This is a genomic window from Spirosoma spitsbergense DSM 19989 (assembly GCF_000374085.1).
Taxonomy (GTDB): domain Bacteria; phylum Bacteroidota; class Bacteroidia; order Cytophagales; family Spirosomataceae; genus Spirosoma; species Spirosoma spitsbergense.
Genome location: NZ_KB893562.1, coordinates 1 through 57,671 on the forward strand (window position 1 = coordinate 1; position 57,671 = coordinate 57,671).

The 57,671-nt window shown below is 50.2% G+C and carries 38 protein-coding genes and 1 pseudogene; 16 read left to right on the forward strand and 23 right to left on the reverse strand.

Going from position 1 to position 57,671, the window contains the following annotated elements; genetic code table 11:
• Positions 1-210, reverse strand: a 210-nt coding sequence (locus tag B157_RS35840) for a hypothetical protein (protein WP_157618529.1), incomplete at its 3' end; no start/stop codon positions are given.
• A gap of 448 nt (positions 211-658) precedes the next feature.
• Between B157_RS35840 and B157_RS35845 the strand changes: the two are divergent.
• A pseudogene (locus tag B157_RS35845) lies at positions 659-895 on the forward strand (ribosome recycling factor); the annotation flags it as partial.
• A gap of 71 nt (positions 896-966) precedes the next feature.
• Here B157_RS35845 and B157_RS0121235 read toward each other — a convergent pair.
• Positions 967-1,221 carry a hypothetical protein gene (locus B157_RS0121235; protein WP_020605322.1) on the reverse strand — a complete coding sequence of 85 codons (255 nt, stop codon included), beginning with the start codon at positions 1,219-1,221 and terminating at the stop codon, positions 967-969.
• A gap of 265 nt (positions 1,222-1,486) precedes the next feature.
• Between B157_RS0121235 and B157_RS0121240 the strand changes: the two genes are divergently transcribed.
• The 5 genes from B157_RS0121240 to B157_RS0121260 all read left to right on the forward strand — a co-directional run bounded on the left by B157_RS0121240 (position 1,487) and on the right by B157_RS0121260 (position 16,759).
• On the forward strand, positions 1,487-2,674 hold the full coding sequence (locus B157_RS0121240; protein WP_020605323.1) for a glycosyltransferase family 2 protein: 1,188 nt from the start codon (positions 1,487-1,489) through the stop codon (positions 2,672-2,674).
• Positions 2,675-2,855: 181 nt separating this feature from the next.
• Complete coding sequence (locus tag B157_RS0121245; protein ID WP_020605324.1) at positions 2,856-3,683, forward strand: TolC family protein; 828 nt, start codon at positions 2,856-2,858, stop codon at positions 3,681-3,683.
• Positions 3,684-3,694: 11 nt separating this feature from the next.
• Complete coding sequence (locus tag B157_RS0121250; RefSeq protein WP_020605325.1) at positions 3,695-5,893, forward strand: GumC family protein; 2,199 nt, start codon at positions 3,695-3,697, stop codon at positions 5,891-5,893.
• Between the two features lie 117 nt (positions 5,894-6,010).
• Positions 6,011-12,730 (forward strand): type I polyketide synthase, encoded by a 6,720-nt coding sequence (locus B157_RS0121255; protein WP_020605326.1) that lies wholly within the window; start codon positions 6,011-6,013, stop codon positions 12,728-12,730.
• Between the two features lie 6 nt (positions 12,731-12,736).
• Positions 12,737-16,759 (forward strand): non-ribosomal peptide synthetase, encoded by a 4,023-nt coding sequence (locus B157_RS0121260; RefSeq protein ID WP_020605327.1) that lies wholly within the window; start codon positions 12,737-12,739, stop codon positions 16,757-16,759.
• Between the two features lie 35 nt (positions 16,760-16,794).
• Here the strand turns inward: B157_RS0121260 and B157_RS0121265 are convergent, their stop codons facing one another.
• From B157_RS0121265 to B157_RS0121275, 3 genes are all read right to left on the reverse strand, one after another.
• On the reverse strand, positions 16,795-18,234 hold the full coding sequence (locus tag B157_RS0121265) for an MOP flippase family protein (RefSeq protein ID WP_026308864.1): 1,440 nt from the start codon (positions 18,232-18,234) through the stop codon (positions 16,795-16,797).
• A 53-nt stretch (positions 18,235-18,287) separates the two neighbouring features.
• Positions 18,288-20,639, reverse strand: coding sequence for a T9SS type A sorting domain-containing protein (locus B157_RS0121270; RefSeq protein ID WP_020605329.1), 2,352 nt, complete (start codon positions 20,637-20,639; stop codon positions 18,288-18,290).
• A 71-nt stretch (positions 20,640-20,710) separates the two neighbouring features.
• Positions 20,711-21,709, reverse strand: a complete 999-nt coding sequence (locus B157_RS0121275; protein ID WP_020605330.1) for a T9SS C-terminal target domain-containing protein — start codon at positions 21,707-21,709, stop codon at positions 20,711-20,713.
• A gap of 117 nt (positions 21,710-21,826) precedes the next feature.
• Between B157_RS0121275 and B157_RS0121280 the strand changes: the two genes are divergently transcribed.
• Positions 21,827-22,594, forward strand: a complete 768-nt coding sequence (locus B157_RS0121280) for a 4'-phosphopantetheinyl transferase family protein (RefSeq protein WP_020605331.1) — start codon at positions 21,827-21,829, stop codon at positions 22,592-22,594.
• Positions 22,595-22,649: 55 nt separating this feature from the next.
• Positions 22,650-23,603, forward strand: a complete 954-nt coding sequence (locus B157_RS0121285; protein ID WP_020605332.1) for a hypothetical protein — start codon at positions 22,650-22,652, stop codon at positions 23,601-23,603.
• Between the two features lie 107 nt (positions 23,604-23,710).
• Here B157_RS0121285 and B157_RS0121290 read toward each other — a convergent pair whose 3' ends face one another.
• The 8 genes from B157_RS0121290 to B157_RS0121325 form a co-directional block, all read right to left on the reverse strand.
• Positions 23,711-24,919, reverse strand: coding sequence for a glycosyltransferase (locus tag B157_RS0121290; protein ID WP_020605333.1), 1,209 nt, complete (start codon positions 24,917-24,919; stop codon positions 23,711-23,713).
• A 59-nt stretch (positions 24,920-24,978) separates the two neighbouring features.
• Entirely contained in the window at positions 24,979-25,836 is an 858-nt protein-coding gene (locus B157_RS0121295; RefSeq protein WP_020605334.1) for a glycosyltransferase family 2 protein, read from the reverse strand.
• 126 nt (positions 25,837-25,962) lie between these two features.
• A complete protein-coding gene (locus B157_RS0121300) occupies positions 25,963-27,114 on the reverse strand; it encodes a glycosyltransferase family 4 protein (RefSeq protein ID WP_020605335.1) in 1,152 nt (383 codons plus the stop codon).
• Positions 27,111-28,592: an O-antigen ligase family protein gene (locus B157_RS0121305; protein ID WP_020605336.1), complete on the reverse strand. Its 1,482-nt coding sequence runs from the start codon at positions 28,590-28,592 to the stop codon at positions 27,111-27,113. The genes B157_RS0121300 and B157_RS0121305 overlap by 4 nt, the downstream gene beginning before the upstream one ends.
• 34 nt (positions 28,593-28,626) lie before the next feature.
• A complete protein-coding gene (locus B157_RS0121310; protein WP_020605337.1) occupies positions 28,627-29,850 on the reverse strand; it encodes a glycosyltransferase family 2 protein in 1,224 nt (407 codons plus the stop codon).
• Positions 29,851-29,871: 21 nt separating this feature from the next.
• Positions 29,872-30,813, reverse strand: a complete 942-nt coding sequence (locus tag B157_RS0121315) for a glycosyltransferase family 2 protein (RefSeq protein WP_020605338.1) — start codon at positions 30,811-30,813, stop codon at positions 29,872-29,874.
• Positions 30,792-32,021 carry a sugar transferase gene (locus tag B157_RS0121320; protein WP_020605339.1) on the reverse strand — a complete coding sequence of 410 codons (1,230 nt, stop codon included), beginning with the start codon at positions 32,019-32,021 and terminating at the stop codon, positions 30,792-30,794. Before B157_RS0121320 ends, B157_RS0121315 begins: the two co-directional genes overlap by 22 nt.
• Before the next feature lie 248 nt (positions 32,022-32,269).
• Positions 32,270-32,770, reverse strand: a complete 501-nt coding sequence (locus B157_RS0121325; RefSeq protein ID WP_020605340.1) for a response regulator transcription factor — start codon at positions 32,768-32,770, stop codon at positions 32,270-32,272.
• Positions 32,771-33,183: 413 nt separating this feature from the next.
• Here B157_RS0121325 and B157_RS0121330 point away from each other — a divergent pair, with 413 nt between their 5' ends.
• The gene (locus tag B157_RS0121330) at positions 33,184-35,790 is read left to right on the forward strand and encodes a hypothetical protein (protein WP_041952231.1); all 2,607 of its coding nucleotides are present in this window, start codon (positions 33,184-33,186) and stop codon (positions 35,788-35,790) included.
• A gap of 74 nt (positions 35,791-35,864) precedes the next feature.
• On the opposite strand, the gene B157_RS0121335 is transcribed toward B157_RS0121330, so the two are convergent.
• The 3 genes from B157_RS0121335 to B157_RS0121345 form a co-directional block, all read right to left on the reverse strand.
• On the reverse strand, positions 35,865-37,046 hold the full coding sequence (locus B157_RS0121335) for an HU domain-containing protein (RefSeq protein ID WP_020605342.1): 1,182 nt from the start codon (positions 37,044-37,046) through the stop codon (positions 35,865-35,867).
• Between the two features lie 20 nt (positions 37,047-37,066).
• Entirely contained in the window at positions 37,067-38,737 is a 1,671-nt protein-coding gene (locus B157_RS0121340) for a TonB-dependent receptor (RefSeq protein ID WP_020605343.1), read from the reverse strand.
• A 91-nt stretch (positions 38,738-38,828) separates the two neighbouring features.
• Positions 38,829-41,882: a tetratricopeptide repeat protein gene (locus B157_RS0121345; protein WP_041952229.1), complete on the reverse strand. Its 3,054-nt coding sequence runs from the start codon at positions 41,880-41,882 to the stop codon at positions 38,829-38,831.
• Positions 41,883-42,044: 162 nt separating this feature from the next.
• On the opposite strand from B157_RS0121345, the gene B157_RS0121350 reads away from it, so the two are divergent.
• The 3 genes from B157_RS0121350 (at position 42,045) to treF (ending at position 47,141) form a co-directional block, all read left to right on the forward strand.
• The gene (locus tag B157_RS0121350; RefSeq protein ID WP_020605345.1) at positions 42,045-43,901 is read left to right on the forward strand and encodes a M61 family metallopeptidase; all 1,857 of its coding nucleotides are present in this window, start codon (positions 42,045-42,047) and stop codon (positions 43,899-43,901) included.
• 98 nt (positions 43,902-43,999) lie between these two features.
• Positions 44,000-45,430 (forward strand): HAMP domain-containing sensor histidine kinase, encoded by a 1,431-nt coding sequence (locus B157_RS0121355; protein ID WP_020605346.1) that lies wholly within the window; start codon positions 44,000-44,002, stop codon positions 45,428-45,430.
• An 88-nt stretch (positions 45,431-45,518) separates the two neighbouring features.
• A complete protein-coding gene (gene treF / locus B157_RS0121360; RefSeq protein WP_020605347.1) occupies positions 45,519-47,141 on the forward strand; it encodes an alpha,alpha-trehalase TreF in 1,623 nt (540 codons plus the stop codon).
• Positions 47,142-47,155: 14 nt separating this feature from the next.
• Here treF and B157_RS0121365 read toward each other — a convergent pair whose 3' ends face one another.
• Positions 47,156-47,620 (reverse strand): hypothetical protein, encoded by a 465-nt coding sequence (locus B157_RS0121365; RefSeq protein ID WP_020605348.1) that lies wholly within the window; start codon positions 47,618-47,620, stop codon positions 47,156-47,158.
• Between the two features lie 208 nt (positions 47,621-47,828).
• Entirely contained in the window at positions 47,829-49,064 is a 1,236-nt protein-coding gene (locus B157_RS0121375) for a PQQ-dependent sugar dehydrogenase (protein ID WP_020605349.1), read from the reverse strand.
• A gap of 221 nt (positions 49,065-49,285) precedes the next feature.
• Here B157_RS0121375 and epsC point away from each other — a divergent pair, with 221 nt between their 5' ends.
• From epsC to B157_RS0121390, 3 genes are all read left to right on the forward strand, one after another.
• The gene (gene epsC / locus B157_RS0121380; RefSeq protein ID WP_020605350.1) at positions 49,286-50,131 is read left to right on the forward strand and encodes a serine O-acetyltransferase EpsC; all 846 of its coding nucleotides are present in this window, start codon (positions 49,286-49,288) and stop codon (positions 50,129-50,131) included.
• 77 nt (positions 50,132-50,208) lie between these two features.
• Positions 50,209-51,117: a cysteine synthase A gene (gene cysK, locus B157_RS0121385; protein WP_020605351.1), complete on the forward strand. Its 909-nt coding sequence runs from the start codon at positions 50,209-50,211 to the stop codon at positions 51,115-51,117.
• A 92-nt stretch (positions 51,118-51,209) separates the two neighbouring features.
• Positions 51,210-52,079 carry a YitT family protein gene (locus B157_RS0121390; RefSeq protein ID WP_020605352.1) on the forward strand — a complete coding sequence of 290 codons (870 nt, stop codon included), beginning with the start codon at positions 51,210-51,212 and terminating at the stop codon, positions 52,077-52,079.
• A gap of 582 nt (positions 52,080-52,661) precedes the next feature.
• On the opposite strand, the gene B157_RS0121400 is transcribed toward B157_RS0121390, so the two are convergent.
• The 5 genes from B157_RS0121400 to B157_RS0121420 all read right to left on the reverse strand — a co-directional run bounded on the left by B157_RS0121400 (position 52,662) and on the right by B157_RS0121420 (position 57,058).
• Entirely contained in the window at positions 52,662-53,255 is a 594-nt protein-coding gene (locus B157_RS0121400; protein WP_020605354.1) for a TetR/AcrR family transcriptional regulator, read from the reverse strand.
• Between the two features lie 194 nt (positions 53,256-53,449).
• Positions 53,450-54,217 carry a class I SAM-dependent methyltransferase gene (locus tag B157_RS0121405; protein WP_026308865.1) on the reverse strand — a complete coding sequence of 256 codons (768 nt, stop codon included), beginning with the start codon at positions 54,215-54,217 and terminating at the stop codon, positions 53,450-53,452.
• 104 nt (positions 54,218-54,321) lie between these two features.
• The gene (locus tag B157_RS0121410) at positions 54,322-54,720 is read right to left on the reverse strand and encodes an OsmC family protein (protein WP_020605356.1); all 399 of its coding nucleotides are present in this window, start codon (positions 54,718-54,720) and stop codon (positions 54,322-54,324) included.
• Between the two features lie 46 nt (positions 54,721-54,766).
• A complete protein-coding gene (locus tag B157_RS0121415) occupies positions 54,767-55,771 on the reverse strand; it encodes a glycoside hydrolase family 113 (RefSeq protein WP_020605357.1) in 1,005 nt (334 codons plus the stop codon).
• Positions 55,772-56,023: 252 nt separating this feature from the next.
• Positions 56,024-57,058, reverse strand: coding sequence for a phosphotransferase (locus tag B157_RS0121420; RefSeq protein WP_020605358.1), 1,035 nt, complete (start codon positions 57,056-57,058; stop codon positions 56,024-56,026).
• Between the two features lie 362 nt (positions 57,059-57,420).
• On the opposite strand from B157_RS0121420, the gene B157_RS40130 reads away from it, so the two are divergent.
• The gene (locus B157_RS40130; protein WP_281168496.1) at positions 57,421-57,555 is read left to right on the forward strand and encodes a hypothetical protein; all 135 of its coding nucleotides are present in this window, start codon (positions 57,421-57,423) and stop codon (positions 57,553-57,555) included.
• The last annotated feature ends 116 nt before the right edge of the window (positions 57,556-57,671 follow it).

A 57,671-nucleotide genomic window follows, 5' to 3' on the forward strand; every position in this document is an offset into this window, starting at 1 on the left:
ACTGGCACCCTGACCGCCGTAGCCCAGGGGGGATGGCCCGCCGTACCAGGGTGGGTTCGTGTCATCATAACCAGGATTGCTTTTCCAGTCCGAAGCGGGATTACCCGCTGTGACCAGGTACTGCCATGTACTTCCCGACGTGAGAATGGTTGATGTTGACGTAGGAGAGTATGCGTGGGCGGGTAAGTTATGCAACGTGTATGATTCCACGGATGGTGGTCTCACGTCTTGTGCATCAGGGTGGGTACATCCTGGCAAAATTGCCCATAGAATAAGTAGTGAGTGTACCATAATAGTTTATTATTTTCATTAGATTATATGAAGTTAAAGTATTACTTTTTTGGTTTTTCATAACGAATATACTATTTATTACGGTAGCTTTCATGTAAAAATTGTCGCTATTTTTAAGTGAAAAATGGATCAAAGTTTATATCTGGGTTAGATAACTTGTTCATTCTGAATATTGCATTCTTTTTAAACTGTATGCCACTAGGAAGGCCCTGTGATTCAATCAGGTACATCCGGATAAAAAACTCCGTACGGTTGAGAACAGAGGCTGTATGGGGTTGAAACAGGGAGCCTGTTGCTTCAGTAAATTGTTGTCTATAAACTAACTGGTTAACCAGACATTACAACGTATTACGGACGGCTTTTTGAGGAAGAGCGCAGGCGCGACCTGGTCAAAAAGGTAAAGCAGGAGGTAGAAACCGCGAAAGTAAACGTGCGCAATATTCGGAAAGACACCAACGATGATATTCGTAAACTCACCAAAGACGGCGTGTCGGAAGATGCGGTGAAAGTAGGGGAGGAACGGGTTTAGAAACTGACTGATGCCTTTATTGTCTGGCTTGACGAAAGGGTTCTCGCTAAAGAGAGGGACAGGCTAGTCGGGTAATGCTCACACTGGCGTAGACGCTCGTTCCGACACAGGAACGCCCTCTTTTTTCTGACAAAGCCGTACATCGGTTATGTCGTTTGCCGAATGGCCGCTTTCAGGTAATCTCTGGCCGTACGACTGATTGTTTCTTCATCCACTTCCGCCACCGGCTCCCCCCGGTGTTCGTAAGGGTACACCTCGCCCGTGAGCGCGTCAAAAATGCCATGGGGCAACAGCTCGTATTCTTCATAACCCCAGAACAAAAAATCAACCGCGTCGGTAGGGTCATTGAACCCCACGGCGTAGCCAATTTCCTGCTGAGCGAAAACAACGATGTAGCGCATACCCCCATATACGTACAGAACGACAGTTGGGTTGCGCCGGGAAAGGACAGAATTATGGGTATCGGCAGAGTAACTGTGTGAAAAAATCCGTTGAAGGGTAGAAATGACCTATATTCATTGGAAATTTATCAGGCGGTAGGGGATTCAATCGTTTTGCCGGGAAACCGCGAAACTTACCCGGAAGCGCACTCGTTTTACTAACTGTTGTTTATAGGCGCTCATTTTTCCGGTTGAGTAAGAAAAATCCGGTTGGCAATTATACTATATGATGCTATTTATTTACGGTACCTTCTTAGCTGTCATTACCTTAAATGTTCTTTACTGGGCCGTGTTTTCGATAGCGGGCCGCTTGGGAAAAGCCGATGATACCGACCAGTCTCGTCCACCTCTTCGGGTGAGAAAAATAGGTGTTCTGATTCCTGCCTACAAAGAAGACGCGGTTATCGTTGATTCCGTAACCGAAAACCTGAAACAAACCTATCCGGCAGATCAGTTTGATCTGATCGTTATTGCCGACTCTTTTCAGCCGCAAACACTGCTTAAACTGGCTACCATGCCCGTAAAAGTGCTGGAGGTGTCATTTGAAACATCTACCGTTGCCAAAGCCATCAACGCAGCACTGTCCCGACTACCGCTTGAGCAGTACGAAATACTGGTTGTATCGGATGCAGATAACCATATGGCTCCCGATTTTCTGAGCCGGATAAACAGGGCATTCGATCAGGGGTGGCGGGCCGTTCAGGGCCACCGGGTAGCCAAGAACATCAATACCAGCGTTGCCATTCTGGATGCCATCAGCGAAGAGATCAACAACCACATCTTCAGGAAGGCGACCCGGGTACTGGGTCTGTCGTCGGCTACCATTGGGTCGGGCATGGCGTTTGAACCTGCGTTGATGAAAGCCGCCATGTCCACGCAGCATACAATGGGAGGCTATGATAAAGAACTGGAAACCAATGTAGTTCTGAGTGGACATACCATTGCCTACCTGGAGAACGCTTTTATTTATGATGAGAAAGTAGCGCAGCGTGCCGTATTTGAAAACCAGCGTACCCGCTGGATAGCAGCCCAGTGGCAATTTCTGAAATTCTACTTCTGGCGGGGCATCCGCGAACTACTGTCCGGGCAGTTTGCCAGTGGCTTTAAAGTACTTCAGGCCGTCGTTCTGCCAAAAATTCTCCTGCTGGGCTTATTAGTTTTGGGGTTAATTATTGGGTTGTTTACCCCCAGCCCGATACTGTGGCAAATTCCACTGCTACTCCTGCTGGTGTTAATAGCTAGTCTGGTTATTTCGGTACCGAAGTATCTGTGGAAACGGGTGAGTATTCGGGAATTATTGCTCATTCCCGTATTGCTGATGAGTTTTGTGCGGGCTGTACTAAATATGCGCAAAGCCTTCAAACGGTTCATGCATACACCGCATACTGGTCCGGCCGATACACCGCTGCCGTAGGTGGCAGGATTTTTGCCCCGACCATATTGTGTGACAAAACAGAACCGGGATAGTCAAAAGTTTGGGTTAGCCTAGTAAAACGCTGGATGAAACCGTTAACTAGCCTGATGCGGAGAATCGGGCGATTGATACACGATACATTTTGATCAGGAGCAGAACGGTTTCCGCAAATTTCTATAGAATGAGCATTCGTTTATTTAGTACCAGTACATCGTTTATTTACCGGATAAGTTTCTTCTTTCTGTTTACGATTGGTTCGATTACCCTTTGCGCTGGTCAAAATCGGGGTGCCAGGGGGTTGGTCTCTTTCGGTGCATCATCTGGCCTGGCCGGCGATACGCTGTACCTGGATATCAATCAGGATATTGCCGTTCAACTGCTCCCGTTCGAGGATTTGATGAAGGTTGCCGTAACGCACTCTCCCGCAATCAGGTATCAGGGCGAGGTGGCCAATTCGCTGAATGAGTCGCAGGAAATCGCTAAGGTCCAGATATTGCAGAACGTGTCTGGCTTTGGTAACTACTCAACGGGTACGCAGGGGCTTATTACCAACGTTGTGTCGGGGCCTCAGGCGCAAAACGGGAACCTGAACCAGATTGCCAACGGCTACCGGGTTGGTTTGGATGTCCGCCTTCCGTTGTATGAACTGTTTGGCCGGAAACACCAGATCAGGCAGGCAAATTTCAATTACAAGGCGGCTTTAGCGCAAAAAGAAACGGTTGAACTACAGTTGAAGCGGGAACTGATCAACGTCTATCAGGATATGATTACTACCCAGCAACTTCTTAAAATAATACTAATTGACGAACAGGCATCGCTGGCATCGCTTCGGGTTGCTGAAACGGAAATTCAGAAAGGGCAGATTACGGCCGAAGCAATGGCCATCGTAACCAGCCGGTTTGTGCAGGCCAAGACAGCATCAGAACAGGCAAAAGGTAACTTTTTGAAAAATGTTCGCTACTTTGAAGCATTGATGGGAATGCCCATTCAACGGTTGAAACGTAATTAAGAGGAGACGGTATGAAAATCGAAGTTTTTTTGCGCCTGCTAAAACAGCATCTGCTCTGGTTTATTCTTATTCCCGCTATCGCAGCCGCTACGGCCTTTTACGTTACCCGAAATGAACAGAAGGTCTATAAATCGCAGGCAACGCTGTATACCGGTCTTGTTTCGCGCTACTCCCTGTTGTCGGACCGGCAAAATAGCTTCACCGACCGCTCGGCCAGTGCGTTCGATAATATCCTGACAACCCTTAATTCGCGGGAGACACTCCTCCAGATCGGTATCAATCTACTAACCGATCACCTTCGTCTCCGGCAGCCCGATACGCTTGTGTTGGGCCGGGCTGGTTTTCAGAAACTCCACGAAGCCATTACTCCCGGTTGGGAAAACCTGTATTACGTTGCGGCTGATTCGGCCCTGTTGCACCGAACAGTGGACAGCCTGGCTAAAACACCGACCGACAATCCCATAAAAACGTTGTTGCTGAAATCGGACTCCTACTATTCTATTCAGCAACTGGGCAATAACATAAAAGCGATGGCCCGAAAAAACACCAACGACGTATTGTTGATGGAGTATGAGTCAGATGATCCGGCGGTTTCGCAACGAACGCTGCATTACGCCATCGAAAACCTGAACAAACGGTACTCAACCCTCAAAACATCCGAGACGAACTCTGTTATCGGGTATTATGAAGCAAAACTGGAAAAAGCAAAAACAAAACTAGCACAGGCAGAAGCTAATCTGCGCGCTTTCAGCGAGCGTCATCAGGTACTGGATTACGACGAGGAAGCCCGTAATGTAGCCTCTTCCCGCGAAGCCCTGAACGGAGAATATAATCAGGAACTGATGCGCAAAAATGCCGCCAGAGCTTCGTTGGAAGCGTTGAACAAACGTATGGGGCAGCAGGGCAACATCCGGGCGGCCAATAACGATCTGACCGAAAAACAGAAGAAACTGGCCGATGCCGAAAGCAAACTAGCCAATGCCCGCGCTTATGGACAGCCCAAAGCAGTAATCAATCAACTACAGGCCGCCGTAACGCAGGCTGGCGAAGAACTTAAGGTTAGTGCCGAAAAATACGATGCCGCAGCCAATTCGGCTGATGCCATTCCTACCCAGACAATGGCCAATGACCGCTTAACGAAATCACTGGAATACGAAGAGTCAGCCGCTAAGCTGGAACTGTACCAGAAGCGGATGAATGAGTTCGCAGCCAAAACAAACGAGTATGGGCCGTTAGGGTCACAGCTTCGTCAGCTAAACCGAAACCTTTCCATTGCCGAAAAAGAGTACCTGGATCTGATTCAGAATGTAGACCAATCCCAAACCCGTCGACAGGATGTTGCCATTGGCGGAACGCTGGAGGTGTTGGATGCGCCGGATTTCCCTTTAGAACCTCAGCCTACCAAACGGTTGCAGTTAGTACTTATTGGTCTGGGAGTAGGGATCTTCATTGCCATGTTGCTCACGGCGCTGCGGTTCTGGCTGGATAAACGAATCCAATCGCCCGAACAGGCGGAGTCAATGATTGGTATGCCCGTAGTAGCTCTGTTTCCAACCGTCAAGAAACCGACGGTTTTTACAAAAGCCAGCCTGGCAGCCCGGAGTATGTTTGAGCAACTCTTCAACGCCATTAATATTGAAGTTACCCAAAATTCAACCAAACCTTACCCCCCGGTTATCACCCTGTTTAGTATTCGTTCCCGGCAGGGGAAATCATGGGTGGCCAAAGGGTTGATTCAGTTGTATGAAAACGCTGACCAGCAGGTAGCTTACTGCTATCCCAAAGAAACGGGTAATGAGCAGCGGGAATACATGAAGGGTGTAACCTACTTTCCGTACACGGTTCGGCCCGATTTCATGAACGTGACGGGTATCGAGTATCTCATTGATTACAACCAGGGGCTGGATACCACTCAGTATGATCGGGTGATTCTTGAGTTGCCTGCACTGATCAATAATCAGATTCCTGTTTATCTGCTCAAAAACAGTGCGTTATCCCTGTTGGTGGTCGATGCAAACAGCCCCTGGGCGAGGGCTGAAAAGCAACTCCTGAGCATGTATGAACGGGTAACGAACCAACCCATATTGACGGTATTGAACCGCGTTGAAGGAAACTATGTCGATGTGCCGGGGCGGGGAGATACCATGCGATTTCCGACCGACCCGGCGCGGTCGCCCAGCCGGAGCATAAAGTATTCCAGTGGCCGCTAAACCAACAGGACTGGTTTCCTGGCTCATTTAAAGAAAAGCGATATGGATTGGACCTGACTTCAATCAGGAAATTTGACTGTGAACCGGATAATTATTGGTACTTGACCGAGCAATGGTATGGATGGCTGTAAAGACGTATATAGCAGGCTGAATGTTACCCTCCAGCAGCTTGTTGAGCAGGTCGTATCTGGGAATAAGGACCGGGTTGCTGTGCGGTTTGCTAATCAGGAACTGACGTACCAGCAACTCAATGATCGGGCAGATATGCTCGCCCAGGCAATCCTGTTTACCAACCCGGATGCTGAGTGGATTGGGGTGAGTACCACCCGTAATCTGGCGATGATTGTTGGCGTACTGGCTATTTTGAAAGCCGGTAAAGCCTACCTGCCGCTCGATCCTGCGTATCCTGACCTGCGTTTACAGCAGATCATTGCCGATTCGGACCTTAAAACCTGCCTGGCTGCTGAAGCCGATGAACCACTGCTTAATCGGTTGGGGCTTCGGGTCATCGGGTCGGATCAGACACCGGTTTATTCACCTCCCCAATCGGTTGCCCATCAAACCAGTACGGCTTACGTGTTATATACGTCCGGTTCGACCGGGAAGCCGAAGGGCGTCTGCATGGGGCATAGCCCCCTTATCAATCTACTGCAATGGCAGGAAAAGCACTCAAAAGCAGGTATTGCCACCCGAACGCTTCAACTGGCTCCGTTGAGTTTCGATGTTTCGTTCCAGGAGATTTTTACTACTCTGACAACGGGCGGAACGCTGGTGCTGGTAGACGAAACTTTGCGGCTGGACCTAAATGCGCTGTTGCAGTTTATTGACGAACAGGCGATTAATCGGTTATTTCTGCCGTTTGTAGCCCTACAGTACCTGGCAGAAATGGCGGTGAATACCCAATGTTTTCCGGCTGGTTTGCACGAGGTGATGACCGCTGGCGAACAGTTGAAAATTACACCTCAGATTGCCGCGTTCTTTTCGGCTCTGCCCCAGTGCCTGCTGTTCAATCAATATGGCCCTACGGAATGCCACGTTATTACCCAGCTAATCCTGTCCGGTAATCCGGCATCCTGGCCACCTTTACCCACCATCGGTTATCCGATTGACAACGTTAGTTTACTGGTGGTGGATGAAAATCTGAGTCCCTTGCCCGACGGGCAGACGGGTGAACTCTGCTTTGGCGGGGCTTGCCTGGCCGAAGGGTATCTCAACAATCCTGTACTGACAAATGAGAAATTTATTGAGCTACCGTCGGCCACCGGTAGTCCAGTACGGGTATATCGAACCGGTGATCTGGGCCGGGTGCTGCCCGATGGTAGCATCGAGTTTTCAGGCCGTCGCGACGATCAGGTGAAAATTCGGGGGCATCGGGTGGAACTGGGTGAGGTAGAAGTGGTCATTAGCCAGCTACCGGCCGTCAGTCAGGCGGTGGTGGTGGCTCACAGCGGAACCGATGGTCAGAAACAACTGGTAGCGTACATCGTGCCGGTAGAAGGGACCCCGCCACAAGCTGACTTTCGTACTCAGCTCGACCAGAAATTACCCGATTATATGATGCCGTCGATTTTCGTCTGGCTGGACGAACTTCCCAAAACCAGCAGCGGGAAAGTTGACAAGAAACGGCTGCCCGAACCGGATCGGAAACGGCCGGAGTTAATAGTTGCCTATCGTAAACCCCGAACAGAAATTGAACAGGCCCTGGCCCGGATATGGTGCAGTATGCTTCAGATTGATAGGGTGGGGCTGGATGATAATTTTTTTGAACTAGGGGGTAATTCACTACTAGCGCAGAAAACGGCAGCGGCCCTGAAGAAACACCAGCATATCCTTCCCGTCATTAAATTATACCAATACCCGACCATTGCAACCCTGGCTGATTATATACAGCCCCCCAAAGGGTCAGGACAAGGCCATTCAGCCCAGATAGCGACACGAAATCAACCCGAAAACGAAGGACACGCTTCCCCGAACGCAGACGTGGCCGTAATTGGTATGGCGGGGCGTTTTCCGGGTGCCAGTAGCATAGACGCGTTGTGGGATTTGCTGAAAGAAGGCAGAGAAACAACCCGCTTTTTTTCGGATAGCGACTTAGATGCTTCTATACCGGCCAGTCTTAAAAATGATCCGCTCTACGTGAAAGCGCGGGGTGTAATCGACCAGGTCGACCAGTTTGATGCGCACTTTTTCGGGCTATCACCCAAAGTAGCTCAGCTCATGGACCCACAGCAGCGCGTCTTTCTGGAAATTGCCTGGGAAGCCCTAGAGCAAACGGGGTATCTTCCGCAGCAGTATGCCGGTCGGGTGGGGGTATTTGCCGGGTGCGGCAATAATACGTATTACCAGCATAACATACCGGGGCACAAAGACCTGATCGACCAGGTTGGTGCTTTCCAGGTAATGACCCTGAACGAAAAGGATTACATCGCTTCCCGAACGGCGTACCAGTTGAATCTGAAAGGTCCGGCCGTGAGTGTATATTCGGCTTGTTCCACCTCGCTACTGGCTATTGCTCAGGCAGTGCAGAGTATTCGGAGTGGTCAGTGTGAGGTTGCGCTAGCGGGAGGAGCCAGCATAACAACGCCCGTAAATAGTGGTCATCTGTATCAGGAAGGGGCCATGCTGAGTCAGGACGGACATTGCCGGTCGTTCGATGCCGATGCCCGGGGTACCGTTTTTAGTGATGGCGCCGGCGTTGTTCTGCTGAAAAGCCGGGTAGCTGCCGAGCGGGATGGCGATACGATTTACGCCGTTATCAAAGGGGTTGGGGTCAATAATGATGGAGGTGGTAAAGGGAGTTTTACGGCTCCCAGTGCGGAAGGGCAGGCGGGGGCCATTGCGATGGCGATAGCCGACGCGCAGGTCGACCCCGCGACGATCAGCTACGTAGAAGCGCACGGCACTGCCACGCCCCTGGGTGATCCGATTGAAATTGACGGACTGATTCAGGCCTTTGGTGAACAACCCGAAAAACAATACTGTGCCATTGGCTCCATCAAGAGTAATATGGGGCACCTGACGCAGGCGGCTGGTGTGGCTGGACTGATCAAGGCTACTCTGGCACTGTATCACCGGCAGATTCCTCCGTCAATCAATTTTTCGACCCCAAACCCGGCTATTGACTTTACCAATAGTCCGTTTTTTGTCAACACCCGGTTGACCGACTGGCAAACCGAACAGCCACGCCGGGCAGGGGTGAGTTCATTCGGCGTGGGCGGGACTAATGTGCACGTAGTACTGGAGGAGTTTATCAACCCGGAATATATTGCCAGCGCCGGGAGGCCGGTCCAGCTGGTTACGTGGTCGGCAAAATCAGCCGATAGTCTGGATGCTTACGCGCAGCATCTGGCTGGTTATGCCGGAGAGATGCCTGAATCGAATCTGGCTGATAGTGCCTTTACCATACAAACGACCCGCGCCCCGTTTATGCACCGTCAGTTTGTGGTAGCATCCACGCTAACGGAACTACAGGATAAACTATCGACCGAAAAAGGAACCTCACCGGCCCTGAAAACCGGGAGCCGACCCGATGAGGTAGCCTTCCTGTTTCCGGGCCAGGGCGCGCAGTACCTGAACATGGGGCGTGGGCTGTATGCGCATGAAGCGGTATTCCGGCAGGCTGTTGATGCCTGCGCCGAGCAGTTGCTCCCCTACATGGATATTGATATCCGTCGGGTCATGTACCCGGAAACGGTGGATTCGGAAGCAGAACAGCGACTGAAAAATACGCGCTATACGCAGCCTGCGCTGTTCGTGACGGAATATGCACTGGCTCAGTTGTGGATGAGTTGGGGCATCCAGCCAACCCTATTCTGCGGACACAGCATTGGTGAGTTTGTGGCGGCCCACCTGGCAGGTGTTTTCTCCCTGTTAGATGCGCTGACCCTGATAGCCGCTCGCGGGAGGCTGGTGAGTGAACAACCACGGGGTAGCATGCTGTCGGTCAGGATGGCGGCTGAACGGGTTGCTACACTGATGACTCCCGGACTTTCGATGGCGGCCATCAATAGCCATACATTGTGCGTAGTAGCAGGACCTGACGAGCACATTGCCGATTTTGCGCGCCTGCTGGACGAACAGGGAATTCCTAATCAACCGCTCTCGACTAGTCATGCCTTTCACTCGGCCATGATGGACCCTATCGTGTCCGGGTTTGCGGAGGTAGTAGCAGGAATTAAACTAAATCGCCCCCAAAAGCCGGTTGTCTCGACCGTAAGTGGTACCTGGATGACCGATGCCCAGGCTACCGACCCGCATTACTGGGCGAAGCATCTACGCGATACGGTACGCTTTTTGGACGCACTGGATACTATTTTTTCCCTGGGGCATCCACTCCTGCTGGAAGTAGGGCCGGGGCGCGTTATGGCCACACTGGCCCGGCAACAGGCGGGCAAGAAACCGATAACGGTACTGGCCGGTATGCCTGATCTGCCCGATTGGAAAGCAGACTGTCAGTCAGTACTAAACACACTTGGATTATTGTACCAGAACGGAATAGACCCGGACTGGGCTGGATTTTACGCGGGTCAGCAACGCAAAAAGGTGCAGGTGCCTACCTATGCCTTCAGCAAAAAAAGATGCTGGCTTGACCCGGTTAGGATTGACTCGGTTAGTCAAGACCAGGGGACATCCAGTCCTTCGTTACCAGACCGGGAAGTTAATTTTAATCCGGTGGTAACGGCACATTCATTAAATTCAGCACTCGGACTGATGCCACAGGAAGTCATAGTGCCTGATCAGAACACACCAACACCCATGCGAAAAGATAAATTGATCCATACGGTAAGTCAATTGCTGGAAGAGGCTTCCGGGATTGAGATGGATGGCGTAGCACCTAATACCAGTTTTCTTGAAATCGGGCTGGATTCGCTCCTGTTAACACAAGTAGCCCTGACACTCAAAAAAGAATTTGGGGTACCCATTACATTTCGGCAACTAACAAGTGACTATACCTCGCCTGAGCAGTTGGCCGGCTACCTCGATCAGATACTCCCGGCCGAGCTTCAGCAACCCGTGCAGACTCCCGTACATGTCCAGTATGTCGCACCTGTTACGCAACCAGCCACAATGACTATCAATCCGACACTGGACCTGATAGCTCAGCAAATGCAGTTACTGGCTAAGCAGATTGAACTGCTACAGGCGGGTAATGTACCGGCCCCGTTACCGACCCCTCCGGTCACAGTACCCGTTACTCCGGTAAATGGCGTACTGAAAAGCCGTTCAAATGGCCATACCGTGTCGGATACGGCAGACCTGACGCCGGAAGAGACGGTTGAACTTAAAAAACCGTTCGGGGCAACGGCTCGCATTGATCGGCAGGCTTCGACATTGAGCGATACCCAACAGGAATTTATCCGGCAACTAACCGAACGGTATAACCGGAAAACCGCGAAGAGCAAAGCCTACGCGCAACAACACCGTGCCCAGATGGCTGACCCGCGTGTGGTTTCGGGCTTTAGGCCCTACACGAAAGAACTGGTTTATCCGCTGGTTGTGAACCGGTCGGCTGGGAGTCATCTTTGGGACATTGACGGTAACGAGTACATCGATGCCCTGAATGGCTTCGGTTCAAACATGTTTGGCTACCAGCCCGACTGGTTGAAAGAAACCCTACACGCCCAGATTGAACTGGGTTTTGAGGTGGGGCCACAGCACGAACTGGCGGGCGAAGTGAGTCAGCTCATTTGCGAACTGACCGGCGCCGACCGGGCTGCCCTGTGCAATACGGGTTCCGAAGCGGTGCTGGGTGCCATGCGGATAGCCCGAACCGTAACGGGGCGGTCGTTGATCGTGGCGTTCTCCGGCTCATACCACGGCATCGTGGATGAAGTGGTGGTTAGAGGTACTAAAAAACTGAAGTCATTTCCGGCGGCCCCCGGTATTATGCCCGAATCGGTGCAGAATATGCTGATTCTGGACTACGGTACCGACGAAAGCCTCCAGATTATTCGTGAACGGGCGCATGAACTGGCCGCCGTGCTGGTGGAACCGGTGCAAAGTCGCCGACCCGAATTTGTGCCCGTCGACTTTTTGAAACAGGTACGTACGGTAACCGAAGCATCGGGCACTGTGCTGATTTTCGACGAGGTAATTACCGGTTTTCGATCCCATCCGGGTGGAACACAGGCCCTGTTTGGCATTAAAGCCGACCTGGGCACTTACGGAAAAGTAGTGGGAGCGGGCCTGCCCATTGGGGTTATTGCGGGTAAACGGGCTTTTATGGATGCGCTCGATGGAGGCTTCTGGCAGTATGGCGATGCCTCCGTGCCCGAAGTGGGGGTTACCTATTTTGCGGGTACGTTCGTCCGGCATCCGCTGGTACTGGCAGCTGCCAGCGCTGCGCTGACGTATATGAAGGAGAGCGGACCGCAACTGCAGGAAGACCTTACCCGGAAAACTACCCGGCTTGCCAATGAACTTAATGCGGTGCTTTCGCAGTGGAAACTGCCGCTGGTGGCTGTTCATTTTGGCTCACTCTGGAAAATAAAATTTACTGAGGAAGTCGTTTACGGAGAGCTGTTATTTACCTTAATGCGGGACAAAGGCATCCATATCTGGGATGGTTTTCCCTGCTTTTTGACCGAAGCCCATACCCACGATGAAATAGATATGATAATTTTTCAGTTTACGGAAAGTATTCAGGAACTGATAAAAACTGGTTTTTTTGGAACGGAAATGTCAAGGGACGCTAAATTCCCCGAAAATGGTGCGGATTTTTCGAGGTATGTACCCGCCCCTGACGCTAAATTAGGGCGTGATGTGGATGGGAACCCGGCTTGGTTTATTCCTAATCCTGCCCTGCCTGGTAAATACCTACAGGTTAAATTAAATTGAGTACGGATGACGGAAAGCCCTACAAACGAACAGTTTATTGCGATTGACTTCGATCCGTTTGCCGGTCCTGACATCCTTAGTCTGGCACCCGCTACAGAGTCGCAAACGGAAATCTGGACCTCCTGCCAGCTTGGTACTGATGATGCTAACCGCGCTTACAACGAGTCCTGTTCGCTTCGGCTTACCGGACTCCTCCAGCGGGAGGCCTTTGAGAAAGCGTTTGAAGAACTGGTACGCAGGCACGAAGGATTACGCACGGCCTTTAGTGCAGATGGGCGCCAAATGGTGGTTTTTCAGGACGTGTCCGTTCCGGTTGATTGGATAGACTGTTCTGGTCGGCCTGGTCCTGAGCAGGAGGAATGTGTTCAGGAATACGCCCGGCAGGATGCGCATCATTTGTTCGACCTGACATACGGGCCGTTGATTAAGGCAAGCCTGATCCGATTGTCGGACACGGTACATCATTTCACTCTAACGGCACATCATATCGTTTGCGACGGTTGGTCGGTTGGGATTATCCTGCATGACCTGAGCGTTCTTTATTCAGCTTATGCCCGGAATCGTACGCCCACCATGGTGGCAGCTCCCTCGCTACTGGAGTATGCGCTTGAGGAACAGGCGTATATGGCCAGTGCCGAGTACCGAGAAATTGAGCAGTTCTGGCTTAGACAATACCAGGATTCAGTGCCGTTGCTGGATTTGCCAACCGACTTTACCCGACCACGTATTCGTTCGTATGCTGGTAACCGGCTGGATTTTCTGTTAGCAGATTCCCTGGTGCAGGGTATTAAAGGTGTGGGTATCAAGGCAGGATGTAGTTTTGTTACTACACTGATGGCCGCCTTTGAAGTACTGCTGCATCGGCTGACTGATCAGACAGACATTGTGCTGGGGCTACCCGCGGCCGGGCAGTCGGCAACGGGCATGGCGGGCCTGGTAGGGCATTGTGTTAATTTGCTGCCTTTACGGAGTCAGCCCACAGGGGATAAGACTTTTCTGGCATTTCTGGGTGAGCGAAAACTAGGGATGTTAGACGCGCTGGAGCACCAGCGGTTAACATTTGGCCGGTTGCTGAAAAAATTACCCATCAAGCGGGACATAGCGAGGCTTCCCTTAGTACCCGTAGTATTTAACGTTGACATTGGTCTGGATAACGGCGTTACGTTTTATGGACTTGACTATCAGCTTATCAGCAATCCAAGAGCCTTTGAAACCTTCGAATTATCGCTGAATGCCAGTGGGTCGGAGCAGAAGCTGGTGCTGGAGTGGTCGTACAATACCCAGTTATTCAAGGCTGAAACGATACGCACGATCCACGAGCAGTTTGAACAGATACTAACGCATATTATCGACTCTCCGACTGTTCGTCTGGGCGACATTCCGATGAGGAGTAGCCAAACGACACACCAACTGGATACACCCTGGAATAATACCCGGGTTGATTTTCCGGCGGAGAAGTCCCTGCATGTCCTTTTCAGCGAAACCGCGCGTAAATTTCCCAACAACACAGCTGTCCGGTTTGGGAGTGGCACCCTGACGTATCAGGCGCTGAATGAAAAAGCCAGTCAGTTTGCTTACCTGTTGATAGAGCAGGGTGTAAAGCCCGGTCAGCGCATTGGTATGGCTGTCGAACGGTCGCTTGAGTTGCTGGTAACCATGCTGGCCATTCTTAAAACCGGTGCCGCCTACGTACCCCTCGATCCACTACACCCGACCGACCGTATCGAGTTTATCTTGGACGATTCGGACTGCCAGATTCTGGTCGTGTCGCGCTCGCAGCAGGGCCGGTTCAAATCACCCCAGCGCGAAGTTGTTATCGAAACCGTCTGGCCCACGCTGACAGACTACCCAACTGCCGATCCGCCTGTACCCTCTTCCGGTAATGATCTGATGTATGTACTGTACACATCGGGAACCACCGGTCGGCCCAAGGGGGTACAAACCATGCATAAGGGCGTGGTTAACGTGCTGCTGAGCGTACAGAAAAAACCGGGTCTGCTTCCGGCCGACAAAACAATGGCGCTGGCTACGGTTACGTTTGATCTGGCCACGGTAGAAATTTATACGCCTTTGCTAACGGGTGCCGAATTGATTCTGGTCGATAATGCGACGAGCCGGAATGGCGAGCAACTGGCCGATTTGATCGTTTCTCAGGGGGTCACCTTTCTTCAGGCTACCCCGGCAACGCTGCGTATGCTGTGGGAAGCGGGCTGGCGGGGTAGCAAAGAGCTGGTTGTTATCTCCTGCGCCGAAGCCCTGCCCATGGATCTGGCCCGGAAGCTGATGGAATCGTGCCAATCCCTGTGGAATTTTTACGGGCCTACCGAAACTACCATCTACGCCACGGGGATTCAGATTTTTCCCACCGATGAGTCTATTACCATTGGTCGGCCAATTGATAATACCCAGGTGTATATACTGGATGAGCAGTTACGGGCGCTGCCACCCGGTAAGGCGGGCGAGATTGGTATTGCGGGTGTGGGTCTGGCCAAAGGGTACCTGAACCAGGCTCAGCTAACAGCCGAAAAATTCATTGATTTCCCCCTTGCTGATGGCGAATCGGTCCGGCTTTACCGGACCGGAGACCTGGGGCGGTTTGATGCCAGCGGGGCCATTCATTATTTAGGCCGCATTGACCAGCAGGTAAAAATCCGGGGCCACCGGATTGAAGTGGCCGAAATTGAACACCATCTGCTGAAGCAGGCGGGCGTGAAAAATGCGGTTGTTATCGCCCGGGAAGACACACCGGGCGACCAGCGGCTGGTGGCTTACATCGTTCCCAGTCAGTATATTAGTGATCAGGAAACTCAGATTGGGTTGTGGCGACAGGGCATTCGGCAGATGCTGCCCGATTATATGCTGCCCAATAATTTTGTCTTGCTGGAAGCACTGCCCGTTACACCGAACGGAAAAATCGATAAAAAAGCACTACCCCGGCCTGGCACCCGCGTTCAGACCCAGCAGCAGGCGGCTCATCCCCAAACAAAAGCAGAACTCTTACTGGCATCCATCTGGATTGATGTATTCGATCTCGATACCATTGACATCGATGAAAACTTTTTTGACATCGGCGGGCATTCGCTGAATGCTGTCCAGGTAATGACCCGGCTTGAAAAAGTAACGGGGCGCCGATTGCCGCTCTCCACACTTTTCGAGTTTCCTACTATTCGGAAACTGGCCGAGTTGGTAGAGGAAAGCCAAAAACCAGCCACCAGCAAATCACTCGTACCCATCAAGCCGGAAGGCGGTAAAGTGCCCGTTTATATTATCCATGGAATTGGTCTTAACCTGCTGAATTTTAGTGGACTGGTAGCGCATACGGATCCGGATCAACCCATTTACGGGTTGCAGGCAAAGGGGCTGGACGGTACAGAAGAGCCCCTGGACAAGATGGAAGACATTGCTGCCCACTACATTGCCGAGGTACTCGAACATAATCCAACGGGACCTTATGCTATTGCCGGTTACTCATTTGGGGGCTATGTAGCCTACGAAATGGCCCAACAGCTAACGGCCATGGGGAAAGAGATAAAAATGCTGGCTATGTTTGATACGGATGCCCGTGCCCTGATCAATCACCACACCGTAATGGGTAGGGTTATCTGGAAGATAGGCCGACAATTGCCCAAACTGGTCTGGATTGGGCAATCGCTGATCAAGCGTCCTATGGTCACCATTGCCTACCAGTGGGAGGTTTTGTGTACGCGCATGAATGCGTTGCTGCGCATAGTGGGGGTAGACCGGAAAGCCGAAACGAACGATGAGCCAGCCCATCTGGTCTATCTGATGGAAAAACACGAAACCGCGTTTCAAAATTATGTGCTCCGTCCCTATACTGGTACCATTGATTTGTTCAGAGCTACTTCCCGTTTGTATTTCATCGACGATTTTCACTACCTGGGCTGGAAAGACTATGCAGCCGGGGGCGTTCGGGTCCACGACGTTGCCGGCGACCATGCTACCATGCTACTGCCTCCCAATGACGTTGTCTTTGCCCGCGTCCTGCAACGGGCCCTGGATAACGCTTAAGGCGAAACAGCATCCATACCTGCTTACCGGCAGGACTACAGTACTCCCTGTCGGTAAGCATTTATTTCGGCGTAGGAGAGCTTGTACGTTAAGGTGAGCAGGAGATAGGCAGCCCCACCAATACCGATTTCTGCCAGCACATTCAATAGACCGGATTCACCTACAAACAGCTTATACAAACTGATGAGGCCAACCATAATCAGACAAAAGATAATTGGTTTGGCGATGTTTCGGGAGAAGTCCCCCACAAAGTCGCCAATCAGGTAATGCACCATACCAAAGTTGACGACCATGTTCAGGAACGTAGTCAGCAGGAAGGCCGTCGCGATGCCCGTAATACCCCAGTACGTCCCGAGTACGTACACGAGGGGTACTTTCACGATTAATGTGCCCAGATTCAGGTAAAACAGCAGGTTTGGTTTTCCCTTGGTGAACGCTATCGTATAGAGAGGGTGGCTCAAACAGATGAAGATACCAACGAACACGAAAATCCGGATCAGCTCCGTTGTCTGTTCCCAGCCGGGACCGTAAATAAGGGGCACAACGCCACCTGCTGTAATGAATAGCCCCGCCAGCAGGGGTAGATTACAATAGCTGATGAAGTCCAGAATCTTCAGGTAAGATTTCTTCAGGTCAGCCGTATTTTCCTTCATTCTGGCTAAAATCGGGTAAGCAACCTGCAAAATTATTGGGTTCAGCTTCATGATAGGGAACACGCAGAGTTGGTAGGCAATGGTGTAGTAGCCCAGCATTTTTACCCCCAGCATGCCCCCCAGAAAAATATTGTCGGTGTTGGACTGGATGTAGCCCAAAAAACCATCGCCCATATTATAAATACCGAAGCGAAGGTGTTCTTTAATGTTATTGATGTTGAAAAACAGCCGGGGCACAAAGAAGCGAAACCCAAAGGTTATCTGTAATGCCGATTTCACCGTTTGCATCACCAGCGCACCAATAATAAGCGATAACTCATGATAGTCATTAAACGCCAGTGTTACGGTCACGATGGAGCCCATCACGGTTCCGGTTATATCAATGATGGCTACCGACTTGAACCTGAGTTCTTTCTCCAGCAGAAACATGTATATCTGACCGAAGTAGGCAATCAGAAAATAATAAGACGATAGATCGAGTACCTGTGCCAGTTTCGGTTCGTGGTAGAACGAAATGATGTAGGGTGCTGTCAGGTGGATGAGAATAAAAATAAGTACCCCAACAGCCAGGTTTAAGTAATACAGTGTCGATAATACATTCCGATCACTTTCCTGTTTGTAAATAATTGAGTTGGAGAACCCCAGGTTTGCGAACACCTGAAAAAAGGCAATGATAAGACTACTAACACTGACGAGGCCAAAATCGGCGGGGTTTAGTAAACGGGCCAGTACCGCTACCTGCACAAACTGAAATAAGGTCGAGATGACGGTGGAAACGGTGATCCATTTCCCCCCGTTCATCGCTTGTTTTGTATTACTCATGTAGATGCTCTACGGGGTTAGCTTCCTGGACGAATGGACTTCCGTTCCCTGCTTCACCGGGGTTTAGCGATTTTTTTTACAACTCGTGCCTGACCCTGGCGTACATCCAGCAGGTAAGTACCGGCAGGGAGTAAACTTACGTCTATTTGCGTGCGTAACACCCGTCCTGTCTTTGAAAAACTTACCTGCTGGTACTGCCGTCCGGCACTACTGACAATACGGGCCAATACCGGATTCAAACTGCCATTTTCAACAACTAGTTCTATATACTCGGCCACTGGATTCGGATACACCTGCAGCGTGCTTAAGTCGTCGGCTAATTCGCTGCCGGACCTTGTCAAAGGCATAACGAACACCGGTTTTTCACTCACGTTTACGGTAACCGTACCTGTTTGACTCACTTTTACCGTACGCGTCATTTCATTCTGCCCGGCGGTTGGTACGCAAACCATCAGGCTATCGCCCGGATTGACGGCTAAACTATACGTGTCCGTGCGGCCCCGTTCATCTGGTATAATTAACACATAAGCCGACCGGCCATCCAGTTCGTACCGGTCAACAAGTAGATCATTGGGGCCGTTAGTGGGTTTGATGGTTTCCTTGTACCGATAATCACCCAGCAGATTCTTGGCCTGATATAAATAGTCGGCGGCTGGTTTACGCGTTTTGGTCGCATCGTCGTTCAATAAACCCATCGAACTGAACTGAGTAGGGTCCGCAACATTACCATCGTATGCCTGAAAGAAAAATACCCGGTCGATACCAACCCGGCTATAGAGCAACGATGTTCGCAGAATCCAGTCGGCCTGGGTTTCCAGGACAGATTTGTTGCCAATGGGTATGGCACGGAATGGACTGCCCTGATTGATGTCGTATCCTGCTTCGGTAATCCAGACGGGCATTCCCTGAGCGTATTGCCGGGACAGTTTCACGAAGGCAGCGGCCTGTTCGCCAACCCCGGCCAGTTCAGGCGCGGCTCCCCGACTGGCTCCGCCATTTTGCGATGACTGGACATCATTGGCGTACAGATGCTGGTTGATAACATCCCAGCAGAGATTGATGGACCCATCGGGGCGGTAACCCCTGAACTCTTTACACCAGTCGATCATAGCCCGCACGTAGTCGGTGGTAGACGCCGAAATGCCACCAATGATAACCTGAACGAATGGGTCGGCATTTTTTACGCCTACACCGGTACCCAGGGTATTTTTGTGCCCATCGTAAAAAGCCGACAGGTTCGCTGCGTATTCGCGGGGCGACTGGTAGCCGTTCCGCCCTTTCCAGGTCTTGTCCGGCTCGTTGTTACATTCGATGTAGCGAATCAGACCCAGGCCAATCTTAACGGTGTTTACACCCGCCCAGGTTTTTTCTGAACTGACACTTAACAAAGCTGGGTTAACGCGTTTATTGTAGCCGTAGCGGGCAATGTACTGGAAACCTATCCGGGCGTGTTCGAGGTAGGAGCCGGGAGCGGAGCGATCGGCTCCGTACTTTGCCGGCACATTGCTATAATCGCGCCCTCCTTCCGGATAGGTTTCTTCCATCCATTTGGGCAGTGTTTGAAAGCACGCCAGTACATCGATGTTTTCCGCTTTGAGTCGTTCGTACATAGCGTCGTAATCCCAACTGCCACTGAAGGTAGGATTGAATGTATAGCTGCCCTGCCGCGCTTCCAGCTTATCCCAGTCCATATAATGACGAAAAGACGAAAAGCTTTTTATCGCTTCAATCCGTTTCTCATCAACGGGGCGCAAAGCGGTAGGCGCATCGGAATCTTCAATATTCCACTCGAAGCCATTAATTCCTGCCTTATTCCGAAAAGGAGACGGTTGTAGCGGAGCCAGATCTGGTTCCTTCCCCGACTGATAGGTTCCGTACAATTTCATTTCGGTTGGATAAAAACCATAGCTGTTCAACACCAGATACCGGGCATTGCCGATGGGCTTTTTCAGGGTAAATAGGGTGGGTTGCTCTGGGTCAGGGCCAACCCATGTCTGGTATTTATTCCCGATAAACCGGGCAATAGGTATGCGTTCCCACTGCTCCGTTACGATCGATAGGGTCATGGGTTGTTCCGTGTTTTCACCAGATCCATCGTAGAAAAGAACCTGCTCAAGGCTAAACTGCTCACCCTCCAGCAGTGGGTAGTACGCATCGAAGCTGGGTAAAAGTTTGCCATATCCGGTATTGACGTCGTTCGTTGTATCGCCATCAAACAGTGCATCGAGACCTTTGGTGGTGTTAACGACCTGATACCAGCGTTTGGGGTCGATGGGTATTTTGACCACACTGCCGGGTCGTAAAAATGCTATTGTGTTGAATACGGGTTTACGGTATACATCGGTTTGGGCAAAAAGCAGCAGCACAAATGAGGTTGTCAGTATCGTAAGCAGCGTGTTTTTCATAGAATTGGTACATGAGACGATAGTCCGCAGAATTTAATGACTTACGAAGTCGCTAACAGGCTTCCGACGGATTAACGCATTAACAATACATAGCCGGTACGTACGTACGTAGTTTTACCAAGGGTACTGTAGCCAACTACCCAGGTATACGTGTCTGACTGGCAGGGCAGGCCAGCGTAGGTACCATCCCATCGCTGGGTTCTGTCCGTGGTGGCATAAATCGGGCTTCCCCAGCGGTCATATATGTTTAGACTAAAAGAAGTCACGCCCGTTACACGCAGGAATATCGCCAGTGTATCATTGATGCCATCGCTGTTTGGCGTAAAAATGTCAGGAACATATACGGCTTCGGGTATGCCGATACATTCGCTGCACTGCTTCACCTGAAAATCATCGATGGCCATGTCATTGCCACAACCGAAATCGCCCTGGTAATCGACCAGTTTTATGACTACATCGTCCAGGCCCGCAGGCATAGTAAATACGGCTCTGTACTGTTTCCAGGTGGGTACGTCTGTTTGCTCGATAAGGCCAAGTGCTGTCGACTGAATCACTACCCCGGTTTTGGCTACTACATCGATGGCGAGGTCGGGTATTAGCGGATTGGAGCAGGTACCCGTTCTGAGCAGATTAATAATCCAGAATGAAACTTCGTAGGTGGTACCGCTGCACAGGCCCGCCACCGGCTGCTGGTAAAACGGCCCGGCTTTATTACCGCCGTTCACGAGCATCATACTCCCGCCCGTCTCGTTGGGCGTATGGTCACTGCCAATGGAATGCCAGGTGGCGTTAAAACAGGAGCCATCCAGCGTAGCGGCAATGGTATACTGCCCGTCGCCGGGGCAATTGATGGCTTCGTACGGGTAGGGGGTCAGATCAGCCGATAAGGCTTTGCTGGAATTGCCGAAGGTTTGATTGACAACCAGCGGGCCTGATGGGTCAGTACAAACCTGCGCTATGACGGGCTGAGAAAAGACACACAAAAAACAGGCAACCAGCTTGATCGCTACCGGTAACGTAGTAGATTGCAGAAAATAATTTCTGATGAACGTACGAATCTCAGAAGCCATATACTTTTATACTAGAACAACAGAAACGCACTCAGATTGCCATTTTTCTGCTGGATTTCGTGTCTGGAAACATAGTCGGGTGCTTTGTCAATTCAGTACCCCATAATTTATCGACTCATGACAGCGCAAAAAGTAACCGACGCCTTCGTTTCCTGTGCAGCCTTACCAACTACTCAATGGCTGGCGGAATCGGCCTGTCCATACACCGACCCAATGGCTGTATTCAGGTTTTGGATAGCAGACAAGATACCACCCGATTATGAGAAAACCACCTTGCAGCCTGATGAGATCAGCCGTGCCAGGCGGTTTCACCGGCCCGAGGATCGAAGCCGATTTGTTTACGCCAGACATATGTTAAGAACGTTGGCCGGACGCTATACCCATCAACAGCCTAACGAAATCTGTTTTACGGTCAGTACAAATCGAAAACCCGAAATCAGGGATACGAATCATTGGTACATCAACGTGTCGCACGCTGGCCAATGGGTTCTGATCGCTATTGGAATAACCAGCGTTGGTGTTGACGTGGAAGAAAATAAACCTGACTTTACTTTTCAGGATGTATTGACGCATAGCTTTACGGCATTTGAGCAGCAGTATATAGAAGCGAATGATTCCCGTTTGTTGTTTTATCGGTCATGGACCCGGAAAGAAGCGCTGGTTAAGGCAACTGGTAAGGGACTGGATGATGATTTTCGATGGGTGCCCTGTCTGGATGGCAGGCACCGAATCGGGCGTGATCTGATTGGGGCAACCGGCCAGTGGAGCGTCAACAGTTTTACGGTTTCGGACGGGTATTCGGCCGCTGTAGCGTATAGGGAATGGGAAGGAACACCTAAATTCTACACGCTCAATGGTGGCCTGTTCGACCAGCGGGAGTCATAAACTAAGGTGTGCCGTTTGTTGGCAGTTTACTTTTTATTAACACGAATCCTCACGTATGCAGCAATTAATGCTGAAACTTCTTTACGTCGTTGCGTCGATCAGATACCCAGGAATCCGGCGCGATCTGCGGTACTTTATTCGGGATAATTATTTTGCCCGGCTCAATCAGACCCGCTTCGTGGCAAGCGACTATATTGCCAGAAGGCCATACAAAGTAATTGATTACCACGGCGAGTTCGATCAGGAGCTTCGGTATGTATTACCGTTTGCCTACTGGCACCAGTTGAACGGGACACTAAAAAAAACCATTTCCTGCACCAACACAAAGGAGTTCTACTTTTTTAGCGAGCATCACACCGAGCAGTACGAAAAACGAGTATGGCAGGCCGGTTATGGGTATTACGATGTGCCTAACATGACGCACAGCCCAACGTTCGATTATTCGAAATGGGCGCGGGTACCCTTCAAAAGCCATTACAAGAATGAGCGATTTGTATTTGATAAACCACTGCTGGTAATTGCCAATAAATACAATATCGAGTGGGACAAACCCCCGGTTAATTTTCTGGATATACCCGCCCTGGATCGTATTATTGCTGCCTGTAAATCAACGTACCAGATTATCTATAACCGCCCTCTGTCCACTCAGATTGTACTGGACAATAGCGAGATAATGGAATTGAACGAGCATGCCTGGCTGCGGGAAAAACACCCGGAGGTGATCCTGATGCATGATCTGCACGAACAATACCGGACTGAGGTGTCCAGCTTCAATCACCTTCAATTGCTGGTATACGCCAACGCCGACCGGTTTATATCCATGCACGGCGGTACGGCTGCCCTTGCCAGTTATTTTGGGGGGATAAATATTATTCTTTCGCATCCTGGTGGGGGTATGGAGCACCATTTCAATGAATATGCCACCATTTTTCCCGCTCTTTCCGGTGCGCAAATTCTGCACGCCAAAAACACCGAACAGGTATTCGACTATGTGAGCCAGTATTATTGATAAGGTGAATACTGAATTATTTTTTGCCCCGTATGGTCAGACGGCCGATGCCGTCTAAACAGCGTAGCGTCGGTAGAGGGCTATAATCCCGTGTTTCCGTTATTGATTCAGGATACAGGTTCGGAGATGTAGGCATTCGGTAACTTCTGGATAACCGCTTCGAACTCCTCCGCACGTTTTGCCCAAGAATTATTTTGGGCCATCGCCACCCGTTCCATCAATCGTTGGGGGCTATCATCGGCCAACGCATGGCGTAGTGCCTGCGCAAAGCTGGCGGGGGTGTCTGCCAGTTCAATAACGCCATCAAAATCATCCAGTATAGAGAAGGGAGTTGATACAACGGGCAGGCCCGCAGCCAGGTATTCGTTGATTTTCAGGGGATAAATAGTGTACGTGTGCTCATTGCAAACAAACGGAATCATAGCTGCCTTCATCTGAGCCAGTAGAGGAGGCAGGTTTGCTGGTTGAAGGGGCGGGGTGAAAATAACGTTTGGATACACCGATAATCGCTGCGTCAGGCTGGGTTCGTGAACCTCGCCAATAAACTGGAACGTCACATCAGGCATGGTTCGGGCGCAATACTCAACAATATCACTATCGATCCGATTATCGGCCGTACCCAGATACCCCACTATGGGTTTTACGGGAAGATGCTGTTGCGCCAGGTGAAAAGCCTGATTGAATAAAGCGAAATTGACCCCATTTTTAACGCAGTGGGCACTGGGCTGCAGGAGGGATTTAGACCGACGCAGGGTTTCGGAGGTTGTCACCACCGCATCGACGCGTTTCAGGTAGTCCGGCTCATAACGGCTGCCGTGCTTACTCATCCAGTTGATAATGGTTATCTCATCGAAGCAGTAGTAAATCGTGGCACATTCATTGAGCTGATCCAGCATGGGTAGCCCAAACACGGGGTTTAGCCCATTGATGACTAAGGGACGCTTCATGTCTAACTGACGCATCACCCGACGAAGGCCTCTAATTAGTCGGCTTATATTTTGCTGCACAAAGAAATCATGTAATCCGGGGGGCATCCAGTTTACGGGTAGCATCAGGGGCGGAGTCCAGACATGTACTTCGGAGCCGTTTGCAAACGTCTTTTTGGTGAGCGGGCTTTTTAAGCGGACCGTTTCCTGAACAGGAATCACCTGTTTACCCAGTACACCCATAACCCAGTCTTTGAGTGTATACTGGTAATCGATGTATAAAACCCGATGACGCACCGATAGTTCGGTCATCAGTTGCACAACAGCCTTCTGGAAGTCACCCTCCCAGGTAGTTTGTCCAAGACAGATTATACTATCAAACTGTTGCATTGTGCGCCTTAGGAAGTGGTGGTGTTGCTGAATAAATTAAGCTTTAGAAACCTGATTGGTTAGTTGATGGAGGCTTTTGTGTCGTGGGGTGGGTGTGATGTAAAGTTAGAAAATACCCGTTTAAGTTCTTTGTTGATCCGCACCCTTAATCCATGCCAGAGCGTGCCTTCCTGAAGAATTGTTCGGGGGGCGGTCCAGACGCGGGCCGAGTGGATTTTCATGGGTACTACCCGGCCGTATTGCATCATATCGAAACAGAGTCGCCCATCTTCACCCCGAATGTTTTTGGTTGTATACCCCACCTTCAACCCGGCTTCCCGCAAATAACCCATGCTCATACCGTAGGCATTAAGATAGGGTCGTTTAATGTATCGTAACTCGGCAATACCATTTTTCAGAGCTTCGTGCAGCGCGAACCGCCAACGGGGAATAGCGGGTGGGGCAATAAACGAATACTGCCCATACGCACAAACGACACCTGGTTGTTGCAATACGGCTATCATTTCGTTCAGCCAGTTTGGCGGATACAGGCAGTCGGCATCAGCCAGCAGAATATAGTGGCCGGTGGCCTGCTCCTGACCCAGTTGCCGGGCGGGTCCACAACCCTGAACAGGCTGAAAAAATCCCCTGATGTGCAGTTTGTCGATTGTCTCCTGCGTGCGATCCGTTGAGTTATTATTAACGGCTATGATATCGAACGGAATCGTTGTGTTCATGGCCGATAACGAACTGATCGTACGCAGTATGTTGATTTCTTCATTGAAGGCTACAATCACGATAGAAACCAGTGGTTTCTGACTGATACGCTGGTCGAGACGGGTGTTTATCTCATCGAATATCGACTGAGGCACCTGATCGATCGTCTCAAACGGATAGTCGTACTGAGAAATCCATTCGGGGTTTGAAAAGATATTCATGGCTAATCATTGCGTGCGCTTTTAGATAAGTCGGTGCAATAATTTAAAAATAAAAAAAAGTGTAATACCTTGAATGTGAATGCTTAAGGGGTGGAATGGTCGTTTTACTCTTTTGTGAGAATTGCCTCAGGAAACTAACTGTTTATTATTTTTAGAGAGGCAGGAAGTATATACGTCGAGTAATTGTCGGGCAGTTTCATGCCAAGAAAATAAAGCCGCCCGTTGCAGTCCTTTCTGGCGTAAAGTGTTCCGTAGGGAGGCATCCTGCATGAGCTGACCGATGCCACGCGCCATTGCTTCTGCCGAGGTTGGGTCAACCAAAAGGGCCGCATCGCCCGCCACTTCCGGCATGGATGAGGTTGTAGCCGTCACGACAGGCGTGCCGCAGGCCATCGCTTCCAGAATAGGGAGGCCAAAACTTTCGCGTAGGGAAGGGCAGAGAAATACCGTAGCTGCATTATATACCAGCGGTAATTCATAATTGGGTATATAACCGCACAGGGTGATGTGACTGGCCAGTGATTGACCACCAATGTCGGTTAACAGCGCATCGAGTGAGGCCGCAGGCAAATTGGAGATAACGACGGGCATCGTTAACTGCCCCTGTTGCTCCAGTAAGAGCAGTGCTTTCAATACACCCCGGACATTCTTTTTAGGATCGGTATTACCCAGAAAGAAAATGAAGGATTCGGGTAAGTTGTATCGGATCCGGGTAGCCGCCAGTTGCCGGGCATCATCAATGACACGAAATTGCTCGCTAACAGCATTCCAGATCGATACCACCTGTGTGGGGTCCAGATGGAGATGGTTGATGATGCGCTGTCGCTCAAAATCTGATACGGTGATGATCTTTTCGCAGTTCTTCACCATGCGGGGCACGTTCCAGCGTCGATACTGATTCCCGAATCGCTGATACCAGCTACCCGCCCGCAAGGGTTGATTTTCCAGAAAGATAATATCGTGGAGCGTAACCACCAGCGGAACGGAACAGCGCAGGGGCGCCGTATTGGCCGTGCAGTGCAACAGGTCGATGCCGTATTCTTTTACGGCTTTGGGCAGGGCGTACTGTTCCCAGATGGGATACGGCCCGCCCGGTAGTTCAACCAGGGTAATGTTCGGCGCATCGGGCAATCCGCTTCGGTCCGTATCCGGCTTTACAAAAATTACAAACTCGTGCTGGTCGTAGTCTGCCAGAGCCCTGATTGTTTCCAGGGCTACAATGTCCATCCCGTGCTTGTGAGGGCGCAGGAGCCGTTGTGCTTCGATGCCAATTCTCATAAAGCTACTTTTTTAGTGATGGTATGGGTTATTTTGGGTACTCTCGGTGTATCCCACCGGTCGCAGGTAGTAAACAGAAACGAGGTGATAAACAGGATGCTGCTGGTTGGAAACTGACCCAGAATCGGGTTCGTATAACTCACCACACAAATACCGGCAAATTCGGCCAGGAGTACGATCATGATGGTCGTTACCCAGGGGTCTTTCAGTTGCCAGATTTTGATGGTGCCAATGAGCATAATGCTAAATAGCATGAGTAAATAGAGTGTCAGGCCAACAATCCCGGTCTCAATCCAGATTTGAACGTACCAGCTATCGGTGGGAATCTGGGCGGCAAAATAGTTGGGTGAAAACCGTTGCCCGGCCCCCGATGATGTACCAATACCCGCGCCAAAAGGCTTGTCTTTCAGGAAGTTCTTGAGTTTTTGCTGATTCTCCAACCGGACAAGAAAGGAGGCATCATTTGTAGGGTGCAGGGCGGAGCGAATCCGCCAGATTTGATACACGGAATCGCCAATGTGCGTAAACATCAGGAAGCAGAATACGGGTATCCCTACCAGAAGTCCGCGCATAATATGCACCGGGCTACGCTTCAGGACAAAATAGGCCGGGAAACCTGCCAGAATCACGAACAAAGCTCCTCTCGTGCCTGAAATGGCAAATCCCCAGAAAAAAACGATAGCCAGCATTACGTAAAGAATGCGGTAAATCCACGACCTGGTCTCGAAGAGGAGGATAATACAGACCAGCGTTACACCAGCCATTTCAGAACCAAACTGACCGGCATCGGAATAAAAGGAGAAACTGCGTAATTGACCCCACAGAATATGCTGTTTTTCGGCTCCTTCGGCCAGCCACCGGAGTTCGGCTGGTTCCAGACCGATGTATTGTTGTTTAAAACCCCACAATGCCGCGAAGAAGGACCAGACAAGCCATTGGATGCAGAATACCCGAATGTCCGATTTTTTGATCGGGTTTACGGATACGATGATGGCGAGCAAAAACCAGCTTAATGAAAACGAACGGGCGTGGTAAAACCAGGCCGTGGGATAGGGGTGTTCTGGATTGAAGTATTCCAGAATGGTAAATGACAACCAAACGATGAGTATCCAGAAAGCAGGCCGGCGCAGCTGTCGCCAGTTCATCCGCCGGCCATTCAGAAACGTACTTAGTAGCGTAAGGACCAGAAGTCCGTCCAGCGCCGTACCCAGGGCTATGTCTCCTGACAAAAAACGGGAGAAACCGATCAGGAAACTGAAGTTTATGTAGAGCAACAAACCAATTCTGGGTTCCAGGAGTACGCCGATACCCGCTATCAGGGCCACCGGTACACCCACTGTAACAAGCGCACCAAACACGCCCCATGAGCCTATCAGCCAGCCTGCCAGCAGAGCCAGCAGTATACCCAATACGGTGAACAAGCCGCGATTGTATCGCCAGTGATCGGGTAAAGAAAGTGTATATGTTTGGTTAAGCATATCCTTTTATCAAGTCAAGGGTATGGCTGGTTTCTTACGCAGCCCGTCTGGATTTTTCCCACACGCTAGATAAATTACCAGTACAATACTTTGAGAATCCCGCTAACACGCACCAGTTCATAAAAACAAAATAGAACGGTACAAACGTCAGCTTAAAGCGTGTTTGCCTGTTTTCCAGCACGTAGCCCAACCCTGCAATCATATAGAATACAAGCTGGGCTACCAGCAAGCTAGTCCAGAAGTCTTGCGTCAGTACCTGATTGTCAGCGCGCTGTGGCTGCGTAATCATAACAATATTCAGTAAAAACAGCAGGGGCAGGCAGAATGGTGTAACGGCCCAGCGCAGCACCCGGTGAGAAACGTACTGGAAACTCAGCCAGCCATACCGGAATGGATTGAGCAGGTGTGCCAGTCGCTGAATCGACTGAAAACCACCCGTAGCAATCCTGACCTTCCGTTTCATTTCTTCCCGTACTGATTCTGATGGGCGTTCCAGTGCGTATGCGTCGGGTGCGTAGTCGACGCGGTATCCCCGGCTGGCGATGCGCAGAGAAATAACGAAATCGTCGAGTAGTGTATCGGCCTCCACGGGTTCGTACAGGCTGGTACGAATGGCAAATAACTCACCGGCAGCTCCTACAATGGTATGAAGCTGGGCATCCAGTTTTTTCAGGAATGATTCATAGCGCCAGTAAAGCCCTTCGCCACTGCCCGCTGCCGCTTCCTGACCCTCCATCTGAATGCGCTTTTCGCCCGTTACGGCGCCAACCTGAACGGGCAAAAAGCGACTGACAAGCCGGCTAACGGCTTCGGGGTTGAGCTGCGTATTGGCATCGGTAAAAATGGTGATTGGTGTTTTTACCTGATTCATCGCGTTGTTCATCGCGGCAATTTTGCCAAGCCGTCGGGTGCCGGAAATCAGGGTTAAATTGGGCAGACGCTGCTGTTGCTGTTCCAGGTAATCGGCTGAACCATCCGTTGATCCCTCTATCACAAAAAGTAGCTGCAACTGGTGAGCCGGATAATCCTGCGCCAGACAGTTTTGTAATTTGGCGGGTAAATAGTCTCGTTCGTTGTAGGCGGGTATAACCATAGTCACATCAGGATAGTACTCTGACCGGACCACGGGTGGTTCGTCACTCTTCCGTAATACTTTCACCAACACCCAGGCCAGGATTCCATAGCCCAGATAGGTGTAGACTATCAGGAAGGCTATTAAAAAAAACAGCAGCCCGGTAAGAGAGTAGAAAAAAGTCATGGAGAGTACGATTTTTATTGCTTAAGTGGCTGATAAGCTGGTGGTTGTTAAATTCCAGAAAGCTCCCTGAACGAAGGCTTTTGCATGGTTTATCTTTCCCGTGACAAGAAACAGAAGGAGATGTTTGGGAAACACAAAGACACCGAAAAACAGATAAAAGATTATACGCTGGTAGGAAGAGCTGTGTCGGCGCATGAAAAGTATGCGGTTGCGGGTCAGGTAGTAGGTGCGGAGCGGACTATTCTGCCCGACCGATGCCGACTCTTTGTGCAGGATGGTGGCAGCAGGCTGGTAGTAAATTAGAAAACCAGCATCCCGAATCCGCTGCGACCAGTCGAGCTCTTCGTAATAAAGAAAAAAGCGTTCGGCAAACCGGCCAACCCGCTCCACCACTTTCCGGCTAACCATCATGGCACAGCCATGCGCGAAATAAGTAGTGTGCGGCTCATCGAACTGACCATCGTCGGCCTGGTTATAGCCAATAGCCGTAGCCTGTCCTGTGTATAAATTAATTGGATTATACCCCGCGTACTGTACTAACCGGGGCATCTCGAAAAATCTGATTTTAGGGCAGGTGACCCCAATCTGTTCATTCTCCCGGAATGGTTTTAGTAGTTCGTCGATTAGCGCTGGAGAAAGCTCCGTGTCATTATTGACGATGAAAAAATAATCACCCTTCGCTTCCTGAATGCCCAGGTTATTACCCCCGGTGAAGCCCAGGTTGACTTCGCTACGGATTAAACGTACATGGGGATATTGATGGAGAGCAATGCTGGTGCTTAATGGTTGAGCAGAGGCATTGTCGACAATAATTATTTCGTAATTCGGATACGTTAAGGTAGTAGCCGAATCCAGAAATTGACGGGTTAACTCAGCTTGATTGTAATTAATCGTGATAATTGACACGAGTACCGACTCGTCTGCTGGGTACCCTGGGTCATTTATACGTTCTCTTTTTGCCATAAACTGAAAAATGTTTTCCAGATGATTTGAATATCAGTGTTAAAAGAGAAATTATTGGTGTAGTCAATATCGAGTAGTGTCCGTTCCCGATCCGACATCATACCCTGGCCTTTCGCCCGCTTTTTTATCTGCCATAAACCCGTTAGGCCAGCCGGTCCGCAAAAGCGTTGGGCGAACTCGTTGGAGGTAAGTTTTTCTGCTTCGTAAAGGGGGAGCGGCCGATTGCCAACCAGCGACATATCGCCAACCAGGATATTTACTAGCTGAGGTAATTCGTCAATGCTGCTATTGCGTAAAAAGGTACCCAGCCGCGTAACCCGGGGGTCGTTACGAAACTTCATGAATTTAGCCGACTTCTCGGCTCCGCTCAGATAAGCCTTCTCGCAAATCGATTTGTTATGATCAATGAGTATCTGCTGGCATGTTATACCCAGTTCACTACAGGCAGGACATAAATCCGTTCCAATGTCCGCTGATTCGTGGGTAGTTTCTGCGTATAGGTTGTGGGCAGATAATTGATTGATTAACTGGTCGGCATCCACTTCCATGGTGCGGAATTTATACATATTGAACACATGGAAGTTAGCCCCTGCCCGTTTGGATTTGTAGATGACCGGACCTTTGGAATCAATACGTATTAGTAAGGCTACCAGTAGCATTATTGGCGACAGGAGTACCAATATCAACAACGAAACGAAAATGTCGATTGACCGTTTCCACCGGGGTGTACTATACTGGTATTCATAAACGGGTGGTTGCTGTTCAACGGGTTGAAACGTTTGAACCTGATTGCATAGGCTCAGATAATAATCTATTTTGGTTTGAATTGAATAATTTTCCTCGTTAATGACCAGCATATCTGTTACGCCGGCAGCGAGGGTTTTACGAACCAGGTGATTTTCGCCAAAACGACAGGTAACAAGTACCGGAACCAGTTGATAATCTGCTTTTCTACGTACGTTGGCTACCATAGTGGGGCCCGTAGTTTTATCAAGTATAATTAAATTGACCTGCTGCTTATCTGTCAGCCACTTATCTGAATCTGCTTCATTTCTGAACCGTACTACGGAGCAGTTTTTTCCGGCAATGGTAGCAATCCGGTTCGCTAGTATATCATCATCCATTACCAGTAAAATGCAGAACGCTGGAATAGCCTGCTCTGGAATAAACGTTGTTTCTGGATTAATTGATTGTTGTCGTATTGACATGGTCTTGTGGTTAACAAGCAATAAATTTTCTAGTACGTGACAGAAGAACTATTCACTCTGGAGAAATTTTTACGGAATGTTAAATTACTTCCAGCAATCTCTTTTAGAAATTGCCTGAGTATAAATATTATTATAAGATGATATTTTGATGTTAAAGAGGGTAATTATCGTTGGCACGAATTTTGCGTAATCAATTGCGAAAATGACGGATCGTGTTTGTACAATCAGTAAAGTCAATTGACCGGAAATTACGCGCTTTGTGACAGCGAATAGTTGCCGAAAAGCATAGACAGGATTCGGACCTTTTGTTGCCAGAAGGGTTTCGATTGTGTGTCTATCTGAATCGGCTGGCCTGACGCTGCGTCTGGAGCCTCTGAACGACGAAGAAGTGCGTGAAGCTTCGCTTTTACCTCAAGCGGGTTGAATGGCTTGGAAAGGAAATCATCCGCACCTTGTTCCAGACACTGAATACGCGTGCCACTATCGGGCACATTGGAGAGAATAACGATAGGGGTCTGAGCGGCTACTCTGCTCATCCGAACAAGTTTGATTAGCTCAAGACCATTGAAGAAAGACAGGTTTAGTTCGGTCAGTACACAGTCGAACCGGTTACCCTGAATTAATAGTCTGGCAGCTTCCTGACCCGTGTTTGCTACGGTAATGGTGAAATCCTTTCTGAGTGTTTGAACCAGGATTTCAACCACGTAAGGATTTTCATCTACTATGAGTAGGTGGTGTTTCGTGTTCATTTTGGTTAAAATTATTTATGGGTTAGATTCAAAGTTTTAGACTAGCCAATAATTCATTGGTTACCTGTCTTTAGTAAAAAAAACATATCCTTTGTAACCTGTTTAAGGTGACAGAGGGGATGTTTTAAGAATTTATTCAGTAGAACTTACTTTAAGGAAAATAATGTAATAAATTGACAGTAAGCTAATTGTGAACTATCGTAGTCGCTTTGATAAAGATACTTATGTGTGTGCTTTATTTGAATAATGGTGAATCTAAATAAAATCCAAAATTGATTAAGCGGTAGGTATTCTAATACGTATTTAACCTGTGCCAACATTGCTCAAGTGAATTGGTGCCTATCAAAGGCGCACAGCCCCTTTATTCGGTTTGGTACAAAGCCGTATCTTTGAGCTATGTATCCGTTGATTTTATGAGCCAACCAACTCTTTTCAAAACCCTTCGCCCTCATCTGATAGCCGTACTGTGCTTATTTGTGCTGGCTATTATCTATTTCCAGCCTGTATTGTCGGGTAAAGCACTATCCATGCACGATGTGCAGGAATCAACCGCATCGGCCCGGGAAATCCGCGAATTTGCTCAGCAAACGGGCGAGAAGCCGTTATGGACCGATGCCGTCTTTAGTGGAATGCCCGGGTATATGATTGACTTTCCGTATCCTTATATTCTAGTCTATAAGGGCGTTATGGGCGTTATCAATCTGTTGCCCAATACGGCCAGTATCCTGTTCATCGTCATGCTGAGTATGTACGTCCTGATGGTCGTGCTGGGCTGTAACGCCTGGCTGTCGGCTTTGGGAGCCGCTGCGTATGGGTTGGGTACATTCGGTATCGTTAGCCTCGAAGCCGGGCACGTCTCCAAACTTTTCGCGCTGGGATATGGTGCCGGTATACTGGCGGGCGTCATTCTGGCTTTGCGGGGGCGTTACTGGGTTGGTGCTGCACTGGTGGGCCTTTTTGGCAGCATGGAACTGGGTGCCAACCATATTCAGATTACGTACTATCTGTTTATGACCATTGGGCTGTACGTGCTCATTGAGGGTATCGCTTTATTCAGAGCGGGTAAACGTCGTCAGTTAATGATAGGACTGGCCGTTCTGGCGGTGGCGGGTGCGCTGGGGGCTGGTAGTTTTGCCAAACGCCTGCTGGTACTCAATCAATACACCAAAGAAACCATCCGGGGTAAATCCGAGCTGACAGCCAGAACGACCAATCCGGACGGCAAAAACCCCGGTAGTGAATCGAAAGGCGGGTTGGATAAAGAGTATGCCTTTAGCTATAGTTACGGTATCGGCGAGACGCTGACGTTGCTTATACCCAATGCCTATGGTGGAGCATCTTCCGGAGGTGGATTAACGACGGACTCCGAATTCTATAAAGCCATGACGACCCGGGGAGTGGACCCGGCTGCCGCCAAACAAATGGCCGAATTGGGTGCGCCTACCTACTGGGGTGACCAGCCCATTGTGGGTGGACCAGCCTACGCTGGTGCAGCCCTGCTTTTTCTGTTTGTACTGAGTATGTTCGTTCTTCGTGGCTCGGTCCGGTGGTGGCTGCTGAGTGCCACGGTGCTGATGATTATGCTGGCCTGGGGTAAAAACCTGCTCTTTTTTAACGAGTTCCTGTTCGACAATCTACCCTATCTGAATAAGTTCCGGGCCATGACGATGGCTCTCTGTCTGGCCCAGCTGTTTATGGCCGCTGGTGCCGCACTGGGTATTCAGACAATCGTTAACGAGAAACCAACCTTTGCCCAGCTACGGCAACCATTGCTTGTTAGCCTGGGACTAACGGCGGGTCTGGCTCTTCTACTGGCTTTGCTGGGAGGTTCATTCTTTAGTTTCCAGTCGCCAAACGATCAGGCCATTTTATCCCGTTATTTTGGTGAAGCAGCCAGCCAGTTCGAAACGGCGCTCATCAGCGACCGGCTGAGTCTGTTTCGGTCTGATGCGTTCCGGTCGGTGATTCTGATAGTGCTGGTTGCCGGGGCAGTGTGGTTGTTCATCACGAATAAAATTAAGGCAGGCGTATTGTATCCGCTGGTGCTGGCCATTGTTATTTTTGATTTATTCGCAGTCGACAAGCGTTTTCTGAACGCGGCTGATTTTGTCCCCAAAGCGCAGGCCAGTGTTCCTTTTGAACCAACACCCGCCGATGAGCAGATTATGCAGGATAAATCCCCCGGCTATCGGGTGTTCGACCAGACGGTGGATTTTATGAGTAGTAACCGGACCTCCTATTTTCACCGATCCATTGGGGGGTATAATGCGGCCAAACTACGACGGTATCAGGAATTGATTACCTACGCGTTTCAGTCCAATACGCTGCCCATCCTGAATATGCTGAATGCTAAGTATGTGATTCAGCCCGGGCAGCCCAATCCTGCCGATCCCCAACAGGCACCGGCCGGCCCGATGGTTATTCCCAACCCTGAGGTGCTGGGTGCGGCCTGGTTTGTGGGAACGGTTCAGCAGGTAGCCAATGCTGATGAAGAGATAGCGGTTATGAAAACACTGAACCCGCGTGATTCGGCCGTGGTCGACAAGCGATTTGCTCCTGAACTGGGCAATCTGCCTGCTACGATGGACCATACAGGCAGTACCATTCAACTGAAGGACTATCGCCCCGATAAACTGATGTACGAAGTAAATGCCGTTCGGGATGGGCTTGTCGTTTTCTCCGAAATCTACTACCGAGGCCACGAAGACTGGCAGGCGTTTCTGGACGGTAAACCCGTTCCGCACCTGCGGGCCAACTATGTGCTGCGGGCCATGCGTATTCCGGCGGGTAAACACACGATTGAGTTTCGGTTTGACCCTCCGCTAAACCGCCTGGGCGATACTATCGATCTAATCTGCAATGTGCTGCTGATTGCGCTGATTGGTTTCGTTATTTTTCACGAAGGGCGTAACCGCCGTTCGGTACCGGTGAGCGACCCGGAACCGGTTGTGCCGGTAGCAAGCACACCACCACTTGCGCCGAAGCCTGCTCAGAAGCCAGTGAAATCGAAAACCCGTTAGGTTTTAATATCCTTACAAAGCAAAACCACTGCCCTAGGGCAGTGGTTTTGCTTTGTAAGGATGCCGGTAAAGAATTAATTATCCAGAATCCAGGGTTCTGCGCCGGTCAGCACTCTGATAGCACTCACTTTTTCTATCAGTTCTTCGCGGTTAGCGGAGCCTACGGCGGCTACTTTGTACATTTCTTTCTGACCACGTCCGGGCAGGATAACGAAAGCATCGGTATAGCCAGCCTTTTGCAGCTGGTTGGTTAGACTCAAGGCATTGCGCTTGCTCAAAAAGACACCAGCAATAACCGTAAAATGCGGACCCGTATAAGCAGGTTCTACCACGGGTGCAACGTGTCGTCTCCGAAATTTAGCTTTGGCTACTCTGGATGCTGCCTTTTTTACGGCTACCGGAGCTGCCACCGGCTCTGCTATAACTTCTTCCGGTTTAGGAGGAGCAGGCTCAACGGCTACCGGTTCTACTGGTGTTTCGGGGGTAGCTATCGGGGTTTCACCAATAGGCTGCGGAGTGGCTTCCTGAATGGCCTCAGGTTTTGGCGGCTCGTTGCTATCCGTTGAAGCGAAGAAAGAGGAAACGGGAATACGTAATAGATTGGCCGGGTCAAGGCTGCTCTGAAACGGTTGACCCGGCTTGATAACCGAGAAATAACTTACGGCTCCCAACGATCCGATTAAAAGCGCAGCAGCTGCCACGCGCCAGTACGTCCGGGCAGGACGGTAGGGAGTAAACACCGTGTCGTTTTCCCGAACGAGTACCGGGCCAATACCCAGGGCGGGTGAGGGTACTACCGGTACTGCCTCAAGAACTGTTTCAGCCATCACCTCCTTATTGACCAACTGAGCGGGTATCGCACTCATACCGTACGATTCACCAAAGAAGTTTTGCCGAAGACCGGGGCTGAACTGCAACCGGTTTTCTTCGTTCTGGGTAAATGTCCCAATGCCTTCCAGCTCAAATCGGCCAGCCGTTTCTACCTGCTTCCGCAAGTCTGACACGAACGAACTGATAAGCCGTTGTGCCCCCTCTCGGGTTACCGGCTCGTGGAGCATAATGTAGTTGGCCAGAATGCCATCATCGAAACGCAGAGCCTCATTGAATGCCACCCGTTTACGGGGGGGCAGGTATAAACCGCTGGTTTCCGTATAGACTGCTGATTGGTAGTGAGTGAGGAAAGCGCCCAACTCAGGTACAACAATGCAGTCGTACTGATACAGCAGTTTTTTGAGGTAGTTGTTTAAGGAGGCCATAAGATGTGTATGAACAAGAATCAGAATGAATAACTAATTCCTCCCAGAAAGTTAAGCCCCTGGGTTTGATAATACAAATAACGCTGGTAATTCTGACCGAAGATGTTATTCAGCGACACGAAAGCGGCTATCTGAGAACCCAGGAAATAGTCAATTTTCAGGTTTGCGTCATAAATCGGTTTTAGGGTGTAAGCTGTGCCTGTGGTGAAATTCTTATTCTGGATGCCCTCGTAAAAATACAAATCGGCGGTAACGAATAATTTTTTGTTCAGGATGTAGGAGTTCGTCCAGGTAGCGGCTGTTCGGGGGCGGCCCCAGGCTGCTTCGAGCCGGTCAAGGCCGTAGTTGAAAAAGTCTGCTTTCAGCGTTGAGCGAAACTTGTCTTTCTGCGCGTACGCCAGTTGCCCCGATATGGTCAGTACGTTGGAGATGCCGCCATCGTACAAAACGAAGAATTTGGTTGTGTCTGGAATTGAGTTGTTGAACGTCGAGAAATTCCGGTAGCGGGCGTAGGACGCTTTGCCTTCGTACGAAAAACCACCCCCCAGGTTTCCCTTGGAACCAGCGTAAATATCCAGCGATTTGATGGTGTTGGCCAGTACGACCTGTGAGGCCAGCCACTTGTTTTCGGCCAGTAACGAACGCAGCGTGTTCCGGTTGATATCGCCATCGACACCGGCAAAAATGTGAATGTTATCGAGCGGAGCCACATCAATATCTACTACCGGGAAGGCGCGGGTATCGTTGATTCCCTGCCGCTGATCGGTTTGGTTGACGGCATTGATTCCCGCCGTAATGGTGAACAGGGGCGATACATATTTGAACGTTGGCTTTACCCGAAACAGGTTCCGGTTATCGACAATGGACCCGTCGGACCGTTGGGTAACGTAGGCATCGGCGGCTACCAGTGCGAATACGTTGTCGGAAATGCCGAGCGAGGCATTCAGGTTGGTACCCCAGTCAGTTTCGGACGCATTAAACCGGTCTTTGAGGGAGGTCAGGCCCGTTTTTAACGAATAGTCGATCGCATTTTCCGACTTCACGTTTTCAATGCCCAGCTTGAAATTGACGGTATTGAGCTGCTGTTTAATCAGGTCAGGATTAAAGGAAGGCTGTGCTGCGTACTCGCGGCTGTATCCATAAAAATTATACGCGTTCCGGTCGTAACCCAGGTCAGCCTGTAGTTTAAACGCATCGGCCAGGTACTTGCCCGTCACCCGAACACGGGTATCGCTTTGGGACGAATTCTTGCCATCAACCGGACCAATGGCCGACGACAGGTGGCGTACGGAACCTTCCAGTGCCAGGTTCGACAGGGTGTTGATACCCACAAATGCTTCTCCCAGAAAGGAACTGTAATTTCCGGCACCCAGCTTTATGTAGTTGTTATACGCAGGCGTATTATCGGCCTGCGTGGTAGCAGGCGCCAGCACGCCCGGCGTAATTTTGGGGTCGCCAATGGTGAGTTTACGGTCTTCAAACTCGTAGGTAAGCTTCCGTTGCTCGGCGGAGGGCTTTAGGGAGGGAATTTTATTGAAAATCCGATTGGCTGGCGGCAGCTCAATCTTACGGCTCTTTTCAACCGTGATTTCCTGGTTATCTATTTCTCCAACTTTAGCGGGCTTCGGCTGTTGGGCAACAACCGCTGTGGTCGCGAAAAGGAGGGTCAGTAGGCTAAGGGGGTATTGCATGATAAATAATGTAGAATGGATAATGGATAATGTAAAATGAGCAATGTTGATATGCGTTTAGCATCCGGCATTATCCATTTTACATTGTACATTAATTTTTTGCTTCCAGCGTGGCCAGTTTCTGTTTAGCTTCGGCTACAATGGTTTCGTCGGATGAGTTTTCGATGATTGAGTTCAGCACTGCTTTAGCCTGGGTTGGTTCTTCCAAAGCCACGTTGTTGTCAGATACCAGAATGAACGCTTTGCCTTTCCAGTACTCATATTCGCCAAACTGCTCATTGAATTTCAGCATAGCGGCTATGGACTCCTTATACTTTTTCTCTTTGTACAAAATCTCACCGAGCCGGTACTGCGCTTCGGCTCCGTTGATGTCTTTGGCCAGCGCAATTGTTTTCTCGAAATCAGCCTGGGCCGTTTTGTAATCACCTTTATTCAGGGCTACCTTTCCGAGCGTTAACTGCGCCCGATTCTGCGCACCCAGTACCACGCTGCCAGCCGAAATGATATCGCGGGCAACGGCGGCTGCGGAGTCTGGTTTCGGATAGACGAAATACGTGTCCATCAGGCCGAGTTGTGCCGTTACCTGCTCAGCTTTATTATCGGCCTGCCTGATAATTAACTGGTAATTCCGAACGGCACGGGGAAAGTTTTTCTGGCTCGTTTCCAGTTCGGCGGCCCGCGTAGCAGCCCGAACCAGGTACTCGGATTTATTGTCTGCTACAACCATATTATAATAGCGAAGCGCGTTGGCTACGTCGCTGGTTTGCCGGTAGGACTCTGCCAGATAGTAACGGGCTGCGTTCATGCTGGGGCTGTTCGGATACTCCTGCATGAATGTCAGCAATGACTGAATGGCCTGGTCGAACTTGCCTGTAGCGTAAATGTTCCGGGCATTCTCGAACTGCACCCGCTCCACCTCCGTACTGCCCGGATTGCTCTTTTTGTACTGACCCAGCACCTGCGAAAACTCTTCCGGCCGGCCTGCATCGTTCAGGGTGTTCTGAATGCCCAGCAGCGCACTCTGTGCCTGTTCTGACTCGCCGTAGTTGTCCAGAATCCGCTTGTAATCGGCTACTGCCGGGTCGTATTGCTGAAGGTTGCCATAGGCAATAGCCCGTCTCAGCAGGGCGGCTGGCAGGCGGGTGCTGTTCGGCTTGTCCTGAATCAATTTTGTATATTCCTGAATGGCAACCTGATACGCTCCTTTTTCGAAGTCCACGTTTGCCTTCTGCAACAGGGCTTCATCCACAAAACGTGAATTCGGGAATTGCCGCTGCACTTGGTCGAACTGGGCTTTCGCTTCGGCATCCCGACCTACGTAACTCAGAATGACCGCTTTCTGGTAGGCGGCATAATCTTTGTCCGCTGCATTCTGGGCAATGGCCTGGTCGTAGTACCGAATGGCATTCTCGTACTGCTTGTTGGCAAAATAGACATCGGCCAGCCGGAGAGTGGCATCCTGTGCCTGTTCTTTATCACTGCCCCCCTTGCTCACGAAGTCGCGGAAGTAGGGAAGCGCGCGGGTGTAATCTTTCTTGTTGAAATAAGCGTATCCCAGAGCATACAAACTTCGGGTGGCATAGTCACCCGAACCCGCTTTGGCCACGCTGGCATAGAGCGGAATGGCCGTATCGTACTGTTTACCCGCCGAGTAGGATTCTGCTTTCCAGAACTGGGCGGCCTGCTGCAGCTCATTATCAACCGGAAATTTCAGCGATTTATCCAGATTGGCGACTGCCTGCTGATACCGTTCGGCGTTGAAATCATTCACGCCCTGGTTATAGGTCAGTCGCTGGTAGGTGGCGTTGATTTTAGGGGTCCGGCGTTTCAGTCCTTCGATGTAGGCGATGGCGGCCGGGTAGTTGTTCGATGCAAAATAGGCTTCACTGACCAGTTCATTGGCTTCGTTCTCAAATTTACTATTGGGGTATTGTTTCAGAAAAGCCGTTAACTCTTTAACCGCATCAGTCCCGTTATTCTGGTCCAGTTGTAATTTGGCGTGGTTGAAACGCGCTTCTTCCTGAATATCCCGGTTAAACGACAGCCGACCAGCCTGGTCGAACGCGTTCATGGCATAGGCCGGGTTCTGGGTTTGCAGGTAGCTGACACCCAGCGTGTAGGATGCGTACTGGGCTGTGGTATCTTTCCCGCCCGCTACGGGCCGGAGTTGGGTAATAGCATCGGCATACGCCCCGGTCCGAAACAGCGACTGCCCGTATCGAAACTTGATGGCACCGGGTGCTTTGGCCCCTGCCGCGCTGATATACTGCCGGTAATACGGGATGGCCTGGGCAAACTGATTCTGCTGATAATAGACTTCGGCAGTGTACAGGGCTACTTCGCTCATGGCCGAACTACTGTTGCGTTTGAGGAGCGGTACTGTATACGCCAGCAACTCATCGTACTTCCGCTGGCGGTACAGCGCCTGTGCAATCCAGTTTGGCACCTGGTTCTGATAGGTCGGGTTGTTTTCGATTCGCCGGAAATCGGCCACAGCGTCGGTAAAGTTCTGGTTACGGAAATTGATGACCCCGGCATAATACGAGGCCGCCGGTGCATCGGTCGAGTTGGGGTCGAGTTTTACGTCGTTCAGCAGGGGTAAAGCCCGTTGCAGATTCTGGGTATTATAATAGGAAAGGGCAAGCTGATATTTATAGGCGATCTGCTGACTGGCACTACCACCCTGCGCCACGGCTTTTTCCAGAAAATCAATGGCTTTGGCGTAATCCTGCCGATTGTAGTAATACGTACCCAAATCGCCGTATAACTGGGCGGCTTTGGGGTGTTGACTATGGTTCGTAACGAACCGGTCTACCAGCAGTTCAGCACCGGGTTCGTCGATGTACAGGCTGGTCAGGGCAATGTAATATTCGGCCTCAACGGCATTCTGGTCACCCGTATTGAGTAGTGTTTGTGAGCCATCGCTCCGGCGGGGTTCCAGGTACTGCCGGAACTCGTACCGGGAAGCTGCATAATTTGCTTTCTCGAACAGTTCAAGCCCGTTTCGGTAGTGATAGTCGGGCTCGGCATAGCTCTGGGTTCGCTGGGCAGATGCCGACAGGGTTGCCAGAAGGCTAATCGTCAAAAAGAGTAGATTCCGGGTCCTTGGTATTAGTAGCCTCTGGTGGGCAGTTAAATAGGGCATAAAGTAGTTTTGGGTTTTTGGTGCCTGGTTTACGGTTTATAAACCCTTTCGTAAACTGCCGCCTGAAACTTCCTTCTGAAACGTTTGCGTTGTAGTTTCGCTGTTAAATTGACAAATATCAGGTCAATTCTGGACAAAAAACGAAGGTATTCCTGTTTCCGTATGAAAAAAAACACCCGCCTGCTGTATTTACTTACTATCTGGACTTTTTTTATTTCCTGTTCGACAATGGCTTCCGCTCTGGGGGTCGATGATGAAAATCTCCCGGCTGTTTCGCCAACTGTAACGTATGTGCTCTCCATGCCTGAGCCACAAACGCATTATTTTGAGGTCGAGATGCAGTTGAAAAATGTGGCTGCTGCCACCAATTCGAAGAAAAACGGATACATCGATATTAAAATGCCGGTCTGGACACCCGGTTCATACCTGATTCGGGAATACGCCAAAAACGTGGAGGGATTTACGGCCTCTGCCGGAGGGAAAGCCGTCGTGAGTGATAAAGTCAGTAAGAATACCTGGCGCGTGTATACGGGCGACGATAACCTGACCGTTCGTTACCGGGTGTATGCCAATGACCTCACCGTACGGACCTGTTTTGTGGACGCCGACCACGGCTACGTAACACCCGCCGGTACGTTTATGTACCACGATGCGCTAAAAAATATTCCGCTGCGGGTGGTGGTGCAACCCTACAAAACCTGGAAAAATATAGCCACGGGGCTACCCCCCGTTGCCGGTCAGGATTTTACCTACGAGGCACCCAATCTGGATATACTAATCGATTCGCCCCTGGAGATTGGTAACCACAAAACATTTACGTTCACGGCTGCGGGCGTTCCGCATACAGTGGCCATGTTTGGCGATGTGGAGTATGACGAAGAACGCCTGAAAGCCGATTATAAGCGGATATGCGAAACGGCCTTTTCGGTAGTGGGTGAGCACCCCTGCAAAGACTATACCTTCATTGTACAGCATATTCCGCCGGGCGGGGGTGGCCTGGAGCACCTCAACTCGACCACGCTCGAAACGAACCGGAATGCCTATTCGACGGAAACAAACTACAAGCGGTTTTTTGGTCTGGTAGCCCACGAATATTTCCACCTCTGGAATGTGAAGCGCATCCGGCCCATTGCGCTGGGGCCGTTCGATTACGAGAACGAGAACTACACGCACATGCTGTGGCTATCGGAAGGGTGCACGTCGTTTTACGGGGAATACATTCAAATGAGGGCGGGCTTTTATTCGCCGACGGATTACCTCGGCTTAGTGGCCAACGATATTACGGGTATCGAAAATCAGCCGGGCGTTCGGGTGCAGTCGGTGGCAGAGTCGAGCTGGGATGCGTGGATTAAGGGCTATCGGCCCAATGAAAACTCATCGAATAGCACCATTTCGTACTATAGTAAAGGAAGCGTACTGGGTTTGCTGCTGAATCTGGCCATCCTGGCCGGTAGCAATGGGGAACGAAATATGGACAATTTGATGCGCTTCCTGTATACTGAGTATTACAAAAAGCAGCAGCGTGGCTTTACCGATGCCGAATTCAGGCAGGCAGCTGAGCAAACTGCCGGTCGTAAACTGGATGACTTCTTTACCATTGCTGTCAACTCCGCCGAACCTATAAACTACAATGCGTACTTCGAGCCGGTAGGCATGCAACTGGTCAACGTAGCGGCCCGGACGCAGGACGGTTTCCTGGGTACGGCTACGGTTTACTCCAACGGGAAAGCCACCATTACGGGGGTTCGGCGTGGTTCGGCAGCGTATACGGGTGGCCTGAATGTAGGCGACGAAATCATATCGGTGGATAGTGTTCGGGTGACAGATGACCTGCTCAAACTCATCAGTGGCCGACGGGTAGGCGAAACAATAAACGTCCTTGTAAACCGGGCGGGGTTTCTGCGCGAAATTCCCGTTACGCTCACGCAAAATCCGTTGGTGAGTTATAGACTGGAGCCATTGCCGAATCAAACACCCGCGCAAAAGGCGTTGTATAACAGGTGGTTGTACATTAAATAAGGTGAAGGGTAGCCGGATGGTTGCGTACCAGTTCGTGTCGGGGTAGCCAAAAAAAGGGATAGAGTAGTATTCGATATCAACCAATAGTCCACCATGCTATGAACATTCGCACGCGTCTGGCCCTCCTGTTTGTATTGCTGGTGGCATCAATCATGCTGCTTTTCTGCGTATCGGTTTATTACCAGTATGGTCAGTTTCGGGAGCAGGAATTTCGCCAGCGGCTTGAAGATAAAGCACGAACAACGGTCCGCCTGCGCGATGATATGGGTGATGTGCCCCGAAGGGATCTGCAGTCAATGTCGATGGTTGACCAGCAGGTAACTATTTACGATAGCCTGGGAAAAATCCTTTACAAGCAGAATAATCAGCAGGCCAGTTTTCCGATATCTGCCAGTTTTCTGGCAAAAATATCGGAAAAATCCTCGCCTTATCTTCGGATTGGTGATACCGAAGCGGTGGGTGTTCAATACGTGAACTCACACAAGAACAAGAAGACGATACTGGTTGTTGCCTCGGCGAATGACCAATACGGCTTTAGCAAGTTAGACCGTCTGCGGGAGATTCTGCTTTTTGGCTGGTTCCTGAGCCTTTTCATTGTTGGAGTCGCTGGTTATCTGTTTGCCAGTGATGCGCTCAGGCCCATTGCCGAATTGAGTATGCAGGTAAATGCTATTTCGGCTACTAATATTCACCAGCGTTTGCGGATAGGTCGTCAGCGCGACGAACTGGCTGATTTGAGCCAAACGTTCAATAACCTGCTGAACCGGCTCGAAAAAGCGTTCGTGCTGCAAAAAAGCTTTGTCTCGCACGCGTCGCACGAGTTGCGTACGCCCCTAACCGTTATGATGGGGCAGATTGAAGTTACCCGGTTGCAGCCGCGAACGGGTGAAGACTACGAACTGGCTTTTGACGGACTGCTCGATGAGGTAAAGAACATGATTCGGCTTGTGAACGGGTTGCTGGAGCTGGCCCAGGCTAATTCTGACGCAGTAGTACTGAATTTGCAGCCCGTACGAATTGACGAACTATTGTGGCAGGCGCAGAGCCATATACTCCATGCTAAACCCGCCTATCAAATAACCATCGACTTCGCGAATCTGCCCAGTCAGGAAGAAGAACTGGTTATTGTGGGAGAAGCATCCCTGTTGCAGACCGCTTTCCAGAACCTGATGGAGAATGGGTGTAAGTATTCCATCGATGGGCGTATGTCGGTGCAGCTATTGTTTGAACGGGGCCAGATACAACTGACGTTCAATGATCTCGGTTATGGAATTCCTGCCGATGACTTACCCCATATTTTTGAGCCTTTTTACCGATCTGAGTCCACCATGACAATCAATGGGCATGGCATTGGCCTGGCATTAACCAAACGCATTATCGAACTGCATCAGGGAGATATTAAAGTAGAGTCGGAAGTGGGTCAGGGAACTACCTTCCGGATTACGCTGCCTATTCCTTACCATTCATTACCACAGTCGGGCGAGAAAGATGCGTTTATGGAAAATCTCAATACGCCTGCTAGCTTCTGAGAAATTTGCCCTGAGAAAGTGCTGGAAATTAGTACCCGATACGGATTTAATGTAGCTTAATACCCCATTCTACTCGTTGTGTATACACATGATACAGGTAAAAAATCGATTTCTATTTGCGCCACTGCTCGTCTTATGTTTTGCTGTGACCAATGCCCAGCAGCCCGTTACGCCTACCATTATCGCCGGTGTCGATAGGGGGAAGTGGGCCGGCCCCGACATTTTGTTCGGAAAGCTGTTTGCTGATGTACAGCTGAAGGCGGTATTTCCGGACTCAAAAACCTTTGCCGACTGCACTCCGAAGTTTCCGGCGGCTGTTATTCTGGCCAAATACGATAAAGCCCGATTGCAGGCGGGGTTCGATCTCAAGTCATTCGTACTGGATAATTTCACCCTGCCCATCAAACCCGCATCGGGCTACACCAGTAAGGCCAGCCAAACTGCCCAGCAGCACATTATGGATCTATGGCCCGTGCTTACCCGTCCTGCCCAAAAAGCGGGTAACCCGATTGGTTCGCTGATTCCGTTGCCTAATCCATACGTGGTACCCGGTGGGCGGTTTGGTGAGATTTATTACTGGGATAGCTACTTTACCATGCTGGGTTTGCAGGTGTCGGGGCAGGGGAGCAAGATCAGGAACATGGTCAATAATTTTGCGTACCTGATCAAAACCTTCGGCTTTATCCCGAACGGAAACCGGACGTATTTTCTGGGCCGGTCGCAGCCACCGTTTTTCTCCCTGATGGTCAACCTCCTGCGTGAGGTAGAGGGCCGTCAGACTCTGCTGACCTATCTGCCCCAGTTGCAGCAGGAGTATGATTTCTGGATGGATGGCAAGACCAGGGTAACAACTCAGAGCCCCGCTTACCGGCGGCTGGTACGCCTGCCCGACGGCGTTTTTCTAAACCGTTATTACGATGACCGGGATACGCCCCGCCCCGAATCGTATAAAGAAGATGTAGGGCTGGCCCGGCAAACAGGAACCGCTAAACCCGAAACAGACCGGATACTCTATCGCCACTTGCGGGCCGGGGCCGAATCGGGCTGGGATTATAGTAGCCGCTGGTTTCGCGATGGAAAAACGCTCCGTACCATTCACACGACCGATTTTATACCCGTCGATCTGAATGCATTGCTGGTCAATCTGGAGCAAACGCTGGCCGAAGGCTATCGCCTGAAAGGAAACCAGAAACAGGCACAGATGTACTTGCGGTTAGCACAGCAACGGCGTAATGCGCTACTGAAATACTGCTGGGATGGGAAACGTCAATTCTTCTTCGACTACGACTTTGTGGCTAGAAAACAATCGGCGGTGTATTCACTGGCGGCTGTTTATCCGCTTTTTTTCAACGTTGCGTCGGCATCGCAGGCCCAGGCGGTGGCGCGGGTCATACAACGCGACTTCCTGAAACCCGGCGGTTTAACGACTACGCTGGTACGCACGGGCGAGCAATGGGATGCGCCTAATGGCTGGGCACCGTTGCAGTGGATGAGTATTCGGGGACTACGCAACTATAAGCTAACGAAACTGGCCGATCAGATAAAAGCAGCCTGGGTGGCCGAGAATCTGCGCGTTTACAAGGCTTCGGGCAAAATGGTCGAGAAGTACGACGTCGTTAGTACCAAAGCGGCTAAAGGGGGGGAATATCCCACACAGGATGGCTTTGGCTGGACAAACGGAGTACTTTTGCGGTTACTGAAGGAAAAGTAACCGCAGGCAGACTTTTACAGGTAAATTCTGTACTGCTCAAATACGGCTGCTTTATACTGGGCTAGCCTCATATCAAAATCTTTTGATGTCGACCCCCTTTTTCTGATCGCTTTACTGGGCTTTATGATGGCCAATACACCACCATAGAAAGACTGTAATGCGTTGTGGTACTGTAATTTTGTGACGGGGGAGTAGTAGTCACTTTTGTGCGTTGTATTGCCGTCCAGCACTTTTTTGTAAAGCGCAAATAACCCATTGGCGGCATCTTCCTGAAATAGCTCCCATAAGGTTGCACCAGGGCGCCATAACTGTAAAGCCGGTAATTCCCTTTTAGCACACGGGTTGAACAGTTTGAGCTCAAAATCAATAATTTCTCCTTCCTTATTTTTAATGGGGAAGGAAAGCATGACACTATAAGACAGATCGTTTATAAACTTTCTAAACTGGTCTGTTGATGGATTTAGGGAGAGTAGTATCATTTTATGGTTAGTATAAGGAGAAGTTGAGTAAATGTATTCAATAGATTGTCGAAATAAAAAATTAATATACTTTTCTTAACCATCGGTCCAACAATGGTTTACCTATTACTCCCGGTGATGAAATATGGCTATTTGTACCGTTGAGTAAATAGAAAGGAGTCGATACAGTACCGACTCCTTTCGGCTGAACACGTTCAGCTATCATTAATTATTTACCCGTCAGTTTCAGAATATGCCCCGATGCATAATCGCAGAGGTATAGTTCATTTTTTTGATCTATGCCAAAAGCCGAGATGTTCCCTGCCCGGGAAACAATCTCCTGATTGGAAGCCGCTTTGGTTCCGTTGGGTGTTAAGGCCCAAACCCGACCACTGGCGTAGTCGGCGTAAATGTATTTTCCGGTCAGAGCCGGGTTTGCTGTACCCTGATAAACATAGCCTCCCGTAACGGAAATGTTGCCATTATCGTGGGTATATTGCCAGATGGGGGCAACCAGATCAGCCGCATTCACAGTGTTGTCTTTGGCATTGTAATCCGCATTACCTTCTTTAACCCGCCAGCCGAAATTACCTCCTTTGGTAACGATGTCTACTTCTTCAATAGCGTTCTGCCCAACATCTCCTGCCCATAACTGACCTTTATTATCAAAACTGACACGCCAGGGGTTTCGTAGACCGTACGCAAAAACTTCTTCCCGATAGCCATTGGTGTTGCCCTTAAAGGGGTTATCACCCGGAATACCATACTGTCCTTTTTCGGTACTGTTCACATCTACGCGCAGGATTTTCCCCAGCCAGCTACTCCGGTTCTGTCCGTTGTTTTGCGGATCACCCCCGCTACCCCCGTCACCCGTCGACACGTACAGGTATCCATCCGGTCCGAACAGGACTTTACCCCCGTTGTGGTTACTGTAAGGCTGCTCGAACCGAAACAGAACAACCTCCGAACCAGGATCGGCTGTTGAAGCAGTAGCAGACGAAGCCCTGAACCGACTGACGACGGTTTCGCGCGGGTTATTCTTCGTATAATTCACGTAGAAAAAACCGTTCTGTTTGAAATCGGGGTGGAAAGCGAGGCCCAGCAGGCCCATTTCTCCCCCAGACGCTACTTTCGACTGAATGTCCAGGTAAGTTCCTGCTGAAGCAGCAGCGGCATCATTCTCGAATACCCGGATTTTCCCGGCCTGCTCAATCACGAATACCCGGTTGGTACCATCATTGGCATATGTGTACTCCACGGGTGAGTTGAACGTTAGTTTTGGGTAGGCATTGACAACGGCAGCTGCAAGGGTTCCTGTACTATTGCCGGTAGAGTCGGTGGCGATAGTAACGGCCTGTTCTTTGGACTGACAGGCGGATGCGATGAACCACGAAAGGCCCGACGTAGCGAGTAGCGAAAATAAAAAGGTAACTAAGGTTTTACCAAACATGAGTATTTGTTTCATATGTTTACCAAGGTTTGTCCTGCAAACGAGATTCCAATTATGCCGGGCGAACTTTGCGGCCCGCATTTTGTTCCAAAATCATGGAAATGTTCGTTTTTACGTACCCTGTTACCTATTAACGAATCAGATCTTAGTGTAGTGTTTCTACGTAATGGGGTATAAATTCCACTATGTAACGCATAACCAACCAAATTACCAAGCCTGCTTATCGCTCAAAAAACATGACTTCGGCTACCAATACCTTCCTTGATCATCTCCAGACCCAGCGGTCGCAGTACCGGTATAAACTACCATCGAGGCCCGATGCCGGACGGTTTATCGACCAGTTGATGCGCCTGCTGTTTCCCGTAACGCAGGACTGCCGATCCATATCGCAGCACGTAGAGGAAACGTATCAAAATCTGCACGAACAACTTGTTTGCCTGCTATACCCACTGGAAAAAAACCTGACAAACAGCCCGGAGATAGTATCCGAACGCTTCTTTGACCAGCTACCAATCATTTACGATGGTTTGCTGTTCGATGCGCACGCCATTGCCGACAATGACCCGGCGGCCGTTGGGATCGAAGAGGTCGTAGCCGTTTATCCTGGTTTCTACGCTATTGCTGTTTATCGAATTGCCCACGCGCTATTGAAACAAAATGTGCCGCTGTTACCCCGCATGTTAACCGAGTATGCACACGGGCAAACGGGAATCGACATTCATCCGGGGGCGCAAATTGGCCAGTCGTTTTTTATTGATCACGGTACCGGAGTCGTTATCGGCGAAACGACCGTTATTGGTAATAACGTCAAAATTTATCAGGGCGTAACGCTGGGCGCTACGCACGTAGCGAAGTCGATGGCTCAGAAAAAACGGCACCCAACCATTGAGAATAACGTGGTCATTTATGCCAACGCTACCATTCTGGGGGGGCATACGGTGGTTGGGCACGACTCCGTAATTGGTGGCAACGTCTGGCTCACCAGCAGCGTTGAAGCGCATTCGCTCGTATTTAATCAGCATCAGACAGATGTTCGATTACGGTCGCTGGAATCAGCAGAGCCCATTAATTTTGTCATCTGAAATAGAACTCTTATTGGTCGTAAGTCGTGCTTGCCACTTACGTATCGTCTACCTTTTACTCCTTCACCCTGTCATTTATGAAAGCTGCTTCCATTCTCGAAACCATTGGACGAACGCCCCATGTACGCATCAACAGGTTATTTCCCGGCTATGAAGTCTGGACAAAGCTGGAGCGGGCTAACCCTGGTGCCAGTATAAAAGACCGTATTGCGCTGGCTATGATTGAGGATGCCGAAGCAAAGGGACTTCTCAATGCCAACAGCACTATAATTGAACCAACATCGGGCAATACAGGTATTGGCCTGGCGATGGTGGCAGCCGTAAAGGGCTACAAAATTATTCTGGTCATGCCCGAATCCATGAGCATTGAACGACGTAAGATTATGGCCGCTTACGGGGCCGAATTTGACCTGACACCCCGCGAGAAGGGAATGAAAGGAGCTATCGAACGTGCCCAGGAACTGGTTGCCCAAACACCTGATGCCTGGATGCCGCAACAGTTCGAAAACCAGGCCAACATCGACATCCATGTTCAAACAACCGCAGCCGAAATCCTGGCCGACTTTCCCGAGGGTCTCGATGTGCTGATTACGGGTGTTGGTACGGGCGGACACATAACCGGGGTAGGGCAGGTGCTGAAACAGAAATTTCCGAATCTGAAAGTGTACGCCGTAGAGCCGGAACTATCACCCGTAATTAGCGGTGGCGCACCAGGACCCCACCCCATTCAGGGTATCGGCGCGGGTTTCATACCCGTAAATCTGCATACCGACGTGTTGGATGGCAGCATCCAGGTCAGCAAGGAAGAATCCTTCGAAATGGCCCGGCGGTCGGCCAGGGAAGAAGGGACGTTTATTGGGATTTCGTCGGGCGCGTCGCTGGCTGCTATTCATAAAAAATTGCCCGAGCTGGCTCCTGGCAGCCGCATCCTTACATTCTGCTACGATACGGGTGAACGTTATTTATCCATCGAAGGGCTATATTAATTAAAGCTCAGTGAGGGGTAGAAGGCGACAGTGTTGATACTGCTGCTTTCTACCCCTCACTGGTTAATTACCCTATCTCACAACGTTACTGTATGACACGACCGCCGACCGCTGCCTCCCTGATTAAAGATGCCGTTTTTATCATTGCCGGGGTACTCAGTGCAGGCATGGGTATCAAAGGTTTTCTGATGTCGAGCCACTTTATTGATGGTGGTGTTACGGGTATCTCGATGTTGCTGGCCTCCATCGTGAATGTTCCCCTGCCCATCTGGCTGCTGGTTATTAATCTGCCGTTTATTGGCCTGGGGTACCGGCGTTTCGGTCGGCAATTTGCCTTCAAAAGTGTATTGGCTATTGCTGGTCTGTCAATTAGTCTGGCTATTATTCCCTACCCTGATGTTACGCCCGATTTGTTGTTGACGGCAGTTTTTGGGGGATTCTTCATCGGAGCGGGTATTGGACTGGCCATACGTGGAGGAGCCGTGCTCGATGGTACCGAAATTGCAGCCCTGCTAATCAGCCGGAGCAGTCCCGCGCTCAAAGTCAGTGATATCATTCTGATACTCAACGTGCTTATTTTTGGAGCAGCCGCTTTTTTTCTGGGTACCAATCCGGCGCTCTATTCCATGATCACCTACTTTGCCGCGTCTAAAACGGTGGATTTTATCATTCACGGTATTGAGGAGTACACGGCCATTCTAATCGTTTCGTCCAAAAGTCAGCTGATCCGGGAGCGTATTATTGAGCAGGGCTGGGGCGTTACGCTGCTGAAAGGGCAGGGTGGGTATGGAAAGCAGGGCAGTCACCGACCGGCAGAAGATATTCTCTACACTTTGATCACTCGTCTGGAAATCAGTCGCTTACGTAGCATTATTATAGCCATAGATCCCAAGGCTTTTATTATCCAGCACAGCGTAGACGATGTAGCCGGCGGGAGAATAAAATCCCTTCCTATGCACTGATGCAAAGGTGGGAATTCGTTTTTAATGATCCCATTTCGCTTTGTTCAATTGCTTGAATAGCAGCTTAGTAGAAACTACGAAGAGGGCGAAAGGTAAGATATAAAACAGCAGGCTTATGTTTATGTGGCCTAACGTTGAATAAACCTTGATTTGATCGTACCCATAAAATAGTGCTAACAGATACAGACCACCAAAAGCAACGACCAGTCTATCGGTCAACACGGTAGTCTCTTTCAGAAGTGTTACCTTTAGTAGTATTGCGCAAAGATAAAACCAGCACAAAAGGACTGATCCGGAAAGGATTTTGATCAGTGGTGAACCAACAAAGAGGCCTACTAACTGCCAGGCTAGTATAGGCATGTTCCATTTCCCGTCATATCCTTCTATCCCCAGGTAGGTTATTATACAGCAAAGAAGAAGGATTCTTACGCTTAGTCCAGACTTCACAAACGTTGGGTATACTTAACAGCGAAGCAAGGGGAATAAATAGCCTGAAGATGTGGGAGAAACAGGTTTAGGCATACTGATCACCACACACGCAGAGCCTACGGGCGAATTTCCCTGTAAATACCCTACAGTATGCTAGCGGAGGTCACGAACGAACCGACGCATCGATTCGCGGTAGATCTGTTCCGAATGATCGAGTGGTTGCTCATCTTTCAGTAGCATAGCCAGCATAATCATGCCGTGTGATATGGACCACCACTGAAAATACAACCGTTTGATACTTTCCTCTGATTTTGGGATAAACGAGAAAATTGTTTTACAAACGATGCGGCTTACGGCTTGCATGGACTCCGACTCATAAATAGGCATTGTACACAGCGCACCACTCATATTATACATAACCTGATAGATTTCAGGCTGTTGGCGGGCGAACTCCCATTGCACCAGCGAAATTTCATACAGGCGTTTTTCGGGGTCACGGTATAGGTTTACAATGCGGTCGTATTCCTGATACAGGTAGCGAAATCCTTCACTTCGAATCTCATCCAATAGTACATCTTTGCTGTCGAAGTATTCATAAACAACAGGGGCACTGTACTCAATCGCGTCAGCTATTTTACGAATAGAAACGGCTTGCCATCCTTCCTGTCGGGCAATGGATTTGGCTGTCTTTAAAATGCCGGAGCGGATTTGCTCACGGTTTCGCGGCTTACGCTCAATAGTTTCCATAGAAGTTAGGTTATTAAACTTAGTTAACGGTGTTAAAGTGAGTGGAAATTACATATTTTATTAGCATTTTCCCGATTTGATAGATTATTTCTTTAAAAAGTAAACGATAATGCGTCATTAATACACTTTCTGGAGACGCGTTCGGTTGATATACAGATACATAGCACTATGGACGAAATTCATTTTTAGTAACGTTAACTTTTCTCGGCCAGCAACCAGGCGGCTTCGTCACCAAGTTCATAAGGCTCACCCTGGACGGTACCGTAGCAACCAATAATGGATAGCCCCGCTTCTGAAAATAATTGCCCGAACTCGGCCAGGGTGTAAATATGGTGTTGTGCCACTCTGGTCTGTACCTCTCCGGATTTTACGTAGGTCAACTGTGAGTCGATTCGGCTCTCCAGGGGCAAATAGTCATTCTCGACCAGGAGCAAAATGGGTTCACCATTGGGCATTGGTACGGAGAGCCAGTTGCGGGTCTGGTAGTCGGGTAGTACCGATTCGGCCACCATTTCGGAGTGGGCCAGAAATCGTCCGCCGGGTTTTAAGCGCGTAGCGATACGCGTTAAAAAAGCCAGCATCTCGGGACGGGCAAAGAAACTGAAACTATTACCCAGGCAGTAAGCCGCATCGAAGGACGCAGCAGCACCCAGATCTTCTTCGGGCATAGTCAGAAAATCATCCGCTACGGCAATTACCGGTAATTTTTTAGTGGTAGCGATCCGTTGTAATTCAGCAATGTAATCGGTCGCTATGTCTACGCCCGTTACACGCGCACCCATCCGGGCCAGCGGAATGGCATGACGACCATACCCGCAGAACACGTCGAGTAGCCGGTCGCCGGGACCAAAATCCAGTGTGTCGACCAGTAATTCAATATCGAGTTGTGTTTGTTCCTCCGTTTGAGCCGCTTTCCAGGCCAGTTGGGGTAATCCGTGAAAAAAAGTATGATACCAGGCCACGTACAAAAAAATGTTTACAGGAATTAAAATTCCTAAAGGTCAGAGAATTAACTAATAGTTGTTTCGATTTAGAAGGAAATGATAGCTACCGTTCCCCGTCGGTTTTACCTGACCAGGGTAATCGCCAGTCCTTGCCGGAGCGTGTTATGAATCTCGGCGATGTTGTCGGTGTATCGTATCAACTCATCGATGGCCGCTTTGGGTGCATCAGCGGTTACGTTAACGGTATAGGTAAAATCCGAGCCGGGTTCTCCCTCCCCACCAAACCCTCCCTTTACCACGACCTCCACCCCTGATAGGGTTAAATTTCGTTTTTGGGCTTCCCGGTAAATGTCATTGCAGAAACAGGTAGCCAATGACAGCAAAAGTAATTCACCCCCGTTTATGGATGAACCGAAACCGTCCGGTTTTGGGGAAATATGCATTTCCTTCACCGACTCATTGGTGTGAACCGCAATTTCATGGCTTCCGAAACTACTTTTTATCGTTGCAGAAATTTCCATCCCTGGTAAGGTTTATGGTGTCAGATGACTGCTTCTACCGCTGCTCTCACTGCCCGTACTGCTGCCGGATGAGCGCTTCGGCCGGTTTGCGCTGGGGGGTATAATCATCATTTTGCGGACCGCCTGCTTTCTCATTATCCTCGTACCACTTCCACAGAAAACCACCCGCAAACCAGGGCTGCTGCCAAAAGGTCCGGAACAGGGCCGCGTAGGCATTCTGCTGAGCCACCAGGTTGACCGGTGCTTTCTGGTTCCAGCTATCCGGCAGTTCCCATTGCTTGCCCGCTGTGCGATCTACACTGCGGTATCCGTACTCGGTAAACAGCATGGGTTTTTGCTGCTTCAGCGAGAAGGCCTGTAATCGTTTGGCGGGTTTTTTCCAGGCTACCATCAACTCCGCTATGCCGGGCGTGTCGCTTTCCGACAGTGGGAAGTAAGCATCCACGCCAATGTAATCGAGCAGGGGCCAGAACGAAATGCGTTCGTACTCGTCCCAGTTGGCTGCATAGGTGAGCGGACCGCCGTAATGAGCGCGTACCTGCTGAATAAGCCGTTTCCAGAAAGCAGGCCGTTGTCGGGTCACCTGCCGAAACTCCGTACCGACACAGAACATATCGGCATCGGTTTCTTTTGCCAGGTCGGCGAGGGTGAGTACATACTGCGTATAGGTCGTTTCCCAACGCTGCCAGTCGGCTTCGTTGTCCAGAGTGAAATCGCCCGCCCAGCCCTGACCGGCTACCCAGACGTGGGGTTTTACCATCACCTTCAACCCCTGCTGATGCGCGTGCTGAATGCAGGTACGGATTCCTTCTGGTCGCTCCCCCCACCAGTGTCCATTGGTATTGAAGGTAACCTCTGGCTGTCCTCTTTTGACAAAAGCGTAGGGGTTCAGGGCTACCCAGCCAGCATTCAGGTCTCTAACCGGCGTCATGCAGGATGCGGGAACGGCCTTTACCGGTGCCACAAAATTGACCCCATTTATTTTTGTGGCGGGTACTGAGTCGGGAGCGATCAGGACAGAGAGCAGTAAAAGCAAATGAAACGGAGCCATAAAAGTGCAGTTGACGTACGGACAAGTTACGCCGTTTATGGGGCTACGCCAAACGTCTGTTGCTAACCCGTTTGTTCGTCTATCCGTTTGGCGCGGTTGTCCCGGAAAGTGATTTCTGTCTGTTTTCAGTAACTGATTGGCGCAAAACCTATCGTTGATCAGTACCTTTCCTGACCTGACTGTCTGGACAAACCAGGCCATTTTCTACGGAACGCCAGGACATGAAAATATTATCACCGACAGAACTGGTCATCAAACTGCTTCCAGCACAAACACGGTGGCTTCTTCCAGCAGCACTTTTTTCTGCGCCAGATCGAGGGGGAGGGGCAGTTGAGCCAGCCCCAGGAGCCGCCGGAGCATCTCGGTACCGATAAAGCCGCGCAATAAAGTGGAGTCGAAATGGGTGGGCATTCGGTATTGGTCCAGCACCTGTTGCTGAACCAGATCACTTTGCTGAGCCAGTTTCATGTGGGCGAGCATCACACCGAGGTCGAATTCTGGTCGCCCGAAAAAGCCGAATTCCGGGTCTATCACCTTCGTGCCGGATGCCACGCTCAGCCAGCTACCGGGGTAGTAATCCCCATGAATGAGTACCGGACCCGGTTGCAGATAAACATCGCCCAGTTCCGTAATTTTCTTTTTCAGAGCATCATGATTCCGGTAGGGTAGCGAAAGGGCTTCCAGACCGGGTTGTACCGAATCGAGATTAAACCCGGTATCCGTTCGAAAGGGGAAATTGAAAATGTGCTCGTGGTTAAGCAACCGCATGGCCCGATTATCCGGAAAATCCGACTGTTCGCCGGTAAGCTGGAGGGTATGCAGAACCGATAGGAACTGCACTAGCGAGGTCAGGGCGGCCGCTGGAAGTATCTGGTGGGGTTGGTAAAGAAAGGTGAAATCAGCTCCGTTGCCGAGGTCTTCCAGGGCCAGCAGGAAATTGGCGGCATCATACCCAATCAGTTTCGGGACAAACGCCCGGAGCGCGGCATTGGCGTCGATACACTGGTAAAACTGTGCTTCCACGCCGATACGCTCCATCGGGGCGGGTACCTGTGGGTACTTCTGCACCCAGGGACGGGCCTGTTTGAGAATAAACGTCTGGTGATTGGTACGGACCCGAACCACCACATTCATATTCCCCTCACCCGGTTTTTGCACGGACTCAATCGACTCGCCGGGACGTATCCACCCATGGTTTGTCAGTAACTGTTGTAATTCAGGGCTTGCGCGTTCTTCCAGAAAAAAGGCATTGGGGTAAAGGTCCGTAAATTGTTGATTGAGGGTCATAAGGAAACGATTGTCGAATGAGTCGGGAGTAGCCCCACGGCTGGCTGGCCGGGTTCGCAAGTTAGGAAACGGACGTACTCAGAAGATGCTCCCAGGATGATTCTTTGTGCTTTTGAGTTGGTATCGGGCTTCAATTGAGTAAAGAGTACCGTCTGGTTGGGGTGGAAGTCGAACTGGAAGGGCAGCTTCTTACGCTAACAGGGAATTTTAGTATACTGATCCGGAAAATAAGATACGGGAAATTTACCCTTGACAGTATCAGGTGGCTATACGTTTTTTGTTGACGAAAGCGGGAGATTTATAGTTGACAAAACAAGTAGAATCCGTGAGATAGGGTAGCCCTTTCTGCCCGGTACAAGACATTGCCTATACACTGGCTACGTGGACTGAGTCACGGCCCCGACGGAGAAAACGACCTACTACCGGGTAGTCATGTGTCGAAACAGTACACCGGCATTACGTCAGCCAACGCCAACAAAGTAGGTATCAGTACCTAGACCTATGTTTACTACACTTGAACTTGGTCGGGCTAACCTGAGCCCTGAGATAGCCGATAACGATGGGTATTACAGGCAGAATGTATAATACTGGCTGGTAGCACAAACCTAAGGGA

Bases quoted from the DNA above. Each gene is read 5' to 3' on its own strand.
- B157_RS0121400 (WP_020605354.1), bottom strand. From the start codon at position 53,255: ATGGAAACTATTGAGCGTAAGCCGCGAAACCGTGAGCAAATCCGCTCC.
- B157_RS0121250 (WP_020605325.1), top strand. From the start codon at position 3,695: ATGAAAATCGAAGTTTTTTTGCGCCTGCTAAAACAGCATCTGCTCTGG.
- B157_RS0121255 (WP_020605326.1), top strand. From the start codon at position 6,011: ATGGATGGCTGTAAAGACGTATATAGCAGGCTGAATGTTACCCTCCAG.
- B157_RS0121375 (WP_020605349.1), bottom strand. From the start codon at position 49,064: ATGAAACAAATACTCATGTTTGGTAAAACCTTAGTTACCTTTTTATTT.
- B157_RS0121340 (WP_020605343.1), bottom strand. From the start codon at position 38,737: ATGCAATACCCCCTTAGCCTACTGACCCTCCTTTTCGCGACCACAGCG.
- cysK (WP_020605351.1), top strand. From the start codon at position 50,209: ATGAAAGCTGCTTCCATTCTCGAAACCATTGGACGAACGCCCCATGTA.
- B157_RS0121260 (WP_020605327.1), top strand. From the start codon at position 12,737: ATGACGGAAAGCCCTACAAACGAACAGTTTATTGCGATTGACTTCGAT.
- B157_RS0121295 (WP_020605334.1), bottom strand. From the start codon at position 25,836: ATGAATATCTTTTCAAACCCCGAATGGATTTCTCAGTACGACTATCCG.
- B157_RS0121315 (WP_020605338.1), bottom strand. From the start codon at position 30,813: ATGGCAAAAAGAGAACGTATAAATGACCCAGGGTACCCAGCAGACGAG.
- B157_RS0121290 (WP_020605333.1), bottom strand. From the start codon at position 24,919: ATGCAACAGTTTGATAGTATAATCTGTCTTGGACAAACTACCTGGGAG.
- B157_RS0121275 (WP_020605330.1), bottom strand. From the start codon at position 21,709: ATGGCTTCTGAGATTCGTACGTTCATCAGAAATTATTTTCTGCAATCT.
- B157_RS0121390 (WP_020605352.1), top strand. From the start codon at position 51,210: ATGACACGACCGCCGACCGCTGCCTCCCTGATTAAAGATGCCGTTTTT.
- epsC (WP_020605350.1), top strand. From the start codon at position 49,286: ATGACTTCGGCTACCAATACCTTCCTTGATCATCTCCAGACCCAGCGG.
- treF (WP_020605347.1), top strand. From the start codon at position 45,519: ATGATACAGGTAAAAAATCGATTTCTATTTGCGCCACTGCTCGTCTTA.
- B157_RS0121280 (WP_020605331.1), top strand. From the start codon at position 21,827: ATGACAGCGCAAAAAGTAACCGACGCCTTCGTTTCCTGTGCAGCCTTA.
- B157_RS0121270 (WP_020605329.1), bottom strand. From the start codon at position 20,639: ATGAAAAACACGCTGCTTACGATACTGACAACCTCATTTGTGCTGCTG.
- B157_RS0121345 (WP_041952229.1), bottom strand. From the start codon at position 41,882: ATGCCCTATTTAACTGCCCACCAGAGGCTACTAATACCAAGGACCCGG.
- B157_RS0121265 (WP_026308864.1), bottom strand. From the start codon at position 18,234: ATGAGTAATACAAAACAAGCGATGAACGGGGGGAAATGGATCACCGTT.
- B157_RS0121305 (WP_020605336.1), bottom strand. From the start codon at position 28,592: ATGCTTAACCAAACATATACACTTTCTTTACCCGATCACTGGCGATAC.
- B157_RS0121335 (WP_020605342.1), bottom strand. From the start codon at position 37,046: ATGGCCTCCTTAAACAACTACCTCAAAAAACTGCTGTATCAGTACGAC.
- B157_RS0121410 (WP_020605356.1), bottom strand. From the start codon at position 54,720: ATGGAAATTTCTGCAACGATAAAAAGTAGTTTCGGAAGCCATGAAATT.
- B157_RS0121365 (WP_020605348.1), bottom strand. From the start codon at position 47,620: ATGATACTACTCTCCCTAAATCCATCAACAGACCAGTTTAGAAAGTTT.
- B157_RS0121330 (WP_041952231.1), top strand. From the start codon at position 33,184: ATGAGCCAACCAACTCTTTTCAAAACCCTTCGCCCTCATCTGATAGCC.
- B157_RS0121350 (WP_020605345.1), top strand. From the start codon at position 42,045: ATGAAAAAAAACACCCGCCTGCTGTATTTACTTACTATCTGGACTTTT.
- B157_RS0121235 (WP_020605322.1), bottom strand. From the start codon at position 1,221: ATGCGCTACATCGTTGTTTTCGCTCAGCAGGAAATTGGCTACGCCGTG.
- B157_RS0121285 (WP_020605332.1), top strand. From the start codon at position 22,650: ATGCAGCAATTAATGCTGAAACTTCTTTACGTCGTTGCGTCGATCAGA.
- B157_RS0121240 (WP_020605323.1), top strand. From the start codon at position 1,487: ATGATGCTATTTATTTACGGTACCTTCTTAGCTGTCATTACCTTAAAT.
- B157_RS0121420 (WP_020605358.1), bottom strand. From the start codon at position 57,058: ATGACCCTCAATCAACAATTTACGGACCTTTACCCCAATGCCTTTTTT.
- B157_RS0121310 (WP_020605337.1), bottom strand. From the start codon at position 29,850: ATGACTTTTTTCTACTCTCTTACCGGGCTGCTGTTTTTTTTAATAGCC.
- B157_RS0121320 (WP_020605339.1), bottom strand. From the start codon at position 32,021: ATGTCAATACGACAACAATCAATTAATCCAGAAACAACGTTTATTCCA.
- B157_RS0121300 (WP_020605335.1), bottom strand. From the start codon at position 27,114: ATGAGAATTGGCATCGAAGCACAACGGCTCCTGCGCCCTCACAAGCAC.
- B157_RS0121325 (WP_020605340.1), bottom strand. From the start codon at position 32,770: ATGAACACGAAACACCACCTACTCATAGTAGATGAAAATCCTTACGTG.
- B157_RS0121355 (WP_020605346.1), top strand. From the start codon at position 44,000: ATGAACATTCGCACGCGTCTGGCCCTCCTGTTTGTATTGCTGGTGGCA.
- B157_RS0121245 (WP_020605324.1), top strand. From the start codon at position 2,856: ATGAGCATTCGTTTATTTAGTACCAGTACATCGTTTATTTACCGGATA.
- B157_RS0121415 (WP_020605357.1), bottom strand. From the start codon at position 55,771: ATGGCTCCGTTTCATTTGCTTTTACTGCTCTCTGTCCTGATCGCTCCC.